46 protein-coding genes (1 of these 46 running past the window's edge) are annotated in these 57,671 nt (G+C 40.7%); 31 read left to right on the plus strand and 15 right to left on the minus strand.

Features of this window, described 5'->3' with window-relative positions:
* Positions 1-89: 89 nt before the first annotated feature.
* Positions 90-920 (minus strand): vitamin B12 ABC transporter substrate-binding protein BtuF, encoded by an 831-nt coding sequence (gene btuF / locus PSF67_RS02425; protein ID WP_229597477.1) that lies wholly within the window; start codon positions 918-920, stop codon positions 90-92.
* Between the two features lie 68 nt (positions 921-988).
* A complete protein-coding gene (gene mtnN, locus PSF67_RS02430; protein WP_102139413.1) occupies positions 989-1,681 on the minus strand; it encodes a 5'-methylthioadenosine/S-adenosylhomocysteine nucleosidase in 693 nt (230 codons plus the stop codon).
* Between the two features lie 257 nt (positions 1,682-1,938).
* On the opposite strand from mtnN, the gene dgt reads away from it, so the two are divergent.
* The 8 genes from dgt to PSF67_RS02470 all read left to right on the plus strand — a co-directional run bounded on the left by dgt (position 1,939) and on the right by PSF67_RS02470 (position 14,486).
* Positions 1,939-3,465, plus strand: a complete 1,527-nt coding sequence (gene dgt / locus PSF67_RS02435) for a dGTPase (protein ID WP_166265719.1) — start codon at positions 1,939-1,941, stop codon at positions 3,463-3,465.
* Between the two features lie 175 nt (positions 3,466-3,640).
* Positions 3,641-4,972, plus strand: a complete 1,332-nt coding sequence (gene rlmD, locus PSF67_RS02440) for a 23S rRNA (uracil(1939)-C(5))-methyltransferase RlmD (protein ID WP_272676469.1) — start codon at positions 3,641-3,643, stop codon at positions 4,970-4,972.
* Between the two features lie 16 nt (positions 4,973-4,988).
* Entirely contained in the window at positions 4,989-7,220 is a 2,232-nt protein-coding gene (relA, locus tag PSF67_RS02445) for a GTP diphosphokinase (RefSeq protein WP_272676470.1), read from the plus strand.
* Positions 7,221-7,664: 444 nt separating this feature from the next.
* Complete coding sequence (gene mazG / locus PSF67_RS02450) at positions 7,665-8,459, plus strand: nucleoside triphosphate pyrophosphohydrolase (protein ID WP_272676471.1); 795 nt, start codon at positions 7,665-7,667, stop codon at positions 8,457-8,459.
* Between the two features lie 685 nt (positions 8,460-9,144).
* Complete coding sequence (gene pyrG, locus PSF67_RS02455) at positions 9,145-10,782, plus strand: glutamine hydrolyzing CTP synthase (RefSeq protein WP_102139408.1); 1,638 nt, start codon at positions 9,145-9,147, stop codon at positions 10,780-10,782.
* 65 nt (positions 10,783-10,847) lie between these two features.
* Positions 10,848-12,149: a phosphopyruvate hydratase gene (eno, locus tag PSF67_RS02460; protein WP_102139407.1), complete on the plus strand. Its 1,302-nt coding sequence runs from the start codon at positions 10,848-10,850 to the stop codon at positions 12,147-12,149.
* A gap of 190 nt (positions 12,150-12,339) precedes the next feature.
* Positions 12,340-12,720 (plus strand): hypothetical protein, encoded by a 381-nt coding sequence (locus tag PSF67_RS02465; RefSeq protein WP_272676472.1) that lies wholly within the window; start codon positions 12,340-12,342, stop codon positions 12,718-12,720.
* A gap of 380 nt (positions 12,721-13,100) precedes the next feature.
* A complete protein-coding gene (locus PSF67_RS02470) occupies positions 13,101-14,486 on the plus strand; it encodes an SLC13 family permease (protein WP_102139405.1) in 1,386 nt (461 codons plus the stop codon).
* Positions 14,487-14,556: 70 nt separating this feature from the next.
* Here the strand turns inward: PSF67_RS02470 and PSF67_RS02475 are convergent, their stop codons facing one another.
* The 3 genes from PSF67_RS02475 to PSF67_RS02485 form a co-directional block, all read right to left on the minus strand.
* Positions 14,557-15,492, minus strand: coding sequence for a two-partner secretion domain-containing protein (locus tag PSF67_RS02475; RefSeq protein ID WP_102139404.1), 936 nt, complete (start codon positions 15,490-15,492; stop codon positions 14,557-14,559).
* A 327-nt stretch (positions 15,493-15,819) separates the two neighbouring features.
* On the minus strand, positions 15,820-18,978 hold the full coding sequence (locus tag PSF67_RS02480; protein WP_102139403.1) for an efflux RND transporter permease subunit: 3,159 nt from the start codon (positions 18,976-18,978) through the stop codon (positions 15,820-15,822).
* Positions 18,979-18,993: 15 nt separating this feature from the next.
* Positions 18,994-20,181, minus strand: coding sequence for an efflux RND transporter periplasmic adaptor subunit (locus tag PSF67_RS02485; RefSeq protein WP_166265701.1), 1,188 nt, complete (start codon positions 20,179-20,181; stop codon positions 18,994-18,996).
* A 134-nt stretch (positions 20,182-20,315) separates the two neighbouring features.
* Between PSF67_RS02485 and acrR the strand changes: the two genes are divergently transcribed.
* The 3 genes from acrR (at position 20,316) to mscK (ending at position 24,819) form a co-directional block, all read left to right on the plus strand.
* Positions 20,316-20,966 (plus strand): multidrug efflux transporter transcriptional repressor AcrR, encoded by a 651-nt coding sequence (gene acrR / locus PSF67_RS02490; RefSeq protein WP_272676473.1) that lies wholly within the window; start codon positions 20,316-20,318, stop codon positions 20,964-20,966.
* Positions 20,967-20,977: 11 nt separating this feature from the next.
* Positions 20,978-21,331, plus strand: coding sequence for a DsrE/DsrF/TusD sulfur relay family protein (locus tag PSF67_RS02495; protein WP_102139400.1), 354 nt, complete (start codon positions 20,978-20,980; stop codon positions 21,329-21,331).
* 107 nt (positions 21,332-21,438) lie between these two features.
* Complete coding sequence (gene mscK / locus PSF67_RS02500; protein ID WP_102139399.1) at positions 21,439-24,819, plus strand: mechanosensitive channel MscK; 3,381 nt, start codon at positions 21,439-21,441, stop codon at positions 24,817-24,819.
* On the opposite strand, the gene PSF67_RS02505 is transcribed toward mscK, so the two are convergent.
* Complete coding sequence (locus PSF67_RS02505; protein WP_166265695.1) at positions 24,820-24,996, minus strand: DUF2496 domain-containing protein; 177 nt, start codon at positions 24,994-24,996, stop codon at positions 24,820-24,822. It abuts the gene before it with no gap.
* 18 nt (positions 24,997-25,014) lie between these two features.
* Positions 25,015-25,563, minus strand: coding sequence for a primosomal replication protein PriC (gene priC, locus PSF67_RS02510; RefSeq protein ID WP_102139397.1), 549 nt, complete (start codon positions 25,561-25,563; stop codon positions 25,015-25,017).
* A 142-nt stretch (positions 25,564-25,705) separates the two neighbouring features.
* Here priC and apt point away from each other — a divergent pair, with 142 nt between their 5' ends.
* From apt to PSF67_RS02555, 9 genes are all read left to right on the plus strand, one after another.
* Complete coding sequence (gene apt / locus PSF67_RS02515; RefSeq protein ID WP_102139444.1) at positions 25,706-26,257, plus strand: adenine phosphoribosyltransferase; 552 nt, start codon at positions 25,706-25,708, stop codon at positions 26,255-26,257.
* Positions 26,258-26,369: 112 nt separating this feature from the next.
* Positions 26,370-28,313, plus strand: coding sequence for a DNA polymerase III subunit gamma/tau (dnaX, locus tag PSF67_RS02520; RefSeq protein ID WP_272676474.1), 1,944 nt, complete (start codon positions 26,370-26,372; stop codon positions 28,311-28,313).
* A gap of 48 nt (positions 28,314-28,361) precedes the next feature.
* Complete coding sequence (locus PSF67_RS02525) at positions 28,362-28,691, plus strand: YbaB/EbfC family nucleoid-associated protein (RefSeq protein ID WP_004260403.1); 330 nt, start codon at positions 28,362-28,364, stop codon at positions 28,689-28,691.
* Positions 28,691-29,290, plus strand: a complete 600-nt coding sequence (gene recR / locus PSF67_RS02530; protein ID WP_102139395.1) for a recombination mediator RecR — start codon at positions 28,691-28,693, stop codon at positions 29,288-29,290. The genes PSF67_RS02525 and recR overlap by 1 nt, the downstream gene beginning before the upstream one ends.
* A 492-nt stretch (positions 29,291-29,782) precedes the next feature.
* Positions 29,783-31,651, plus strand: a complete 1,869-nt coding sequence (gene htpG, locus PSF67_RS02535) for a molecular chaperone HtpG (protein ID WP_195698830.1) — start codon at positions 29,783-29,785, stop codon at positions 31,649-31,651.
* Positions 31,652-31,843: 192 nt separating this feature from the next.
* Entirely contained in the window at positions 31,844-32,488 is a 645-nt protein-coding gene (adk, locus tag PSF67_RS02540; RefSeq protein WP_102139393.1) for an adenylate kinase, read from the plus strand.
* Positions 32,489-32,669: 181 nt separating this feature from the next.
* Positions 32,670-33,635, plus strand: a complete 966-nt coding sequence (gene hemH / locus PSF67_RS02545; RefSeq protein WP_102139392.1) for a ferrochelatase — start codon at positions 32,670-32,672, stop codon at positions 33,633-33,635.
* A 123-nt stretch (positions 33,636-33,758) separates the two neighbouring features.
* Positions 33,759-34,880 (plus strand): LPS O-antigen length regulator Wzz(fepE), encoded by a 1,122-nt coding sequence (gene wzz(fepE) / locus PSF67_RS02550; protein WP_181490076.1) that lies wholly within the window; start codon positions 33,759-33,761, stop codon positions 34,878-34,880.
* A 106-nt stretch (positions 34,881-34,986) separates the two neighbouring features.
* Positions 34,987-36,300 (plus strand): inosine/guanosine kinase, encoded by a 1,314-nt coding sequence (locus PSF67_RS02555; protein WP_102139442.1) that lies wholly within the window; start codon positions 34,987-34,989, stop codon positions 36,298-36,300.
* A gap of 342 nt (positions 36,301-36,642) precedes the next feature.
* Here PSF67_RS02555 and eutH read toward each other — a convergent pair whose 3' ends face one another.
* Positions 36,643-37,893 (minus strand): ethanolamine utilization protein EutH, encoded by a 1,251-nt coding sequence (eutH, locus tag PSF67_RS02560; RefSeq protein WP_102139391.1) that lies wholly within the window; start codon positions 37,891-37,893, stop codon positions 36,643-36,645.
* Positions 37,894-37,915: 22 nt separating this feature from the next.
* Entirely contained in the window at positions 37,916-39,355 is a 1,440-nt protein-coding gene (locus PSF67_RS02565; RefSeq protein ID WP_102139390.1) for an FGGY family carbohydrate kinase, read from the minus strand.
* Between the two features lie 241 nt (positions 39,356-39,596).
* Between PSF67_RS02565 and PSF67_RS02570 the strand changes: the two genes are divergently transcribed.
* From PSF67_RS02570 to PSF67_RS02585, 4 genes are all read left to right on the plus strand, one after another.
* The gene (locus PSF67_RS02570; protein ID WP_272676475.1) at positions 39,597-40,997 is read left to right on the plus strand and encodes an NAD(P)/FAD-dependent oxidoreductase; all 1,401 of its coding nucleotides are present in this window, start codon (positions 39,597-39,599) and stop codon (positions 40,995-40,997) included.
* Complete coding sequence (locus tag PSF67_RS02575) at positions 40,994-42,223, plus strand: NAD(P)/FAD-dependent oxidoreductase (RefSeq protein WP_102139388.1); 1,230 nt, start codon at positions 40,994-40,996, stop codon at positions 42,221-42,223. The genes PSF67_RS02570 and PSF67_RS02575 overlap by 4 nt, the downstream gene beginning before the upstream one ends.
* A gap of 35 nt (positions 42,224-42,258) precedes the next feature.
* Complete coding sequence (locus PSF67_RS02580; RefSeq protein WP_272676476.1) at positions 42,259-43,035, plus strand: DeoR/GlpR family DNA-binding transcription regulator; 777 nt, start codon at positions 42,259-42,261, stop codon at positions 43,033-43,035.
* A gap of 110 nt (positions 43,036-43,145) precedes the next feature.
* On the plus strand, positions 43,146-43,496 hold the full coding sequence (locus PSF67_RS02585) for a DUF1937 family protein (RefSeq protein WP_102139386.1): 351 nt from the start codon (positions 43,146-43,148) through the stop codon (positions 43,494-43,496).
* A 109-nt stretch (positions 43,497-43,605) separates the two neighbouring features.
* On the opposite strand, the gene ybaL is transcribed toward PSF67_RS02585, so the two are convergent.
* Both ybaL and PSF67_RS02595 read right to left on the minus strand, forming a co-directional pair.
* The gene (gene ybaL / locus PSF67_RS02590; RefSeq protein WP_102139385.1) at positions 43,606-45,354 is read right to left on the minus strand and encodes a YbaL family putative K(+) efflux transporter; all 1,749 of its coding nucleotides are present in this window, start codon (positions 45,352-45,354) and stop codon (positions 43,606-43,608) included.
* A 286-nt stretch (positions 45,355-45,640) separates the two neighbouring features.
* Positions 45,641-46,864 (minus strand): MFS transporter, encoded by a 1,224-nt coding sequence (locus PSF67_RS02595; RefSeq protein ID WP_272676477.1) that lies wholly within the window; start codon positions 46,862-46,864, stop codon positions 45,641-45,643.
* Between the two features lie 258 nt (positions 46,865-47,122).
* Here PSF67_RS02595 and ushA point away from each other — a divergent pair, with 258 nt between their 5' ends.
* Complete coding sequence (ushA, locus tag PSF67_RS02600) at positions 47,123-48,793, plus strand: bifunctional UDP-sugar hydrolase/5'-nucleotidase UshA (RefSeq protein WP_166265680.1); 1,671 nt, start codon at positions 47,123-47,125, stop codon at positions 48,791-48,793.
* A gap of 95 nt (positions 48,794-48,888) precedes the next feature.
* On the opposite strand, the gene ybaK is transcribed toward ushA, so the two are convergent.
* The 4 genes from ybaK to PSF67_RS02620 all read right to left on the minus strand — a co-directional run bounded on the left by ybaK (position 48,889) and on the right by PSF67_RS02620 (position 51,865).
* A complete protein-coding gene (gene ybaK, locus PSF67_RS02605) occupies positions 48,889-49,362 on the minus strand; it encodes a Cys-tRNA(Pro)/Cys-tRNA(Cys) deacylase YbaK (RefSeq protein WP_102139382.1) in 474 nt (157 codons plus the stop codon).
* A gap of 28 nt (positions 49,363-49,390) precedes the next feature.
* The gene (locus tag PSF67_RS02610) at positions 49,391-50,191 is read right to left on the minus strand and encodes a TraB/GumN family protein (RefSeq protein WP_102139381.1); all 801 of its coding nucleotides are present in this window, start codon (positions 50,189-50,191) and stop codon (positions 49,391-49,393) included.
* Between the two features lie 156 nt (positions 50,192-50,347).
* Complete coding sequence (locus PSF67_RS02615) at positions 50,348-50,929, minus strand: HdeD family acid-resistance protein (RefSeq protein ID WP_166265677.1); 582 nt, start codon at positions 50,927-50,929, stop codon at positions 50,348-50,350.
* 201 nt (positions 50,930-51,130) lie between these two features.
* Positions 51,131-51,865: a FadR/GntR family transcriptional regulator gene (locus PSF67_RS02620; protein WP_166265674.1), complete on the minus strand. Its 735-nt coding sequence runs from the start codon at positions 51,863-51,865 to the stop codon at positions 51,131-51,133.
* A gap of 340 nt (positions 51,866-52,205) precedes the next feature.
* Between PSF67_RS02620 and PSF67_RS02625 the strand changes: the two genes are divergently transcribed.
* The 6 genes in view from PSF67_RS02625 to PSF67_RS02650 are tightly spaced (at most 18 nt apart) and all read left to right on the plus strand, a layout consistent with a single transcriptional unit that may run on beyond the window.
* A complete protein-coding gene (locus PSF67_RS02625) occupies positions 52,206-53,084 on the plus strand; it encodes a 2-dehydro-3-deoxygalactonokinase (RefSeq protein WP_272676478.1) in 879 nt (292 codons plus the stop codon).
* A 1-nt stretch (position 53,085) separates the two neighbouring features.
* Entirely contained in the window at positions 53,086-53,730 is a 645-nt protein-coding gene (locus tag PSF67_RS02630) for a 2-dehydro-3-deoxy-6-phosphogalactonate aldolase (RefSeq protein WP_166265667.1), read from the plus strand.
* Positions 53,730-54,590, plus strand: coding sequence for an SMP-30/gluconolactonase/LRE family protein (locus tag PSF67_RS02635; protein ID WP_206275921.1), 861 nt, complete (start codon positions 53,730-53,732; stop codon positions 54,588-54,590). The genes PSF67_RS02630 and PSF67_RS02635 overlap by 1 nt, the downstream gene beginning before the upstream one ends.
* Before the next feature lie 18 nt (positions 54,591-54,608).
* Positions 54,609-56,315 (plus strand): dihydroxy-acid dehydratase, encoded by a 1,707-nt coding sequence (gene ilvD, locus PSF67_RS02640; protein ID WP_166265661.1) that lies wholly within the window; start codon positions 54,609-54,611, stop codon positions 56,313-56,315.
* Positions 56,315-57,232: a dihydrodipicolinate synthase family protein gene (locus PSF67_RS02645; protein ID WP_195697610.1), complete on the plus strand. Its 918-nt coding sequence runs from the start codon at positions 56,315-56,317 to the stop codon at positions 57,230-57,232. The genes ilvD and PSF67_RS02645 overlap by 1 nt, the downstream gene beginning before the upstream one ends.
* A gap of 1 nt (position 57,233) precedes the next feature.
* Positions 57,234-57,671, plus strand: partial view of an MFS transporter gene (locus tag PSF67_RS02650; RefSeq protein ID WP_272676479.1) — the start only. The gene runs 909 nt beyond the window's last position; 438 of the gene's 1,347 nt are visible here — the first part of the coding sequence; it begins with the start codon at positions 57,234-57,236; its stop codon lies off the right edge, out of view.

Raw genomic sequence — 57,671 nt, forward strand, 5'->3', positions numbered from 1 at the left:
CCACACCTCGAACTATTTAGAAAAATCTTTTCTCCATATATAGCTTCTAAACTTATTAATTTTTACTTTTTGATTTAAGACGTTATTTTTCAGTTTGGTAGTGTGTTTAGTTGGTCGCATAGCTGCTCGGTGGCATTGATGATACGGGGGCCTGCACGGTGAAACCAATCTTCATTTAATCGGATAATTGGGACATTCATCTGAGAGTGCCAAAATTCTTTCACTACTTTTTCCTGTTCTGGCGAGCCTGTCATGATAATTACATCTGGTTTGCGAGTGAGTACCTGCTCACGGCTGACTTGTGGCCATTGAACTGCACTATTTACAAAAACATTTTCACCACCACAAAACTCTACGATATTATTTTGCAGCGTGTGGTTACCCGCGCTAAATAAAGGCTGAGTACCGAGTTGAATGAACACTTTTTTGGGTTTGTTATTAGAAATTTTTTTATTTTGATAAGGGGCAAGCTTAGCGCGCATTTTTTCCACATTTTGCTGTGCTAACGCTGGGTTTGGGCTGTATTGCGCTAATTCAATAACTGAATTGATGACATCATCAATGGTTTGAGGATCGAAATAAATAATTGGAATGCCAAAACCCGCAAGCTGATCAAGGGGACGCTGGGGGTTGCCTCCTCGCCATGCGAGGATTAAATCAGGTTTAAGCGCGATAATACGTTCTACATTTAAACCTTGCCAATCAGAGACTTGTTCTAATTTTTTTGCTTGTTCTGGGTAATCGGAGTAAGCACTGACCGCAATTAAGCTATCCCCAAGCCCTGCAGCATAAGCTAGTTCAGTATTGGCTGGTGATAAACTAATAATACGCTGCTTTGCTGCTCCTAGGGCAGAAAAAGCCACTAATAAAGCACATAATAAGGTAACAGTAAGAGAAAAATAATGCGTTATTCGTTTCATAACAAAACTCATCGTAGAATTAATTAAAAGGCATAACTAACAAATGGCTATACCTTTTATGAAAATCATTAAGCGAGTTTAGCTAAAATGGCTGTGATCATCAGTGAGGATTGACGAGCAGCGACAGGTAAGAACTCATCGAAGCTCGTATGGGATTCCTTATCTGCCACATCCGAAATAGCACGAACGACGACAAACGGGGTGCCAAATTGGTGACATACTTGGCCAATCGCGGTAGCTTCCATTTCTACTGCCGCAACTTGCGGGAACATAGCTTTAATGCGAGCCAGTGGCTCAGCACCATTAATAAAAGCATCACCGCTACAGACTAAACCACGAACAGCATTCATATCCAATAACTTAATGCACTGCTCAGCAACTTCAATCAGTTTAGTATCAGCAACGAAAGCGGGTGGGCACTGTGCCATTTGGCCAGGTTCATAACCGAATGCTGTCACATCAGCATCATGATAACGAACTTCCGTAGAAACCACGATATCGCCAACATTTAAACGAGGGTCTAAACCACCTGCGGAACCCGTGTTAATCACGACATCTGGTTGGCAATGCTCTAATAACAGTGTTGTACCGATTGCGGCTGCTACTTTACCAATACCTGATTTTAATAAGGCGACGTCAACGCCATTAATTTGACCTGTGTAAATTTCACAGCCAGCGCGGCTAATGGTTTGGCAATTTTCTATTTGTGAGCGCAAAATCGCCACTTCCTGTTCCATGGCACCAATTATTCCAACTTTCATTTTGTCTCCTTTTCCCTGCTCAATTTGCACTATTAATGTCAATATAGTGTCAATATTTTGACTAGGGACGATAATGTTTTATTGTGTTATTGCTGTATTTTTCGAGCAGGTTCGCAATTTTAATTGCAACAACTCGGATTTAGACAACGAAATTACAAAGGTGCACGAAGTGTAACATTGAAAGGTGAGCCGTGAAGTATTTTTCCTGTATTTAGGCTATATAATGAAACATCAATCGAGATAGGGAAGGTGGCAGAGTGGGTGAGATTAATTTTGTTAAAAAGCTAAACTTTCAGCGTAACTATATGAGTAGTGCGAAAAACCAAAAAATTTCACCTAAAGATGAAGATGCGGTTAATCGCTTATTTGAAAGTGACCGTGGGCGGATCATTAATTCGGCTGCCATTCGCCGCTTACAACAAAAAACACAAGTTTTTCCCTTAGAGCAAAACGCAGCAGTGCGGAGTCGCTTAACTCACTCACTAGAAGTCCAGCAAGTTGGCCGCTACATCAGTAAAACGGTTTTAGGTGAATTAAAAAAGAAAAAATTGCTCGAGCCCTATGGGTTAGATGAACGTTGTGATGCTTTTGAAAGCTTAGTCGAAATGGCGTGTTTAATGCATGATATCGGAAATCCTCCATTTGGACATTTTGGTGAGGCCGCAATTCAGCGATGGTTTACCAAATTATTGTCGCCAAGTTACCTGTTTACACCGAATTCCCCTGACCCATGCAAAATACCTGCATTACAGTTAACTGGGAATGAAAAACAAGATTTATTCCGCCGCCAATTAAAGCAGGATTTATGCTCATTTGAAGGTAATGCGCAAGGGCTGCGTATGGCGCATCGCTTACTCAAATTAAACTTAACCTATGCGCAAGTTGGTTCTATCTTAAAATATACGCGTGGTGCTTATGATTTGGAGCCAATTCCACCTGAGTTTGATTATTTGATGAAAAAGCCAGGCTATTATTGGTCTGAGGTGGACTTTGTTAGTGAGTTAACCAAAAAGCTCGATATGGAGAAATATTGTCGTTTTCCGCTGTCCTATATTATGGAAGCGGCTGATGATATTTCATATTGTATTGCTGACTTGGATGATGCCGCGGAAAAAGGCATTTTTACTGTTGAACAGTTGATTGAATATTTGAAAGCAGAGTGGGGAGATATTGTACAAAATGATTTATTCGATCAAACCATTATGCGAGCTTTCAATAATATCAGTGACAACCACACAAGGCGTATTCAGCAAGATCAGTTCTTTATGTATTTGCGCGTGAATATCACAGGGAAATTGTCTCATTACAGCGCACAACAATTCATTAAAAATCTGCCCGAAATTTATAATGGCACTTTTAACAGTGCGTTGCTAGAAGATAAAAGTCCAGAACATAGGTTATTGAAAGTACTGAAAACAGTGGCTTTTAAACATGTATTTAACCACCATGAAGTTGAAGAGTTAGAGTTACAAGGCTACCGAATTATCAGTGGGTTATTAGATTTTTATAGCCCATTATTGATGATGGATAGACAGGATTTCGCTGATCTTGTTGAAAAAAATTATCACAAGCACTTTTTCATTGAAACGAGGTTATTTCATAAATTATCTAATAAGCACCGCTTATCTTACACGGAAGCACTTGAGAAAATCTCCGCAACGAATGAATCAGATAAATCTATTCTAGAGTTTTATTATCGAGCTCGTTTGATTCAAGACTATATTAGTGGCATGACCGACCACTATGCTTATGAAGAATATCGTAAATTTATGGTTAGTAACTAATATACTACTTGAATGGAATGATAAAAATAGAAAAGTAGTCAATCAAATGATAGGAAAATAGGTATAATGGTATAGGTCGTTTTTCTTAATTAATTAGCGAAAAAAAACATCGCACTAAAATTGGAAACTCGACAATCATGATTTTTATAACTTAATACTCTGTAGTGACTACTTTATGGCTCAATTTTACTCTCCTGCTCGTCGTACCTCTTCACGCCGTCAAATCACGGTTATTGCTGACAGCCTTGATGCCGCAGGGCAAGGTGTCGCCCGTATCGAAGGGAAAACCATTTTTGTAACAGGTTTATTGCCTGGCGAAGAAGCACACATTGAATTGACGGAAGAGAAACGACATTTTGCTAAAGGAAAGGTGGTGAAGCGTTTGAGCACTAGCCCCCAGAGAGTAAAGCCTCATTGCCGTTATTTTAATCAATGTGGAGGATGCCAACAGCAGCATGTTGACATTGCACTGCAAAGAGAAAGTAAAGCTCATGCATTAGCTTACCTGATGCAGCGCGAAACATCGCTAGATATATCCGTTCCTACGGTGATTAGTGGTGAGCCATATGGTTACCGCCGTCGAGCTCGATTAGGGCTACAATATCAGTCTAAAAGTAAAAATGTCATTATGGGGTTCCGTCAACCTCAATCTAACACATTGGTTGATATAAAAAATTGCCCGATACTTTCCCCTGAATTGGATATCTTATTAAAGCCGCTTTCTGAATGTATTAACCAGCTCAGTAATAAGGCAAAACTGGGTCATGTAGAACTTATTCGTGCAGACAATTGCAAGATTGTATTGATTCGTTACTTAACGCCTTTTTCGTTATCAGATACTCAAAGGTTGAGTGATTTTGAAAATCAGCACGGAGTGTCTATCTGGTTAGCGGGGAATGATGAAAACTTACAAGCTTTGTCAGCAATTTCTCCACAGCCTGAATATCAAGTTGCTGGGGAGATACTAAAATTTGATCCATTAAATTTTATTCAAGTGAACGGGCAAGTTAACCAGCAGATGATAGAACAAGCATTAGCATGGTTAGATCTAAACAGTGAAGATAGAGTATTAGATCTTTTTTGTGGAATGGGTAACTTTACGTTGCCAATTGCACGGTTAGCGAAATCCGTTGTGGGTGTTGAAGGTGTAGAAAATTTAGTCGAACAGGCACGAAACAATGCACAGCTCAATACTATTTGTAATGCAACCTTCTATAATGAAAACTTAGAAGCTCAGATACACACACAACCTTGGGCGGCTCATGGCTTTAATAAAGTGTTATTAGACCCAGCGAGGGCTGGAGCAGCTGGTGTTATGGAACATTTAATTAAACTGATGCCAGAAAAAATTGTCTATGTTTCATGTAACCCCACAACATTGGCGAGAGATAGCAAAGTTTTACTTGATGGGGGCTATCAATTATTACAGTTGCGGATGCTAGACATGTTTCCGCAAACTAGCCATTTAGAGTCAATGGCGTTATTTATCCGTCGCCCAGAGGTTTAATAGGTAGGGAGAATATATGGTTGCAGTAAGAAGTGCGCATCTTACCCCAGCAGGTGAGTTTGCCCCAGAAAAGTGGGTTAACGGCCTGGGATTGAGCAATAAACAATCAGAAGAAAAGCTCATCCATACCTGGCAATATTGTCACGATAAATTAGCCGGACAAGAAATCGCCCCTCTATTACTGTGGCGTGGTATTGAAATGACCGAAATCCTATCGACATTAAGTATGGATATCGGCAGCTTACAAGCGGCTTTACTTTTCCCCTTAGTGGAAGAAGGGAAGTTAGAAGAACAAGAAGTTATTGATGAATTTGGCAAATCCATTCACGAACTTGTGAAAGGTGTGCTGGAAATGGATGCAATTCGTCAACTCAAAGCAACACAATCGAGCGAAACAAGCTCGACACAAGTCGATAATATTCGTCGTATGCTATTGTCGATGGTGGAAGATTTCCGCTGTGTTGTCATTAAATTAGCGGAACGAATTGCCCATTTACGTGAAGTTAAAGATGCGACTGAAGACGAACGCGTTTTAGCCGCAAAAGAGTGTTCCAATATTTATGCACCCTTAGCAAATCGTCTTGGAATTGGGCAATTGAAATGGGAGTTAGAAGACTTCTGTTTTCGTTATCTGCATCCTGATGAATATAAAAAAATTGCAAAGCTCCTCCATGAACGTCGTATTGACCGTGAAGAGTATATAGATACTTTCGTTACAACCTTACGTAAGTATATGTTAAAAGAGAGTATTCAAGCAGAGATCTACGGCCGACCTAAGCATATTTATAGCATTTGGCGTAAAATGCAGAAAAAATCATTGGCATTTGATGAACTGTTTGATGTGCGAGCAGTGCGCATTGTCGTTGAACGCTTGCAGGATTGTTATGCTGCATTAGGGATCGTTCATACCCATTTTCGCCACCTTCCTGATGAGTTTGACGACTATGTGGCGAACCCGAAACCTAATGGTTATCAATCGATTCATACTGTGGTGTTAGGCCCTAACGGTAAAACTCTTGAAATTCAAATTCGTACCCGCCAAATGCATGAAGATGCAGAACTGGGGGTTGCCGCGCACTGGAAATACAAAGAAGGCGCGACTGGCATTGGCAAGGGCAGTAGTTACGAAAACCGTATTGCGTGGTTACGTAAGCTGATTGCATGGCAAGAAGAGATGGCAGATTCTGGCGAAATGCTAGATGAAGTTCGTAGCCAAGTGTTTGATGACCGGGTGTATGTCTTTACCCCTAAAGGGGATGTGGTGGATTTGCCAGCAGGTTCGACGCCGCTTGATTTCGCGTATCACATTCACAGTGATGTCGGCCACCGTTGTATTGGTGCAAAAATAGGTGGGCGTATTGTCCCATTTAGCTATCAATTACAAATGGGTGACCAAATTGAAATTATTACTCAAAAGCACCCAAACCCAAGCCGTGACTGGTTAAATCCTAACTTAGGGTATGTAACAACCAGCCGTGGGCGAGCCAAAATCCAAAATTGGTTTCGTAAACAAGATAGAGACAAAAACATCCTTGCCGGGCGCCAAATTCTAGATAGCGAATTATCACAGCTTGATATCAGCCTGCGAGAAGCAGAGAAACTGCTAATTGCGCGCTATAATGTTCATTCATTGGATGAAGTTTTAGCCGGAATTGGTGGTGGTGATATCCGTATCAACCAATTAGTGAATTTCCTGCAAAGCAAATTTAATAAAGCCACTGCGGAAGAAGAAGACCGCGCGGCAATGAAAACATTGGAAAGTAAGTCTTCACTCCCAAGAGCGCCATCCCATGGCAGCGGTCGAGTGGTGGTTGAAGGGGTTGGTAACCTAATGCACCATATTGCACGTTGCTGCCAACCAATTCCAGGGGATGAAATCGTTGGTTTTATCACCAAAGGACGAGGCATTTCCATTCACAGCGCAGATTGTGAGCAATTAGCCGAATTACAAAGTCATGCACCAGAACGTGTCATTGATGCGGTTTGGGGTGAAAACTATTCCAGTGGCTATTCTCTGGTGGTTAGAGTTGTCGCCAATGACCGTAGTGGTCTACTACGTGATATCACGACAATATTAGCGAATGAGAAGGTTAATGTGCTAGGCGTCAGTAGCCGCAGCGATGTGAAGCAGCAATTGGCAACGATAGATATGACAATTGAGCTATATAATATTGAGGTGCTGAGTCGGGTGTTAGCAAAATTAAATCAGTTGCCGGATGTTATAGAAGCAAAACGTCATTCTCAGTGATTTTCTTCATATTTTGAGTTGTAGGGGTGTTGGCTGCACTTAGCTACTCGGGTCACATACTTATGTATGCTCCCCGAGATATCTTCGCTTGTCGCCTACCTACAATTCAAACTATTTTGAAAATAGCTCTGTTATATTGTCGGTGATTTTCTTCATATTTTGAGCCGCAGCGTTGTTGGCTGCGTGCTCTCACCCTAGCCACATACTGATGTATGCTCCTAGGGTTTCGTTTACTTACCGCCTAGCTGCAACTCAAACTATTTTGAAAATGGCTCCGATATATTCTAAAAATCACATTTTCCGAGTTACCTAGAATTGTTTTTTAATTGTTATTAATCAGTGAAAATGGCTTTTTCCTGAAAAATTTGTTGAACGGGTGTCATTTCTGATAAGTTTGAGATAAAGATGACAATTAGAAACAAAAGAAAATCAAAGGTTAATACAATGAGTCAGGAAAAACCCCAAATCGAACGCTTATTATCCATTATGGCACAGCTACGTGATCCACAAACAGGTTGTCCATGGGATAAGGTACAGACATTTAAAACTATTGCGCCTTATACGCTTGAAGAAACTTATGAAGTACTTGATGCGATAGAACGAGAGGATTTTTCTGACCTAAAAGGTGAACTGGGGGATTTATTGTTTCAAGTGGTTTTCTATGCGCAAATGGCGCATGAAAAATCATTGTTTGATTTTAATGATATTTGCCAAGCGGTGAGCGATAAACTCGAACATCGTCATCCACATATTTTCGATTCTAATAACACACTGAGTAGCTCAGAAGTGATTGATGGTTGGGAAAAACGTAAGTCAAAGGAACGAGCTGAAAAATCGCAGTTTTCAGTATTAGATGATATCCCGAATTCACTACCTGCATTGATGAAAGCGTATAAAATCCAAAAGCGTTGTGCTTCAGTAGGGTTTGACTGGGATACGCTAGGGCCAGTTGTTGGGAAAGTCCATGAAGAGCTTGAAGAGGTAATGGAAGAAGCCACGCAAGTGGTCGTTGACCAAGCTCGCTTAGAAGAAGAAATCGGTGACTTATTATTTGCAACGGTGAATTTATCCCGTCATTTAGGTCATAAGCCTGAAATAGCGCTGCAAAAAGCTTGTAAGAAATTCGAAGGTCGTTTTCGCCAAATCGAAGAAAGCCTCGCAGAGAGTGGCAAAACGACAGAAAGTGCTACACTTGATGAGATGGAAGGGCTTTGGCAGCAGGTTAAGAACCAAGAATAAGATGGCTCGTCATATTTCGCACTACAGCGTTGTTGACTGCGTTCAGCTACTCGGGTCACATATTGGTGTATGCTCCCCAAGTATCCTCTCTTGCCGCCTAGCTGTAGCACGAACTATATAGAGCCAATGCTCGTTGGGTTTCGCACTACAGCGTTGTTGGTTGCGCTCGGCTACTCGGGTCACATACTGGTGTATGCTCCCTGAGTATCCTCTCTTGCCGCCTAGCTGTAGAACGAACTATATAGAGCATGAATGATATATAGAACGAAGCATCTACAGAAAAATTCTATGTGGTTTGTTCTAAAATCACCTCATGCAATGGTTCCAAACAAAGCTTCAAAAATAATAAGCAGGTTGAAGTTTTCGAAGGCTAAATGTGGAGAGTTGGAGTAAATAGTTATTCAAAATCAAAGTTAGTGTAGAATCGCATTTTTTATGCCATACAATGAGCTGAAAGGATTTAGCTTTTATCATTGAACTGTGTTAATCTATAAAAATAGATAAAGATGACTAATTTTGAAGCGATAAATATTTTTTCGCTTTTAACTTGCTGATAATATTAGAGTATTGATGAAATTTAGCCTTATTATGCTTAGAACATTTGTAGCGAAATTAAGGTTCGGGTATACTGTTTTCCCGTCCTGTTATATCCATCATCTTTTAAACCTAAACTTTCAGGTTCAGCATGAAAACTAATTATATTTTTGTGACCGGCGGGGTCGTATCCTCTCTGGGTAAAGGCATTGCCGCAGCCTCTTTGGCGGCTATACTCGAAGCCCGTGGACTCAATGTGACTATTATGAAACTGGATCCCTACATTAACGTAGACCCAGGCACAATGAGCCCAACCCAACACGGGGAAGTTTTCGTTACAGAAGACGGCGCTGAAACTGACTTAGATTTAGGTCACTATGAGCGCTTCATTCGTACTAAAATGACTCGTCGTAATAACTTTACGACCGGCCGTGTTTACTCTGAAGTTCTGCGCAAAGAGCGCCGTGGCGACTATTTAGGCGCGACAATTCAAGTTATCCCACATATCACTAATGAAATTAAAGACCGCATCATCCGTGGTGGCGAAGGCCATGACGTTGTTTTGGTTGAAGTTGGTGGCACAGTAGGTGATATCGAATCCCTACCATTCCTTGAAGCAATTCGTCAAATGGCGGCGGAAGTCGGCCGTGAGCGCACATTATATTTGCACTTAACCTTAGTGCCATACCTTGCAGCGGCTGGTGAAGTGAAAACTAAGCCAACTCAACATTCAGTGAAAGAATTGCTGTCAATTGGTATTCAACCAGATGTGTTAATTTGTCGTTCAGACAGAGTGATCCCGGCAAATGAGCGTGCAAAAATTGCACTGTTCTGTAATGTGCCAGAGAAAGCCGTTATTTCTCTCAAAGACGTTGATTCAATTTATAAAATCCCAGCCTTATTGAAATCACAAGGCTTGGATGAATATATCTGTAACCGTTTCCGTATTGATGTGCCAGAAGCTAATTTAGCTGAGTGGGAACAAGTTATTTACGAAGAAGCCAACCCTGCTGGTGAAGTTACCATTGGAATGGTGGGTAAATATGTTGAGTTACCTGATGCGTATAAATCGGTAATTGAAGCATTAAAACACGGTGGCTTGAAAAACCGTTTAACCGTGAACATCAAATTGATTGATTCACAAGATATTGAAACTCGCGGTGTTGAGTTATTAAAAGGTTTAGATGCTATTTTAGTACCAGGCGGTTTTGGCGAGCGTGGTGTTGAAGGTAAAATTCTGACCGCTCAATATGCACGTGAAAACAAGATCCCTTACTTGGGTATTTGTTTGGGTATGCAAGTCGCATTGATTGAATTTGCACGTAATGTGGCCAACATGGCAGATGCAAACTCAACAGAATTTAAAGCGGATTGTAAATTCCCTGTTGTTGCGCTGATTACTGAATGGCGTGACGAAGAGGGTAACCTTGAAGTGCGTACAGAAGAGAGCGACCTTGGTGGAACAATGCGCGTTGGTGGGCAACCATGTCATTTAGTGAATGGCAGCCTTGTGCGTGAGATGTATGGTTCAGAAACTATCATTGAACGTCACCGCCACCGTTATGAAGTGAATAATTTACTACTGAAACGCATTGAAGATGCAGGTCTAAAAATTGCAGGCCGTTCAGTGGATAATAAGCTGGTGGAAATTATTGAAAACCCTAATCATCCATGGTTTGTGGCTTGTCAGTTCCACCCAGAATTCACCTCTACACCAAGAGATGGTCATCCGTTGTTTGCAGGTTTTGTTAAAGCCGCTGGTAAGTACCAGAAAGGTGAGTTGAAATAAGATATGGGGAAGTCGGCGCAGGTGCACCAACTTCCCAAAATTTAACTTGTACTGAGGAAAACCTAATGTCCAAAATTGTTAAAGTGATCGGTCGTGAAATCATTGACTCTCGTGGTAACCCAACTGTAGAAGCTGAAGTTCATTTAGAAGGTGGCTTTGTTGGTTTAGCAGCGGCACCATCAGGTGCGTCAACAGGTTCTCGTGAAGCTCTGGAACTGCGTGACGGTGATAAAGCACGTTTTCTGGGTAAAGGTGTTCTGAAAGCAGTTGCAGCGGTTAATGGTCCAATCGCAGAAGCGCTGATTGGTAAAGATGCTAAAGACCAAGCTAACATCGATAAAATCATGATTGATCTCGATGGCACTGAGAACAAATCTAAATTTGGTGCAAACGCAATTCTCGCTGTATCTTTAGCAAGTGCTAAAGCAGCAGCAGCGGCGAAAGGTATGCCTCTGTATGAGCACATCTCTGACTTGAATGGTACTCACGGTCAATACTCTATGCCTCTGCCAATGATGAATATCATCAATGGTGGTGAGCACGCAGATAACAACGTTGATATCCAAGAATTCATGATCCAGCCTGTTGGCGCACCAACGCTGAAAGAAGCGGTCCGTATGGGTTCTGAAATCTTCCACCACTTAGCAAAAGTACTGAAATCTAAAGGTATGAACACTGCGGTAGGTGATGAAGGTGGTTATGCTCCTAACTTAGAGTCAAACGCAGCAGCATTAGCAGCAATTAAAGAAGCGGTTGAACAAGCGGGTTATGTATTAGGTAAAGACGTAACTCTGGCGATGGACTGTGCAGCATCTGAGTTCTATAACGCAGAAACAGGTAATTATGAGCTGAAAGGCGAAGGCAAAACCTTCACTTCACAAGAGTTCACTCATTATTTAGAAGAGCTGACTAAACAGTACCCAATCGTCTCTATCGAAGATGGCCTGAATGAGTCTGACTGGGATGGTTTCGCATACCAAACTAAAGTTCTTGGTGACAAAATCCAACTGGTTGGTGACGACTTATTCGTAACGAATACTAAGATCCTGAAAGAAGGTATCGATAAAGGCATCGCTAACTCTATCCTGATCAAATTCAACCAAATCGGTTCTTTAACTGAAACTTTGGCTGCAATTAAAATGGCGAAAGATGCAGGCTACACAGCTGTTATCTCTCACCGTTCAGGCGAAACTGAAGATGCGACTATTGCAGATTTAGCAGTAGGTACAGCAGCAGGTCAAATCAAAACAGGTTCTATGAGCCGTTCTGACCGTGTGGCTAAATATAACCAACTGATTCGTATTGAAGAAGCATTAGGTAAAAATGCACCATTCAATGGCTTAAAAGAAGTTAAAGGCCAAGCATAATTTATTTTTGTTTAGCTAAATTAGTTAATGGGAAGCGTTCGCTTCCCATTTTTTTGTTGTCAGCCTTAAACCACCTCCTAAGGAGGTGGTGATTGACCCTGTGAGGCTATAGCCTGAAGGAAACTCAATTTAAAACCACCTCTTTTAGATGTGGTATTTAACTGATACTCTCGTTTTACCTGTAGATGATATGGAAACATTAGTTGTAAGCCGTTTTGACGATGACCTTATTCTTACTGATATCAATACTAATAGTATGTTATTAATTAATAAGGCTTTTGAACCAAATACTGAAGAGTATCAGCATCTACAACTACGTTTTTTAAATTCAACAGAAGAAATCAAAGTAAAAACGATAGTAGAAAGTTATGGGCTTACTGATGGTTTTTTGTCCGAAACCAGTAAGTTTGATAAAAGTAGTGAAGAAATAGCACTGAGAAATGAAAATCAATTGTTACAACTGGCAGACACAGCAGTGTCGTTGAATACTGATGAGAGTACATTTAGCAATCAGCGTATTGTTCAATCCCCTTTAACAAATCCCCCTCTTCACATCGGACATATACTATAAATTATTATAAATTAGCCGGCCATCAGCGCTGGCTAATAAAATGGCCTAATTTGAATTAAAATATTTCTTATGTAGCTTAAGTTTTTATTTTGTTTTTTAATTCGCTTTTTTTAATTGTTTATTGGTGGTTAGGACTGAATATTTAGTTTTGTAGTCTTTTGTGTCGCTAGGGATACACTTATCTTGGTTTTTGTAAGGAAAATAAAGCATTTCTTGTTGGTTAAATCAAAAATGAATTAAATTGCGCGGGGTAGATCGCACTTTTAACTTATCCACATTTTCATCTCAATAAATTAACTCTATATTTCACAGCTTATAAATAACTATTAACAATATGCACGCGCTAAAACTAAACTTGCTTCCAAAGCTATGGAGTAAACATGGACGCTTCAGAATCGTTAACACCATCAGTGAGCCCAACGCCCTCGAACAAACGAGGGTGGATAATCTTAGCTGTTGATATCGTACTATTAATTCTATTACTAAAATATTTACCATTCGATGACAAAGCGAATGCAGGTCTTGCAATGATGGTTTTCATTGGTGTGCTTTGGTTAACTGAAGCTATCCACGTCACCATTACTGCATTGTGTATTCCTATCTTAGCAGTCGGCTTAGGGTTGATGAATACAGGGGATGCATTGAAATCATTTGCAAACCCAATCATTTTCTTATTCTTCGGTGGCTTTGCGCTAGCGACAGCTCTACATATCCAAGGCCTTGATAGGCTAATTGCAAATCGCTTACTCATGGCTGCTCGTGGGCGCTTATCAGTAGCGGTATTATTACTGTTTGGTGTAACCGCATTGCTGTCTATGTGGATTAGTAACACAGCGACCGCAGCAATGATGCTGCCATTAGTATTAGGTATACTGTCTAATCTCGATGTCCGCCATGAGCGCAACACTTTTGTGTTTGTTCTATTAGGTGTTGCTTATAGTGCAAGTATTGGTGGTTTAGGTACGATTGTCGGTAGTCCACCAAACGCAATTGCAGCTGCAGCTTTAGGTTTAGATTTCTTATCGTGGATGAAATACGGTATTCCAATAATGGTAGTGTTGCTGCCAATGATGTTTGTATTGATGTACATGATGTTACGCCCTAACCTGAAACACCGTTTTCAAATTGAGTTAGAACACGTTGAGTGGAATGGCAAACGTATTACCGCAATGACGATTTTCCTTTTAGCAGTAGTTTGTTGGATCACAAGTACGTTTATTAGTGATGCATTAGGTGGCGTAAAAGATTTAGATACAATTATTGCGATGAGTGCTGCCATTTTAATCGGTATAACAGGTGTTGCTAGCTGGTCTCAAATTCAAAAAAATACTGAGTGGGGCGTATTGATGCTGTTTGGTGGTGGTTTAACACTGAGCGCAATCTTGAGTTCTTCTGGTGCAAGTAAGATCATGGCAGACTGGATGCAAATGACATTTGGTGAAAGCCACTGGTTTGTTATTATTCTAGCTGTTACTACCTTTATTATCATTCTAACTGAGTTTACCAGTAATACGGCGAGTGCAGCTTTATTAGTACCTATTTTTGCAACAGTTGCTGAAGCATTAGGTATGCCTGTCATTGTCTTAACCATGATTATCGGGATAGGTGCATCTTGTGCATTTATGTTACCTGTCGCTACACCGCCAAATGCGATTGTGTTTGGTTCAGGTTATATTAGGCAGATTGAGATGGTACGTGTCGGTGCGGTATTGAACGTGGCCTGTATCCTAGTTATTTCATTGTTTGCTTGGTTTGTCTGGATGTAACCTAGTATCAATTCATCTTAACTTAACGGCCTCTTTTTGAGGCCGTTATTTTTTGCACTCAAAATAGAAATTAGTGCGCCGTTTTAGCAATAAGAGCTTGCTGGTTTTTCCCTATTTTTATTATGCCTTTATCTGAAAATGTAATGTCTGCATCCCCGCGTACAGAGAAACTCATCGTATTTATAACCCCTTGAATATCTATTTTATTTTGAGGGCAAAGAAAATTGTCTTTACATTGATATTGGTGGCTTTCAAGCACAATATTACGACCTGTCAATTTAGCCTGTTCATTTAGCTCTAACTGATTACCTTGAATATATGGAATATCAGTTTTGAATTTTGAACTGTATTTGACAACGCCTTCACTAGGGGAAAGGGTGCTATTGCCAGATGCGCTGATATAATTTTGTATGGCAGAGTGGATATTAAGGGAGTTTTGCAGCTTTATTTGGTCTGCAACTACATTTAGCTTTGATAGTTGAATTGGGTTTCCTTGTTGCTGGCTAATACTGATTTGGCTAGCTGGCTGAGTTGAAAACTTCAATTGGTTATAGTCCTCCAATTTTTGGAGTTCTAGTTGGTTGTCTTTATCTTTGTTTTTCACATATTTTTTTTCAAACTTACCGGCAATTAAGGATAGGCTATTAATATTATCAACGGTGCCGTCTTTCCATGAAATACCATTAGGATTCGCGATAACAAGGTTAGCGCGTTGCCCTTTAATACCTAATATTCCTTGCAAGTGGCTTGCTTCAGTTCCTGTGACTTCTGCAAAAATAAGCCTTGCTGCTTTATTATTAAGCTTAGTATTACTGTTAATGTCATTATTGAAAATTAAGCCATCGTCATTAGATGAGAGACTTTCAAATGTATTAAATGAAATGTTGTTCTTTAGAGGGGCTTCTATATTGATGACTTTTGCCTTAGAGATATCAGGGGATTCGGCCAATGATGCATTGTGATACAAAGTACAAGTTAATAGAGTGAATAATATGGTTTTCTTCATTTTTAGTAGCTCCTTGCTGTAAAAATTCCTTTTATGATTAAAAGTATAATGCACCAAGTTGATTATTTTACTAATCAAAAATTAGCTGGGTTTAATAAAATATGATACGCAGCCCCTCATTGACCTAGATGAAACACGATATTTTCATTCTAGCCGCACTAAGGGGCGTTTCTATTTTGGTTATCAGACGCCTCTATTTGGGTTATCAAGAGAGCGAAGGCACAGATACTGATTAGCTTGAAAGGGGAGGCGGTCTACAGCAAGTTAGAATTAATACACAAAAAAAAGAGCCACTTATGTGGCTCTTTTCAATTTACCTATCAGCAATTATTGTGCTGTTGGTGGATGGCTGTGTTCAATATCCTCTGACTTCTTGGTAAAGCGGCGACGTATCACCACGAAGAAGACAGGCACGAAGAAGATAGCCAATGAGGTTGCGGCAAACATTCCCCCAAGAACACCAGTACCTACTGAGTTCTGGGATGCAGAACCTGCACCGTTACTAAACACCAGTGGGATAACACCTAACATAAATGCTAAAGATGTCATCAGAATTGGTCGTAAACGCATTTTAACTGCATTCAGCGTTGCTTCGACTAACCCTTTACCTTCTTTCTCCATCAAGTCTTTGGCGAATTCAACAATCAAGATTGCGTTTTTCGCCGAGAGCCCAATGGTTGTTAAGAGACCCACTTTAAAGTAAACGTCGTTGTCTAGACCACGAACACTGGTAAACAGTAACGCACCAATAATACCTAATGGAACGACTAACATAACTGAGAATGGAACTGACCAGCTTTCATAGAGAGCCGCCAAACACAGGAAGACCACTATCAAGGAGATTGCGTACAGAGCAGGGGCTTGGTTACCTGCTAAGCGTTCTTGATATGACATACCTGTCCACTCGTAACCAATTCCTTCAGGCAGGTTTTCAGTGGTGAGTTTTTCCATTAACAGCATCGCATCACCCGTACTTTTCCCAGGAGCTGCTTGGCCTTGAATGTTCATCGCAGGGACACCGTTATAACGCTCTAAACGCGGTGAACCATACTTCCAAGGGTCTTTGGATTCGTCCATAAAGGCAGAGAACGGAACCATTTTACCTTGGTTATTACGAACATATAGGTTACTGATGTCAGAAGGTAACATACGGCTTTCTGCGTCACCTTGTACGTAAACTTTCTTCACACGACCACGGTCGATAAAGTCATTCACGTAGCTTCCACCAAACATAGAACTCAATGTTGCGTTGATATCACTAATAGCAACACCTTGAGCCTGTGCTTTTTGTTGGTCAATATAAATACGGTATTGCGAGGTATCATCCTGACCATTTGGACGAACACCTTGAAGCATTTCTGGGTGCTGAGCAGCTAATCCAAGTAACTGATTACGGGCTTGCATTAATTTATCATGCCCCAAGTTACCTTTATCGACTAACTCAAAGTCAAACCCGTCTGCGGTACCTAACTCAACAATTGCGGGTAGGTTAAAGGCGTAAATCAATGCCTCTTGTTTTTGTGACAGTGCGATATTCGCGCGCTGTACAATCGCATCAACGTGGTTTTCATCACCTTTACGTTCGCTCCAATTTTTTAGAACGACGAAAGCGAGACCCATATTTTGACCTTGACCTGCGAAGCTAAAGCCCCCTACGGTAAAGACCGATTCAACGTTTTTGGCTTCTTCGGTATGGTAGTAGTTATTTACTTCATCCAATACCGCTTGGGTTTGTTCCTGTGTTGATCCTGGTGGTAACTGGATCATAGACAAGAATACCCCTTGGTCTTCCGCGGGTAAGAAGGAAGACGGTAAGCGAACGAACATGAACGCCATACCAACCACTAACAGCAAGTAAATCACTAAATAACGGCCAGTGCCGTTAAGCATACGGCTTACACTGTCGGTGTAGTGGTGTGCTTGTTTTTCAAATGTACGGTTAAACCATCCAAAGAACCCTTTTTGGCTACCATGGCTGCCTTTTTCAATTGGCTTCAACATGGTGGCACACAGTGCTGGTGTTAAGATCATCGCAACCAGTACTGACAAGATCATGGACGATACAATGGTAATAGAGAACTGACGATAAATTGCCCCGGTAGAACCTCCAAAGAAGGCCATTGGGATAAATACCGCAGATAGAACCATTGCAATACCGACTAATGCACCTTGGATTTGACCCATTGATTTTTTGGTCGCTTCTTTTGGTGACAAGCCTTCTTCTTGCATAACACGCTCAACGTTCTCAACAACGACGATGGCGTCATCGACGAGAAGCCCGATGGCGAGTACCATCGCGAACATGGTCAAGGTGTTTATGGAATAACCAAATGCCGACAAGATAGCAAAGGTACCTAACAATACGACAGGTACTGCAATTGTTGGTATCAGCGTTGCACGGATGTTTTGTAGGAACAAATACATAACGACAACAACCAGCATGATTGCTTCCACTAACGTTTTAACTACTTCGTTAATTGAAATTTTAACGAATGGAGTTGTATCGTATGGATAAACAATCTCTAACCCTTGAGGGAAGAAAGGTTTCATTTCCTCAAGTGCAGCACGGACGTTATTAGACGTGTCTAACGCGTTCGCACCAGTTGCCAGTTTAATACCGATACCTGCTGCTGGCTTACCATTAAAGCGGGCAATCGTACTATAGTTTTCAGCACCTAATTGGACATCAGCAACATCCTTAATACGCACTTGTGAACCATCTTGGTTTACACGTAATAAAATATTGCTAAATTCTTCAGGGCTATTCAAACGTGTCTGCGCAATGATAGAAACGTTTAAACGCTGGTTTGCTATAGACGGTGAACCACCGAGTTGCCCTGCTGCGACTTGGTTATTTTGTACCTTGATCGCATTAATGACATCCGTTGTGGTCATGTTGTACTTAACGAGTTGCTCTGGTTTTAACCAAATACGCATTGCATATTGGGTACCGAACAGTTGAGTTTCACCTACACCGTTAACTCGGCTAAGTGGGTCTTTAATGTTTGACCCTACGTAGTCGGCAATATCGTATTGCCCCATTGAGCCATCGCTAGAAACGAAACCCGCAACCATTAAGAATGAACTAGTTGATTTATCGACACTAATACCTTGTTGCTGAACTTCTTGTGGCAACAATGGCATCGCCAGTTGCAATTTGTTTTGCACCTGTACTTGCGCGATATCACCATCAGTTCCTGCTTCAAATGTCAGCGTAATGCTAGCAGAACCTGATGAATCACTGCTCGATGACATATATACCAAGTTATCGATACCGTTCATATTCTGTTCGATAACCTGCGTTACTGTATTTTGTACCGTCTCAGCATCCGCTCCCGGATAGTTAGCTGAAATAGAAACAGCCGGTGGCGCGATGGTCGGGTACTGTGAAACAGGTAACTGGATAATTGCCAACAGACCAGCAAGCATGGTGATAATTGCAATTACCCACGCAAAAATTGGTCTTTCTATAAAAAACTTAGGCATTAATCAGCCGCTCCCTTATTTAGACTTTTCTTCAGGTTTTGCCTGATTGTCTATGGATTGCGTTTCTAAGTTTGCTTCCTTAGGATTCACAACAATTCCTGGTTTGATTTTTTGTAAGCCGATGACAATGACACGATCACCTGCTTGTAGACCTTCAGTTACCAGCCATTTGTTGCCAACTGCTTGTCCTGCTTTAACTTGTCTGACTTCAACTTTATTCTCAGCGCCAACAACCATGACTTGAGAAGTTCCTTGAGCCGTACGAGATAATCCTTGTTGCGGAACTAGAATCGCATTTTCAACAACACCATCTTCTAATACAGCACGAACAAACATACCTGGAAGTAACTCTTTGTTCGGATTAGGGAACATGGCTCTCATCGTGATAGACCCTGTTGTTTCATCAACAGTGACATCAGAGAATTCCAAAACCCCTTTTTGTGCGTATTCTTGACCGTTATTATTGATCAAACGGACAGGCGCTTGCCCTGACTCTTGCTGTATAGCACCTTTCGCTATCTCATTTCTCAGACGTAAGAAATCGTCACTCGACTGTGTTACGTCCACATAGATAGGGTCAAGTTGCTGAACACGCATTAATTCAGTGGCTTGTCCTGATGATACTAAAGCTCCCTCAGTCACACTCGATTTGCCAGTACGGCCGCTAATCGGCGCAGTGACTTTGGTATAATTCAGGTTAATACGTGCAGTTTCAACCGCTGCTTCAGCCGCTTTGACGGCAGCAAGTGCTTGTGCATAGGTTGAGGTCGCTTGGTCGTATTCCTGACGACTAATGTAATTAGTTCCTAACAATGGTTTATAACGCTTCACCGTTAAGGCAGCCAGATTTGCATTTGCTTGTGCTTTTGCTAGCTCCGCTTTTGCGCTGTCATAGGTTGCTTGGAATGGTGCTGGGTCAATTTGGTATAAAGATGTCCCTGCTTCTACGTCGCTACCTTCTTTATAGTTGCGCTTTAAAATGATGCCACTAACCTGAGGGCGAACCTCGGCAACACGAAATGCGGATGTACGGCCTGGTAACTCGGTTTTGAGAGTCAGAGGTTCGGCTTTAAGCGTAACAATTCCTACTTCAGGCGCCGGGCGTTCTCCGCCACCTTGTTGTTCATCGTTACAACCAGATAAAGCCAAGCCACCTGAAAGAACTAACAGAGCCAGAGGTAACACCCCTCTGTTTTTTCGCATAAGTTAACCTCAATTAATCAATATGAGTTCAAAACAAAAATAAGAAAAATGGTAAACAATATGATTTATCACTGTGCTATAGTACAAACATACACGAATGTATGTAAATCAGCTTTCGATAGAAACGGGTCACAATGGCACGAAAAACTAAACAACAGGCTGAAGAAACCCGTCAGGAAATATTAGATGCTGCCATCAAAACATTCTCTGAACGAGGAGTTTCTGCCACATCATTAGCCGATATTGCAAAAGCAGCGAGGGTTACCCGAGGTGCAATATATTGGCATTTCAAAAACAAAGTTGATCTCTTTTATCAAGCTTGTGAATTTGGTGATAACCAAATAATACAAGCTGAAGAATATTATCGTTCTAAATATACCAATGATCCACTTTCAATACTAAGAGAATTATTAGTTTATATTTTGACTGGTTTTATTGAAAGTCCTAAAAATCGCGCTTTGATGGAAATTTTCTTTTTGAAGTGTGAATTAGTGGGTGAAATGGCAGAGTTAGTTGATTTTAAACGCGCTAACTATGTTGCGAGTCAATGCCGAATAGTTGACAATTTGACTGCCTGTATTGATGCAGGTCAACTTCCTGCTGACCTTGATGTGGAAGCAGCCGCGATTATGATCCGTTCATTAATGTCTGGTTTATTAGAAAACTGGCTACTCCAATCAGAAAATTTTAATATTAATCAACATACAATTACATTGGTTGATACACTATTAGAAACACTAAAGTGTAGTACGACAATCCGGTTAAAACCAATTCAAACTGAATAAGTGGAGTCCATATGACCTCTATCTTGATTATTGCCAATGGGGCACCTTACGGCAGTGAAACACTGTTCAACTCATTGCGACTAGCGATAACGTTAAAAGAGCAAGAGCCGCAGTTAGATTTAAAAATTTTTCTGATGTCAGATGCTGTGGGCGCAGGATTGGCTGCTCAAAAGCCGAAAGAAGGCTATAATCTTCAACAAATGTTAGAGATTTTAACGGCACAAAATGTCCCCGTTAAATTATGTAAAACTTGCACAGATGCCCGCGGTGTAAGTGAGTTAACTCTTGCTGATGGTGTTGAAGTAGGCACGTTAGTTGAGCTTGCAAGCTGGACATTAACGGCAGATAAAGTATTAACTTTCTAATATTTTACGTAAAATATGTTTAATTAGGTGAAAGTAAGTGTGGGTAGGCGACTATCGGCACTTTGCTTAATTAAACAATATAATTATTTGTATAAAGGAATGCCATTATGATGAAACAACAATGGAAGTGGCGGCAGTTAGTATCGATAACACTGTTTTTTTTCATCATATCTTTTTCCAGTTCAATTACGGCATTAACATCAAATAACTTACCTGATAAGAATGAAATAAAAAGTGCGCTCAGCGCATTGAATAAAAAAAGTTCACTCAGTGAAGAAGATAAACTTGCTCTCGCTGATCTGGAAAAAACCTCAGATTTTTATAACGAGCTAGATAAACTCGAACAGCGAACGGCTGAACTGCAAAAAAAACTGAGTAACGCGAGTGAAGAATCGAAACAAGCAGCACAAGGTTTGTTGCAAATAAAAAATGAAAATGAGCAGCGCACCGAAAATTTCCTACGAAAAATACAAGATAGTTCTCTTTCACAATTAGAAGCATTACAAGCCTCTTATTTAGAAAATCTGCAAACAGAACAAAATGACCTTGCAACCTATAGTAGCCAATTAATTGGCTTACAAACGCAGCCTGAAAGGGCACAAGCGATGATGTTGGAAAATGCGAGGCGCTTACAGGAAATTCGTAATGAGCTAAATAGTTCATTGAATGAATCTGTGAATTTAAGACCAACTCAAATTACCATGCTGCAAGTTGAACAGTATTTATTGCAGCAACAAAATGAATATCAAAAACGTATTCTACAGGCTAACACTCAATTACAAGATGTGCTGCAAAAACAGCGTGATTATACCGCCGCCTATATTGAGCAATTGGAACATCATATTCAGCAAGTACAAAACGCGATTAGCCATCGTCGCCTAAATGACTCCCAATCAACAGTGCGTGAAGCATTGAGTACTTCTGAAACCGATATTGAAGCGCAACAGAATCCCATTATTCAAAAAGAAATTGCGATTAATAATGCGCTTAGTGACCGTTTAATCGCAGTGACAGAAAGTAGTAATAAACTGGTGCAAAATGGTATTCGAGTGAAAACATGGCTTGAAAGAGCGACGCAGTCAGAACGAAATCTAAAAGAACAAATTAATGTATTACGCGGTAGCTTATTGCTTTCACGAATTTTATTTCAACAACAAATTGATTTGCCTCCTGACATTTTAACTAAGAATTTACCTACAACGATTGCCGATTTGCGGCTTGAACAGTTTGATATTAACCAACAGCGTGATGAGCTTTACCAACCTAATGATTATATTACGAAGTTGGAACAGCAATTTGAGATAAAAACAGGGGATGAGCCAGCAAATAGCACATTATTATCAGCTGAAGATAAATCCTCGTTATTGAAACTATTGGAAGTACGTCGGGGGTTATTAGACGAACTTAACCAGCAGCTTGGTGGGCAAATTTCGCAAGCTATCAACTTGCAATTGGATCAAAACCAATTATTGAGTGTGGTGAGTTCTCTTGAAAACACATTAGCCCAGCAAATATTTTGGGTGAATAGTAATAAACCAATTGATTTGGAATGGGTTAAAGGTTTCCCTGAAGCCGCAGCAACACAAATTAATAGCTTTGATTTTAGTTTATCGAATCGCAGTATTAAACGGGGAATGAGTAATTCACTGTTAGTTGTTATTCCACTTGTATTGGTCGCGCTGTTGTTTATTTGGTTTAACCGTAAAATTAATAATCGATTGCAAGATATTGACCAACGGCTTTCCAGTTTGCGTAACGATAGTGTGTTAAGCACACCTTTTGCGCTACTGCTGACATTAATGCAAACCTTACCTATTTCACTGTTTTTACTGGCATTTGGCTATTGGTTCTTGAAAACAGGAAATGTACAAGGGCCATTCTTCTGGCAATTTTGCCAACAGTTGGCGATATTTTGGGCATTATTTGAGCTGACTTTTCGCGTGTTAAAACCGCAAGGTATTGCTCGAAAACATTTTGGTATCGAAAAAGAGAAAATATCCCAGACGCGGCGCCAAATGCTCCGGTTATCGATTCCGTTGGTACCACTCATTTTCTTCTCCACTTATGGGGTTACTAACCCACTGAAAGTGTCTGAGGACGTGATAGGTCAGTTGATCGTGCTGGTTTCTCTTATCCTGTTATGTATCTTTACTGTTCCTTTTTGCAAACAAGTTTGGCAAGAGAAGGGTAGCCACTTAACGCGTAGTATTGTCGTGACATTGCTGACATTTTCGCCATTAATTTTAGTGGGCTTAATGATGGCAGGCTACTACTACACCACTTTACGCTTAGCAAACCGTTGGATAGACAGTTTATACCTGTTATTGCTGTGGTATATCACTTATAGCGCGTGTTTGAGGGGGTTAACATTGGTTGCCCGTAAATTGGCGTATCAGCGTGCTATTGAGCGGCGTGCGATGTTGAAGCAAGAAGAGGTTGAGAACGAACCTATTAAAGAACCCCCAATGACCATTGAGCTGATTAGCCAGCAATCGTTACGCCTTACCACGATGGTGTTGTTTATTATCTTTGCATTGGCGTTTTACGCAATTTGGTCTGATTTCATCACTATTTTCTCTTTCTTAGATAGCGTGAATTTGTGGAGCTATACCGCCACATCGGCAGATGGGGGAAATATCTTACAATTCGTCACGTTAGCGAATTTAATTTTGGCTCTGGTGATCATTATTGTTGCTTGGGTGATGACGCGAAATCTCCCCGGGTTACTGGAGGTTTTGGTCTTATCGCGGTTAAAACTTCGTCAAGGTTCCACTTATGCCATCACGACAATATTGACTTATATTATTGTGGGAATTGGGGCGATCGCCTCATTAGGGATGATTGGTGTCACGTGGAACAAGCTGCAATGGTTGGCGGCAGCCTTAACGGTCGGGTTAGGGTTTGGTTTACAAGAAATTTTTGCTAACTTTGTTTCAGGGATCATTTTATTGTTTGAGCGGCCGATCCGCATTGGCGATACGGTCACTATTGGGACCTATTCAGGAACAGTCAGTAAAATTCGCATTCGTGCAACAACGATCGTCGATTTTGATCGTAAAGAAGTGATCATACCCAATAAAGCATTTGTGACTGAGCGGTTGATCAACTGGTCGCTATCAGACACCGTTACACGTATTACGATTGCGATCGGGGTAGCGTATGGTTCTGATCTTGATAAAGTAAAACGCGTTTTACTATCTGCCGCAACCAGTAACAGTAAGGTAATGACGGAACCTGCTCCCAATGTTTATTTCACCAGTTTTGGCGCGAGCACGCTAGATCATGAATTGCGTTTTTATGTGCGGCAGATAGGTGACCGTGGTGTGACCAGCGATGAAGTGAACCGTGCGATAGATAAATTATGTCGAGAAAATGATATTGATATTGCATTCAACCAGTTAGAAGTTCATTTGCATAATAGCAAAGGGGATGAAGTGCAAGAAGTGAAACGTACACCAAAAGACAGTGATGACAACCTACCAAGTTAATTAGATTTCATCTGTGCGGGTGGCTTGTGCCGCCTGCATCTGTTTGGAAATATAATCATTTTTAACAATATCAAGGGCTTTTAATACAATATCGGCTTCAATATCTGAATTTTCGAGTAAATAAATCAAATCAACGGCAAGTTGTACTTCTTGTGGGGCATCTTTGAGCGAATTCATAGCGATCCCTTCTAATATTTAATCAAAGTATTGATTTTCTTGATGTTCAATGGCTTTTTCAATGCGCAAAAGTGCTTGGCGGCATCGGTACAAACGGCCTGCGAGTACAGCGAGTTCTTTTTGGCATTGGTGCTGCAAACGGTGGTCGGTTAGCTCACTTAAATGAAGTTCTTTTTCACTCACCATGGCCTGCAAGCGTCGTTCATAGTCTTGGTGTTGTGATAAACGTTCATATAAATCAACCTGTTCCCTTTTTTTAGTGAAACTAGACTCTTTTTCACGTAAAGTTTGTGTAGAGATCTCTCGTGAAATTGCCTGCATTTGATGGACAATTTTCTCAGTCAGAAAATTGACCTGCTCGCTGTGGTTTAACGTTACGCTATGGCACAATTGCTGGTATAAGGTCTGTAATTCGTTTTGGCAATCACCCAAACGGGTTGATTTGCGACTAAACAATTGCATATCGAAGCGTGAATGTGAAAACTCAAGATCCTTTATGGGTTCCACTCGTGTTTTCAATTCATCAATTTGCTTTTTTAACGCGTCCAAAAGAGCGGGAATTTTCATTTTTTGTTCTCATTAAGTGTCAAAAATAGCGGAATATTGATATTCAGCAACAAAACTGATGCCAAATTGACGGCTTCTTATTGCATTTTTATGGTACTTTACATAGATTCTACACTTTCGTGTTTACTACATGGCTTTTATTATGACCGCTAAAGAGCAACAACTGCAATTGATTAAAGAAAGTATCGCATCGATTCAAAATTATCCAATCGAAGGCGTGATCTTTCGTGACATTACGACTTTATTAAATAACCCTGCTGCATACCAAGCAACGATTGATATGTTAGTGGAACATTATCAAAATAAAGGCGTCACTAAAATTGTAGGAACTGAAGCGCGTGGTTTCCTATTTGGCGCGCCAGTTGCATTACGTTTAGGCGTAGGTTTTGTCCCTGTGCGTAAAAAAGGGAAGTTACCACGTGAAGTATTGAGTATGACTTACGACCTTGAGTATGGCACCGATACGCTTGAGATCCATAAAGATAGCATCAGCCCTGAAGATAACGTCTTAGTTGTTGATGACTTACTCGCGACCGGTGGTACCGTGGAAGCAACGGTAAGAATGATCAAACAGCTTGGTGCTAATGTTGTTGATGCGGCATTTATCATCTGTTTACCTGATCTTGGCGGCGTTGAACGTCTACAAAAAGAAGGTGTTTCTTCTTATAGCCTTGTTGAGTTCCCAGGCCACTAATCTTTATTTTCCCTCTATTTTTATCACAGCCTCGCTGTATAGGTTGAGGCTGTGGTAGCATGGTACTATGATTATATATATTCACGTACCATGTTAAATGACAGTGGAATCCATGAGCTATCAGGTACTTGCCCGTAAGTGGCGCCCCCAAAAATTTTCAGACGTTGTTGGCCAACAGCACGTTTTGACTGCACTCGCTAATGGGCTAACGCATCAGCGGCTTCATCACGCCTATCTTTTCTCAGGTACACGTGGTGTAGGGAAAACGACGATTGCGCGCCTATTTGCTAAAGGTCTTAATTGTGAAACAGGGATCACCGCCTCGCCTTGTGGACAATGCGCTAATTGCCTTGAAATAGAACAAGGGCGATTTGTCGATTTAATTGAAATTGATGCGGCTTCCCGTACTAAAGTCGAAGACACTCGTGAATTATTAGACAACGTCCAATACGCACCAGCACGTGGGCGCTTCAAAGTTTATTTAATTGACGAAGTACATATGCTGTCTCGTCATAGTTTCAATGCGTTGTTAAAAACCCTTGAAGAACCGCCTGAACATGTGAAGTTTTTATTGGCGACGACGGACCCGCAAAAACTCCCCGTGACCATTTTGTCTCGCTGTTTGCAATTCCATCTAAAAGCGTTAGATGTCACGCAAATCAGTGAGCAACTTGAACTCATCCTAAATGCAGAAAATATTGAGCATGACCAACGTGCTCGCCAGCTGATAGCAAGAGCGGCTGATGGTAGTTTACGTGATGCATTAAGCTTAACTGACCAAGCCATTGCGATGGGGCAAGGGAAAGTCACGGCTGATATTGTCAGCCAAATGCTAGGAACCCTTGATGATGAACAGCCATTAGCGATTATTGAAGCGTTAGTACGTGCCGATAGCATGGCGGTAATGGAGCAGGTGGAGCAAGCTGCCAGTCGCGGAGCGGATTGGGAGAACTTGCTGGTGGAAATTTTGTCGCAATTACACCGTATCGCGATGATCCAACTGCTTCCTGCTGAACAAGAAACAGACCCGTCATCGACAGAAGGGCGGCTACGGCAGGTCGCAAGGGTCATTTCCCCTGCAGACCTTCAACTGTTTTACCAAACGTTATTAGTCGGAAGGAAAGAACTTCCCTATGCCCCTGAGCGGCGTATGGGGGTTGAAATGGCACTATTACGTGCATTAGCTTTTCATCCTAAAAATGTGATTGCTGAAATTGAAGCACCGCCAAAAGTTATTCCACAAGCCGCTGTTCAATCTGCACCGTCTGCGGCATCAAATATGACGCAAAGGGTGCCTCCGACACAAGCGCGAGCAGAAAATCTGCCAGACAATAGCCCAACGTTACAGTTATTGAAGGCTAGGCAGGCGTTACAATCTCCACAAAGTGAGGATCCTAGCCCAAAAAAGGCTAAACCGGTGACGCCTGAAAGGGCTAAGCCGGCGGCATCAGCACTGGAAAGGCTGGCCGCCGTGACCAGCAAACATCAACAAAATGTGGTTAATAAAGCGTCTCAGGCGGCAAAACTACAAAAACCAAAGCAATACCAATGGAAGCCTCAAAATGAAGAGGCGATGGCGCCAAAAGAGGCAGTGACAACGCCAAGCGGGATCAAAGAGGCGTTAGAATATGAAAAAACGCCTGAGTTAGCCGTTAAAATTATTGAGGAAGGGCGAGTTCGTGACAGTTGGTCAGGGAAAATTGCAAAATTAAATATTCCCAAACTGGTTGAACAATTAGCTTTGAATTCATATATAGAAGAGTTAAGCGAGTCGCAAATTGTTTTACATTTGCGCTCGGCTCAGAAGCATCTCGATAAACCATCGGCACACAAAGCGTTGGAAGAAGCTCTGAGCGAACTATATGGTCGTACTGTTGAACTGAAAATCGTTCATGATGATAATAGCGAGGTGAAAACCCCGCTAGAATGGCGACAGGCGATTTATGAAGAAAAACTGGCACAAGCGCGCCAGTCTATTATTGCGGATAAAACGATTCAAAAACTGCGCTCAATGTTTGATGCGCAATTAGATGAAGAGAGTATTCGCCCCGTTTAACGCTACAGTCTCATTGTTAAGCTGTAGCCTCAGTTGTGAGAGATAACTATGTTTGGTAAAGGTGGATTGGGTAACCTGATGAAACAGGCCCAGCAAATGCAAGATAAAATGCAAAAAGTTCAGGAAGAAATCGCTCAACTCGAAGCTACAGGTGAGTCTGGAGCTGGCTTAGTTAAAGTGACCATTAATGGTTCACACAACTGCCGTCGTGTTGAAATCGACCCTAGCTTGCTTGAAGACGACAAAGAAATGTTAGAAGATTTGATTGCCGCGGCATTCAATGATGCTGCACGTCGTATCGAAGAAACTCAGAAAGAAAAAATGGCGAGTGTTTCCAGTGGTATGCAATTACCACCAGGCTTTAAGATGCCATTCTAATGCAAACAAGTCCGCTTCTTGAATCGTTGATGGAAGCTCTGCGCTGTCTTCCGGGGGTTGGCCCCAAGTCAGCGCAGCGAATGGCTTTTCATCTTTTACAGCGTGACCGTAGTGGTGGAATGCGTTTAGCACAATCACTCACTCGAGCTATGTCTGAAATAGGCCACTGTCGTGATTGCAGAACATTTACAGAACAAGATGTTTGTAATATTTGTGATAACCCACGCCGCCAACAGAATGGCTTAATTTGTGTGGTTGAAAGCCCCGCAGATATCTATGCAATCGAACAAACCGGGCAATTTTCCGGCCGCTATTTTGTACTTATGGGGCATTTATCACCACTTGATGGCATTGGCCCTATGGATATCGGTCTTGATAGGCTCGAAGAGCGTTTGGCGTCAGAGACGGTCAATGAGGTGATTTTAGCAACTAACCCAACGGTAGAAGGGGAAGCGACGGCAAATTATATTGGGCAAATGTGTGGCCAATATGGAGTGGCGGCGAGCCGAATTGCACACGGGGTGCCTGTTGGCGGAGAACTGGAGCTTGTCGATAGTACGACGTTATCGCATTCGCTCTCCGGCCGCTCTCGGTTGTAATATCCTCGTCATATTTCAAGCTGTAGGGGTGTTGGCTGCACTCGGCGACTCGGGTCACATACTGATGTATGCTCCTCGAGATCTCCTCATTTGCCGCCTACCTACAACTTGAACTATTTAGAGGATAGTATTGATTTCGTTTTTCTAAAATCACCCTACAGAATTCAGTTATTAATTTAAGCCGTAGGGGCTGCACTCGGTGACTCAGGTCATATACTGGTATGCTCCTAGGGATTAACGTATTTGACGCCTAGCTACAGCATAAATTATTTAGAGGATATGTTTGGGGGTGATTAAAACGATCCCTTTCATCAACTTCCTTTAGAATGATGACGGATGTGATTATTTTCTTTCTAATCATTAGCTTTTGGTTCTGATGGTTTAAATTTTTTGTTCTTTTCGCTTGAATTTCTGTTTTTCGCCCCCAACTAATCTGCATCGATAAGTCAAACCTATCCAATTAGATTGATGAAATAGAGGCGATTAATGAGTATGAAAGGACAGGAAACGCGTGGTTTCCAATCAGAAGTTAAACAACTCCTCCAATTAATGATCCACTCTCTTTATTCAAATAAAGAGATTTTCTTACGCGAATTGATCTCCAACGCATCAGATGCGGCGGATAAACTGCGTTTTCGTGCATTATCTAAACCCGAACTGTATGAAAACGATGGTGAGCTGCGCGTGCGCATTAGTGCTGACAAAGACCAAGGTACATTGACCATCAGCGATAACGGTATCGGTATGAGCCGTGAAGAGGTGATTGAAAACCTCGGAACTATCGCGAAGTCCGGCACAAAAGCATTCTTAGAATCATTAGGTAGTGACCAAGTCAAAGATAGCCAAATGATTGGTCAATTTGGTGTGGGCTTCTATTCTGCATTTATCGTGGCTGACAAAGTAACGGTACGTAGTCGTGCGGCAGGTGCTCCTGCAAATGAAGGTGTGTTCTGGGAATCTGCTGGTGAAGGTGAATACACCATCGCTGATATTGAAAAAGCCGAACGTGGCACCGAAATTACCTTACATTTGCGCGATGACGAAAAAGAATATTTGGATAACTGGCGCTTGCGTTCAGTGATTAGCAAATATTCTGACCATATTGCTTTACCCGTTGAAATCGAAGAAAAAAATGAAGAAGACGGTACGGTCACTTGGGAAAAAATTAACCAAGCGAAAGCATTATGGACGCGTAGTAAGTCTGAAATTTCAGACGAAGAATATACCGAGTTCTATAAACATATTTCCCATGACTACGCAGACCCACTAACATGGTCACATAACCGTGTAGAAGGTAAGCAAGAGTATACCAGCCTGCTGTATGTGCCTTCTAAAGCGCCATTTGATTTATGGAATCGTGACCAACAACACGGCTTGAAACTCTATGTTCAACGCGTATTTATTATGGATGATGCAGAACAGTTCATGCCGAATTACCTGCGTTTTATTCGTGGGGTGTTGGACTCCAATGATTTACCATTGAACGTTTCGCGGGAAATACTGCAAGACAGCGCATTAACCCGTAGTTTGCGCAGTGCATTAACCAAGCGCGTCCTGCAAATGCTGGAAAAACTGGCTAAATCAGATGCAGAAAAATACCAAACCTTCTGGCAACAATTCGGTTTAGTGATGAAAGAAGGCCCTGCGGAAGATATGGCAAATGGTGAAACTATTGCTAAACTCCTGCGTTTTGCAACGACTCATACTGATAGCAGTGTACAGAACGTCTCTTTAGACGATTATGTAAGCCGCATGGTTGAAGGCCAAGATAAAATTTACTACATCACGGCAGACAGCTATGCAGCGGCAAAAGGCAGCCCGCATCTTGAGTTATTCCGTAAAAAAGGCATAGAAGTCTTGCTGTTATCTGACCGTATTGATGAATGGATGATGAATTACTTATCGGAATTCGACGGTAAACAGTTCCAATCCGTAAGTAAAGCCGATGAGTCATTAGATAAGCTAGCGGATGAAAACAAAGCGGAACAAGAGGAAGCTGATAAGCAATTAGAGCCCTTTATTGAGCGCGTTAAGTCATTCCTTGGTGAGCGTGTTAAAGAGGTTAAACTCACGCATCGCTTAACGGATACACCTGCAATTGTCACGACAGATGTAGATGAAATGAGTACACAGATGGCGAAACTGTTTGCAGCAGCAGGACAAGCCGCGCCAGAAGTGAAATATAACTTCGAATTGAACCCAACGCACCCTTTGGTTAAAAAAGCAGCTGAAGTCACTGATGAGTCCGTGTTTGCTGATTGGGTTGATGTCCTGCTGGATCAAGCATTATTAGCAGAACGTGGTACATTGGAAGATCCAAACCTATTTATACGAAAAATCAATGAATTACTTCTAAAGTAATTTAATCTAGTATTTTCGTTATTGAGCATAAACCACGCTTTTGCTTGTGCTTTAGCGTGGTTTTTTTCTTTTGCGAAAAAAGATAAATGCGAAATCGTTTACGTGTGTTCTTGAGTAAAGCGGCATGCTAATGGTATGGTAGCTTGTTTTCTTTTCAAATTATAAAAATCTAAATAGCAAGGGGTTTACGCAATGCGTATCATTCTGCTTGGCGCTCCAGGCGCTGGTAAGGGCACTCAAGCTCAATTTATTATGGAAAAGTTTGGGATCCCTCAAATTTCAACCGGTGACATGTTACGTGCCGCTGTTAAATCAGGGAGCGAACTTGGTTTACAAGCTAAAGAGCTGATGGATAACGGTAAATTAGTTACTGATGAATTAGTTATCGCATTAGTTAAAGAGCGCATCAAACAAGATGACTGCCGCAATGGCTTCTTGTTGGATGGGTTCCCCCGTACTATCCCTCAAGCGGACGCCATGAAAGAAGCTGGCATCACTGTTGATAACGTGCTGGAATTTGATGTACCTGATGAAATCATTGTTGAGCGCATCATTGGTCGTCGTGTGCATGCACCATCAGGCCGTGTTTATCATATCAACTTTAACCCACCAAAGGTTGAAGGCAAAGACGATGTAACAGGTGAAGAACTAACCATCCGTAAAGATGACCAAGAAGACACCGTACGTAAGCGTCTGGTTGAATACCATGCATTAACTGCACCTTTAATTGCGTATTACCAAAATGAAGCTAAACAAGGGAATACCAAGTACTTCAAATTAGACGGTACGCGTAAAGTAGCAGAAGTTAGTGAAGAACTGGCGAAAATTTTAGGTTAATATTTGTACTTATCATGATGTGTATTGCAGTAATAGTCACTGCAATTCGAATTATTTTAAGTATAAGGTATTATATGGAGGCAGCGATGATCGCTGCCTTTGTTTTTTATACCACTTGGTGACAAAAATCGTTAATTAACTGTGCTAAAGTTGGGAATAATTATCAATTAGGAGTTGTTTCATGTCAGAAAAAAAATACGGCATTTTGTTAGCTAACCTAGGAACCCCTGATGCCCCAACGACCTCAGCAGTGAAACGCTATTTAGCCGAATTTCTTAGTGATAAACGCGTTATTGATGTACCCCGCTTGATTTGGAAACCCATTTTGCATGGGGCGATTTTACCGCTTCGTTCTTCTAAGGTAGCGAAATTATACCAATCTATTTGGTTAGAAGGTGGCTCGCCATTACTGGTTTATTCTTTACGTCAAAAGCAAAAGCTCGCTGAATTATTGCCGAATACTGCCGTAGAGATAGGTATGAGTTATGGTTCACCTTCAATTAAAAGTGCGGTGGATAGCTTGCTAGACCAAGGCGTGACCGATTTAGTGGTACTTCCACTGTATCCACAGTACTCCTGTACGACAACTGCAGCGGTGTATGATGCATTAACGAGAGCATTTGCAAGCAGACGTACCATTCCAAGTGTGCAATTTATTCGGAGCTATGCGACACATCCCGCTTATATTCAAGCGCTAGTCAGCTCGATAGAAGAAAGCTTTGCTCTGCATGGTGAGCCAGATAGGCTTATATTGTCTTTCCATGGTATTCCGCAGCGTTATTGTGATACCGGAGATATTTACCAGCAAGAATGCGAAAAAACGGCGGAGGCACTCCGTGAGGCGCTGAATTATCCAAGTGACAAAGTCATGCTTACCTACCAGTCACGTTTTGGACGTGAGCCTTGGTTGATGCCTTATATGGATAAAACGATGCATGAATTACCCGCACAAGGAGTAAAGTCAGTTCAGGTCATTTGCCCAGGGTTTTCAGTTGATTGCTTAGAAACATTAGAAGAAATTAGCGAGCAAAATAAAGAGTTTTTTATGAGTAGTGGCGGTAATAAATATAATTACATACCGGCGTTAAATGATAATCCAAATAGTATTCATATGATTAATTCAATAATTCAAGATGTACTGAAATAAGTAATTCAGTAAATTAATGCAGAAAAGTTTGCTTATCGATATATCAATAAGCTGATTATAGACTATAATCACTTATCTGAAATTATAAATGATTGAATGAATGTTATGTCTTTTGGAATTAATATGAGCAATAAGCAGCAGCCACCACAAGGTAATATAGAGCAGAAGTCGTCTTCTGCTCATCAATTTCATATACAGCAAAACGATGAAATTGATTTGATGGCCTTGTTTTCCATTTTGTTAAAACATAAATTTTTGATTCTTATATTTACGATTGTTTGTATTGGGGTAAGTGTTGGTGTTGTTAAGTTATTACCTCAAAAATGGAGCAGTACTGCTATTGTTATTCCTCCTGCATCTGAAGAGCTTAAAGAAGTCAATGCATTTAAAGCGCAATTGGATGTCTTAGATATTCCTATTGATCTCAGTGCTCAACGTGTTTTTACTGCATTTATTGACCAATATCGTTCGAAAGTTAATCAAGAGAGTTATATAAGAAGTACTGAGTATTATCATAATCTTGCAGAGAAAATTGACCCAAAAGATGATGTTATCGCTCAGCAAAGGTTAGTAAACTCAATCATTTCTAATGATATTAAAATTCAAGATCTCTCAAAAGAGAAAAACAGTACTTCAAGTGATATTGTTTTGAGCTTTACTGCCCCTTTGCCAACGGAAGCCCAGGACTTACTTGAAGGTTATATTCGCTATAGTGCATCGAAAGTAAGGCAACAGTTAAAAGTTGAAATCGACAATATGATTTCAGAGAAACTTATTTATGCCAGTGAGTCACTAAAACGCGAAGTCAGCAAAATTCAAACGGAATACGATGTTAAGGTTGAAAGGCTTAAACGAGCTGTTGATATTGCAAAAGCGGCTGGAATTGAAAAGCCGATAGCCAGCGATTCTGTTGCTATCAATGATGACCCTGATTACCCTATTGCGTTAGGAACTGAAGCTTTAGAGAAAAAATTACTGATCGAAACCCAAAATCGTGATTTGGCATTGATGAGCGAAAACCTACAAAACCGTAAAATTTATATTGATGATTTACAAGAGTTAACCAGTAAAGAATTAAATTTTACGCCAGTTAAATTTATTTTAACGCCAGACTTACCGTTGCATAAAGATTCACCAAAATCATCGTTAATTGTTGCATTAAGCGCAATACTTGGTTTAATTTTGAGTTGTGCATTTGTGTTAAGTCGGGAACTTTACCGCGATTATAAATATCAAAATCAGTAAAATAACTTCCAAATGACAAACAATGGAGCCAGTGCCTTCTTTGCAGGTGCTGGCTTTACTTTATCGTGCTAGAATAGGGCGATGTTCCATTGTTAATCTTCTAATTATGAAATTCCCCGGTCAACGCAAGTCAAAACACTATTTTCCTGTTAGCCTCAGAGATCCTTTATTACAGCCTTTAAAAGAAACATTGGCGGATGATGAGAATTGTAAGTCCTATATCGTTGGTATCGATCAAACACTAGTCGATATTGAAGCGAAAGTGGATGACGATTTCATTCAGCGCTACCAGTTGAGTAAGGGACATTCATTGGTTATTGAAGATGATGCCGCTGAAGCTTTATATAAAGAACTTACAGATAATGCATTGATTACTCATGAGTTTGCGGGTGGGACAATTGGCAATACACTGCACAATTATTCAGTATTAGCCGATGACAGATCTGTGTTATTGGGCACAATGTGTAATAACATCCAAATTGGTAGCTATGCCTATCGCTATTTATGCCACACCTCAAGCCGTATGGATTTAAATTTTCTACAAGGTGTGGATGGCCCTATTGGGCGTTGTTTTACCTTAGTTACTGAAAATGGCGAGCGAACTTTTGCTATCAGTCCAGGCCATATGAACCGCTTGCACCCAAATAGCATTCCCGAAGATATCATTGCGGGGGCTTCCGCGCTGGTTTTAACGGCTTATTTAGTCCGCTGCAAACCCGGAGAAACTATGCCGGATGCGACTATGCAGGCTATTGCGTATGCGAAAAAGCATAATGTTCCCGTTGTGTTGACGCTTGGAACTAAATTTGTCATCGCTCAAGACCCTCAGTTCTGGCGTGATTTCTTAGCGGAACATATTTCAGTAGTTGCAATGAATGAAGATGAAGCACAGGAGCTGACAGGGCTGAGTGACCCATTACTGGCCTCTAATATGGCATTAGACTGGGTCGATTTAGTTTTATGCACAGCGGGCCCGTCAGGCTTGTATATGGCTGGCTATACGGAAGACGCTTATAAACGTACGACGCAGCACCCACTATTGCCGGGGGCGATTGCAGAATTTAACTTATACGAGTTTAGCCGAGCAATGCGTCAGCAAGATTGCCAAGTTCCATTACGAATTTTCTCGCATATTGAGCCTTACATGGGCGGGCCTGAGAAAATCATGAACACGAATGGGGCGGGAGACGGGGCTTTATCTGCATTACTTCACGATATTACTGCCAATTCTTACCATCGCTCTAATGTGCCTAATTCCAGTAAACATGAGCGCCAATACTTAACTTATTCATCTTTAGCCCAAGTGTGTAAATATGCTAATCGTGTAAGTTATCAAGTATTAACTCAGCATTCGCCTCGCTTGACTCGTGGCTTACCTGAAAAAGAAGATAGTTTAGAAGAATCTTATTGGGAACGTTAAAGCGAAATAATTCTCATTTTAATTAATGATATCGATTTTAAGGCACTTCAATATAATTGTTATTGAGGTGCCTTTATTTTTGAACAATTATTTTGATGAATTGTTGTCACTAAATTTTATTAACTGAAGTAATTATTTACATTCAAATTATGTATCTATAAATAATGTAATGGTTAATGATGACTAATATAAATAACCATATAGTGAGTGCAATGTTAATAATTGATGAGAGTTTGAATTAATTTCAGACCAATAAATAAAAGCTGCATACTACTTTATGAGTATTCATATTTAGCATGCAGCGAGTTGTATATTTAAATATATAAATATGGTTAATGTTAATTAATGTTGCTTCGCAACAGCGAGTTCACTTTCTTCTTTGGCTATTTCAGCCGCTTTTATATCTTCAGCTTCATAGCGCATTGCTTGTGGCACTGATATTTTAATCGCAATAAATACCGCTAAGAAGCCACCAACCAACTTACCAAGCAGAATAGGTAAAACAAGCGTGGGTTGGAAATTGGCCGTGAACGCAAGGTGGTCACCGATGGTGGCTTGCGCACAAACACCAAATGCAACGCAGAGTACTTTGTCTCTAGCTCGCATTTCTTTGAATAAATGATAAGTTGCAATAATGTTTGCCATAACCATAATAAAACCCAAAGACCCGGTATCACTCAGTTTTAAACGGTTACTTAATGCACGTACTAAAGGTTTACAGTAGCGTTGGAATAAATAACAAATTGGGAATGTACCCGCTAACATAATACCGATATAGCCCGCAATCTCGATGGCGCGGAATAACTCATTTTGGTCCGCAAACAGTGGGTCGAAGCCCCATGCCCCGAAAACTTTAGTGAATACCCCGGTAAAGTGTTCAACGATTGAAAATGCTAAGACTAATTTGACGAATGCATCCATGATTTTACCGAAAATCAGGAAACCCGTTACCATTAACATTGGGCGATATTTTAGCCCAGCAGCTAATAAAAAACAGAATACAAACAGCGGCATCAAGTATTGCAACATGGTAAAGAAATCTAAGGTCAATTGATGTGCTGCCGGTGAGTTTGTAGAGATAATATCCCTGACAGGAATATTATTGAACGTAATTAATAGCAGTGAAGCGAGTACGCCAAATGGTATTGAGATCAACCCAGCCATTGCACCAAGCGCAAGGTATTTATGATCTTTGCGATTTAGCATTGTTAACCCTACTGGGATCAGGTAAACAATAGTGGCCCCAGAGGTATAACCGATCAACATTGCGGTGATCCACATGTCTCGATTCGTCGTCAGTGCATCGGCTAGTTGGTAACCGCCCATGTCAACTGCAATAATCGATAAGGCCGCAATGGAAACGTCTGATCCAACAGAGGAAAAGACAGGCCCAAGAATGTAAGAGATTAACTGTGAGAGTAGTGGAACTGCAGCCATGATCCCCGCTTGGGCAAGAAACACGGGACCAATAGAAAAGATCCCGTTAACAAACTCTTTTCCAAGATCGCTGGTGGGTCTGACAATGGATGCGACTGCGCCAATGATGGCTCCGCACATGATCAAGTAAATAATGTAATTTCCGAATTCAGCCATGGTAGGGTTTCCTTTTATTATTTTAGTGTCTTAATTGGCGAGAACGGGCAATGATGTCGCGATATTGTTCCATCACACCTTGCATGTTCGTTCCATCAGGATGTGTCACAGTAGCGTTGCGTCTTACCGCCATTTCGTGAGTGATACCGATGCCTTTGCGAGCCAGCAAGGCTGCGCCTAGTGCGGTGACTTCACGGTTTGCTGGTGCTTCAATGTCTTTCTGTAATAAATTCGCTAAAAATTGTTTAAAATATTGATTTGAAGAAAGCCCTCCATCGACTGAGATTGATTGGCCTAACGGTGAAATTTTTTCCATTGCAAAAATAACTTCAGCGGAGCGCGCTGCGATGCCTTCCAAAACAGACTGCATCATATCTTTTTTGTCAGTATCTAATGAAAGCCCCGCCCAGAGACCCGCAGCACTGCGATCCCAGTATGGGCAGCCTAAACCAGATAACGCTGGGACAAAGGCGAGACCACGTTTAATCGCAGATTCAGCCCTGAAATCACCAAGCTCATCGAATGAGTCAAATAAACCGATTTTGCGAGCCCAATTGATGGCAGACGCTGCGTTGTACACGCCACCATCTAAGCCAAATACAGGGGGTTGATTGGGGAACTTCCAGCAGAGTGTGGGTAGTAAACCGCTGTCATGAGTTTGTGGTATATCTGTACCAGTCAATGCTTGCAAAAAAGCGCCTGTACCGAAGGTAATTTTTGCATCACCTTTTTCACGACAGCCATGGCCAAATGTGCCAGCAAATTGGTCAACAATAATGGCTGTGACTGGTGTGAGATGCCCATCGAGATTTACTGCACCAAAATCACCGATGTTATCTTTAATTGGTGGTAAGCAGTGGATGGGAACACCAAAAATGTCACACAGTTCTTGGTCCCATTCTAATGTATGAATGTTGAGTAATGACGTTCGAGATGCTGAGTTATAGTCGGTGACGAATACGCCACATAAACGGTCGAGAAAAAAAGCATCCATCGTACCGATACGTAGTTTATTTTTATCCGCTAATGTTTTTGCTCCGACGACATTTTCAATTATCCACCCCATTTTGCTGGCGGAAAAATACGGGTCGAGAGGTAATCCCGACTTAGATTGCACCAGTGGCTCTAACCCTGCCTCTTTGAGCATTGAGATGGTTTTCTCTGTCCGCAAGTCTTGCCAGACAATGGCATTGTATAAAGGACGCTTGCTATCCGCATCCCATGCCACAATACTTTCACCTTGGTGACAAAGCCCAATAGCATCAACAACTTCACAGCTGTGTAAGCACTTAATGATGTTTGCCAGTATTTCCTCTGGGTCGTGTTCAACCCAACCACTATTCAATGTGATTTGCTTATGAGGAATGCTCATAGGGGAGTGGTAATGGCCGCCTTCTTCAAAGACAACGACCCGGGTTCCCGTTGTTCCCTGATCGATAGCCGCATAACGTTGATTGAGCATCACAGTATTCCCAGTGTTATAAATGTTGTAAATAGGTCTGTTTTTTTGCTTACTATCGTTTAATCGGAAATAAAATCCACAAAAAACTCACAGTAAGTTTCACTAATGTGACAAAACTCACAATAAAGTAACAATGTGAGTAAGTTTTTGGTTGTTGTTGTGCTTTGTGTTGTTTTAATTATTGTGATTGTGGGAATTATGTGGTTTTATGTGTGCAAGTTTTAAGTTAAGGATCTCAGCCATGGAAATTAATAATAAAAAGATTTGGGATGTCATTGTCATCGGCGGTGGTGTCATTGGCTGTGCAGTGACACGCAAATTCACACTGATGGGTGCCAACACGTTGTTACTCGAACGTGGAGGTGACATTCTTTCGGGAGCAAGTAAGGCAAATAGTGCGCTATTACATACAGGTTTTGACGCCACACCAGGGAGTCTAGAACTTGAGTGCATGCAAGAAGGGTATCGTGAATTCATTGAAATCAGAGAAAAAATGAATTTACCTCTTCTTGAAACAGGAGCATTAGTGGTTGCATGGAATGATGAGCAACTCAGTAAATTACCTGCGATAGTTGAGCAAGCGCACACTAATAATGTATTAGATGTGACAATTATTGATAAAGAAGAACTCTATCGTAGAGAACCACATTTAGCACAAGGCGCACTTGCGGCCGTTTCTGTGCCAGGTGAGGCGGTTATCGACCCATGGAGTACACCACTTTCGTATTTAACACAAGCTGTGAAACATGGGGCTGAATACAGTTTTCATTGTGAGGTAAGCGGTGGAGCACTCAATGATGGAATATGGCGTTTAACCACATCAAAAGGTGAGTTTTCTGCCCGTTTAGTCATTAACTGCGCAGGGATCAACGGGGACATTGTTGAATCAATTTGCCACCCATCACCGTTCCAAATAAAACCACGTAAAGGGCAGTTCCTCGTTTATGATAAAGCCGCAGCAGCAGATATCAATGCGATTATCTTGCCAGTGCCAACGGCTATCACAAAAGGTGTTTTGCTATCAAAAACCATCTTTGGCAACCTCTTACTTGGCCCAACAGCGGAAGAACAAGATGACCGTTGGAAGGCAGAAGTAAAACAAGAAGTCCTTGAGGACTTAATTGCCCAAGGTTCACGTATGTTACCTTCATTGCACAATTACAGTGTGACCGCAACCTATGCGGGGTTACGTCCTGCCACAGAAGAAAAGTATTACCGTATTAATGATTATCCTGAAAAACAGTGGATATGTGCGGGGGGAATTCGTTCAACAGGCTTAACTTCGGCTTTAGGGGTGGCAAGCTATCTTGGTAAATTGTATCAAGAAAACTTCACACCACTTTTTGAATTATCACCGCCAGAAGCGCTAATTTGGCCAACCATGCCAATGATTTCTGAATATCATCAGCGGGATTACCAATGCAAAAGCAATGGCGGTATTGTTTGCCATTGTGAATTAGTGACTCAGCGGGAGATTGAGGCCGCATTTGATTCGGATATTCCTCCCGAATGTTTGGGCGCTTTACGTCGCAGAACGCGAGTGATGATGGGGCGCTGTAATGGGTTTTATTGTAGTAGCCAGGTGGCTGAAATCATTAATGGTCGTTTCGACCACACACTAGCAGTGGAGGCCGTAAAATGAGTTTAAATTATGATGTGATTATCATTGGCTCGGGCCCTACTGGTGTTGCTGCGGCACAGGCTTTGCGTCGTCGCGGTATTCAAAATATCGCCATTATTGAACGTGAAGCGCAGGCAGGAGGCGTTCCGCGTCATTGCCAGCACCCAACTTTTGGCATACTCGCATTCAAGCGCCCGATGAAAGGCAATCAATTTGCAGAAAAAATTGTTAATCAACTGGGAAATACACCAATTTTTACCCGTAGTACGGTAACGGCACTGCAGCCTAATGGAAAATTAACGGTTTCAACACCAGAAGGCCTTGTCGAAATGCAAGCTAAGCGGGTTCTGATAGCGACTGGGGTCAGAGAAACACCTAGACACCCGCGCTTAGTTTCAGGCTTGCGCCCTCAAGGGGTATTAACAGCCGGGGCATTACAGCAATTTGTTTATCTAAATGGTAAGAAGCCTTGCCGCAATCCAGTGATAGTAGGCAGTGAATTAGTGAGTTTTTCTGCATTATGGACACTAAAAAATGCAGGTGTTAAAGCCCAAGCGATGATTGAAAGTGGCGAACGGATTTTAGCGTTTAAACCCGCGACTTTATTTGCCAAAGCGATGGGAACCCCCGTTTATTTGAATAGTAAAATTACTGAAATTGGTGGATTAGATCGCGTGGAATATGTGGTTATTGAAACCAAAGGTAAAAGCCACAAAATTATGTGTGATTCGGTCATTTTTACGGGGCAATTTGTTGGTGAAAACACCTTAATCCGTAAAAGCCATTTGGGGTTTGATGCAGCGACAGGAAAACCGGTAACAGACCAATATGGGCGTTGCTCAGATGCTAGTTATTATGCTGCGGGCAATATGTTGCATCCGGCCGATATGGGTGACCAATGCTATCAAGAAGGTTTAGTGACAGGAGGGCGGATAGCAGACGATTTATTAGCGAATCATCATCAACAACAATTGAAAGAAACCCAACATATTCCTGTGCAGTTTGACTCGAAAATTTGTTTTAGTGTTCCTGCATGTATTGATATTGATAATTTATCAGTGCGACAAATTGATTTTAATATCAAAGTTGAACAACCTGTGAGCGGAACTATTCGAGTTATGGCAGGAAATACCCTGTTATATGAAAAACGCCATCGCTGTTTACCAACACGACGTATTTTACTGAAAAATATTGATTTAACAAAAATACAACGGGACGCTACTGAAATTAGTATCACTGTTGTATAGTGCTGGAAAGTTAAATGGTTAAGAAGGATTAAACTATGTGTGAGGGACGTTCCTCAAAAGTACGTCATCAAACCATCATTGAGCTGCTTTCTACTCAAGGGCAGGTTTACGTACAGGAGCTTGCAAAACATTTTAATGTCGCGCAAGAAACTATCCGTCGTGACCTTAGTAAACTTGAAACTCAAAAGTTACTGAAAAAAGTCCATGGTGGAGCCGTTAATATCCAGTCAAAATTTGAGCGTAATTTTACGGAAAGAGCACAAGCCGCGGTTGATGAGAAAAAAGCGATTGCAGCAAAAGCGGCTGAGCTGATAAAACCCGGAGACACATTGTTTATTGATTTTGGCACAACCACCTTTGAATTTAGCCAAAGAATCAAGTTGATTGATAATTTAACCGTCATTACGAATTCGCCTTTATTGGCAAATACGTTACAAGAAAACTCAACCATCGAAACAATTTTGATTGGTGGACAATTTAATGCAGCGCAAAATGCATGCTTAGGTGCGATTGCACTAAAAAATATTGCTGAATTTTTTGCTGATTACGCAGTGATTGGCGCAGGGGCGATACACGCGCTGCATGGTGTGATGGACCAGCACGTCGATGAAGCTGCGATCGCGCAAAAGATGATGGAAAATAGCGATAAATTAATGGTATTAGCGGATGGCACAAAGGCCAATAAGCATGCGATTAATTTTGTGACAAGTTGGGAAAATATTGACTATTTGGTGACCACCAGCAAAGAGTTTAAATTACCTGAAAATAAAAAACACCCTAAAACGAAGATTATTGTTGCGGGTGTTGAATAAGCTTTAATTTTTATCATTCAATTATAAACACTCCCTATGAAATATATTTAATTATTTTTCATAGGGTTACTTTACCCAAAATTTGATTAACGCCAATACTAGGAATTATTATGAGCCTCTATTTTATTGCTTGCCCTTATTCAGACCCCGATAGCAATGTTGTGGAAATGCGCTTCCAAGAGTGCACTAAATTCGCGGCAGAGCTTGCGCTTAAAGGTATAGCAACTTATAGCCAAATCACGATGACCCATCCTATTAACCAATACCTTGCCTCACAAGGACAAAAAGTCGCTTGGTCTTCTATTGATATGGAGTTTCTAAAGCGTTGTGATGGGTTAATTGTGCTGACATTACCGGGGTGGGAGAAGAGCGGCGGTGTTGCAGCGGAAATTCAGTTTTTTAAAGATCAAGGGTTGCCGGTTTGGACAGGGGATGAGTTCAAAGAACAAATGGCAGAATAACGTTTATTTATCGCTATCTTGATGATCCATGACGTTTTATCGTCATGGATTTTTTTGTGCACAAAAAAGCCGTAACCCAAAGGCTACGGCTTTAAAGATAGGGCGGCGTTTAGTGGCTAGGTTTTAGATATTCATCTAAGTTTTTGCCTTCGACTTTTCTATTGTCGTTATCAATAAAATCATCAATAGAACAACCGAACTCTTCCACATCATTGCACATGAGTGTCGCCATAGATTTAGCAATTTCATGTTCACCAATAATAATATGCTCAGCCCCTCGTTCTTTGATAAAGCTGACTTCATCATCATAATGGGCACGAACAATCACAGTGATATCTGGGTTCATTTCTTTTGCTGTTGCGACAATCTCCCCTGCTTCATAACCATTCGGAATGGTTAAAAGCAATGTTTTGGCGCATTCAATACGTGCAAGACTAATGATATCTTTATTTGCGCCATTGCCTAAAATTGCGCTAAAGCCATTTTCAGCAAGTTCTTCAAACCGAGCGCGGGTATCTTCAACAACAACAACCGGAATCTCCCTTCTACGCAGTTTGTCTGCAAGCATGCCACCGACTCGGCCGTAACCGACGATGATTGCGTGGCCGCAGATATCGACAGGAACTTGAGTTTCTTCTTCCAGAGTCTCTTCCAGCAGTTGCTCTTCGATAGTCTCGGTTTTCTCAAGGTACTTATCTAATAAGCTAAATAACACAGGATTCAGCATAATAGAGACAATTGCACCTGCTAATACCAAGTTTTGTGCGTCTTTATCCATCACGCCAAGGGTCAAGCCCATGCCTGCTAAGATAAAGGCAAACTCACCGATTTGCGCCAAACTGACGGAAATGGTTAGCGCTGTTCGCCGTGAGTGCCCAAACATCCTGACAAGAACCAAGGCCGCTGCAGATTTACCAATAATGATAATGGCCAGAACCCCTAAAATCCCTAAAGGTTGTTCAATTAACACGACTGGGTCGAATAGCATCCCAACCGAGACAAAGAACAGAACAGCAAAGGCGTCACGTAATGGTAGAGTGTCTTGTGCAGCGCGATGGCTGAGCTCAGACTCATTTAATACCATCCCTGCGAAGAACGCACCGAGGGCAAATGAAGCATCGAAAATCGCCACAGCGGCATAGGCAATACCTAATGCAAGTGCGAGAACAGCAAGGGTAAATAGTTCACGAGAACCTGTTGATGCGGTACGTGATAAAATCCATGGGATCACTTTACGACCCACGACAATCATAATGAATATGAATAGAACTACTTTACCAATTGTCCATGCAAGGCCTAATGCAAGCTCACTGAAACTTGCGTCATCTGTGTTCATAATAGCGGCTGCGGCAGGCAGTAGAACAAGTGTTAAGACCATGGCTAAGTCTTCAACGATCAGCCAGCCTATAGCAATTTGCCCACGCTGGCTTTCAATCAATTGACGTTCTTCTAAGGCCCGTAGTAATACGACGGTACTGGCAGTGGATAAACATAGGCCAAATACAACGCCTGTAAATATTCCCCAACCAAATAGCATAGAGAGGCCAAGGCCCAATAAGGTGGCTACTGCGATTTGTGCAATGGCTCCGGGAATGGCGATAGCTTTAACAGCAAGTAAATCTTTTAATGAAAAATGTAGGCCAACCCCAAACATCAGTAAGATAACACCGATTTCAGCAAGTTCAGGTGCCAGTGCTGCATCAGCAACAAAACCGGGGGTAAATGGGCCTGCGAGAACACCGGCTGCAAGGTAGCCAACTAAAGGGGAAATTTTTAATCGCTGCGCGATCATACCTAACAAATATGCAAGGGCGAGACCACCAACAATGGTTGTGATTAAGGGCGTTGAATGCTCCATTTAGTCTCCTCTGGTGAATATAAAAATAGAAAGGTGGGTACATGCCGTTGACTTTTAAAATGAGGCCTTCATTTTAAAATGCAATTTGCATGTTTTTATATTCTAACTTTTTTTGAGATAAATTTCCTTAAAAAAATGAAATGTTTTTAAAAAAAAGACAGCTTAAAGGTGCTAAATCGTTACAAGCGCTATGTTTGTGAGATTTTTATCTGGAATTTGTTTGGATTGAGGAAGGAAAGACCCATACTTATTTTTAGGTAAGTATGGGTAAAATAAGAAAATAAAACTATTTGTTACCAATATTTGGCAGTAATACTGTAAAAACCCCAAGTAATGGTAAGAAAGCGCAATAATGATAAACTTGTTCAATACTGGTTTGGTCTGCGATATGACCTAAAACTGCTGCACCAACGCCCCCCATACCGAAGGCCAGCCCAAAGAACAACCCTGATACCATGCCGGTTTTACCGGGGATCAGCTCTTGTGCGTAGACTAAAATAGCTGAAAATGCGGAGGCTAAAATCAAACCAATAATGACGGTAAGTACCCCAGTCCAATAGAGGGATGCGTAGGGTAAAATTAAAGTAAATGGCGCAACACCAAGGATTGAGAACCAAATAACGTATTTACGCCCTATTTTGTCACCTATTGGCCCGCCAATCATTGTGCCAGCGGCAACGGCAAATAAGAAAACAAACAAATGAATTTGCGCATTTTGCACTGAAACACCGAATTTATCGATCAGATAAAAGGTGTAATAGCTGCTGATACTGGCCAAATAGAAGTATTTGGAGAAAATCAGGACTAATAGTACAGCTAAAGAGCCAACAATGACTTTACGTGGTAAGACTTTTACATTTCCCGCGCCGATCGGTTTTTTACTTGCGGCACGATGTTGGTGTTTATACCAACTGCTGACTTGCAGCAAAATAACAATTGCAAGTAGGGCAGCCAGTGAGAACCAGCCAATATTGCCTTTGCCATAAGGTTCAATAATCAGCGCTGCAAGTAATGGCCCAAGGGAGGCCCCTAAGTTGCCACCCACTTGGAAAAAGGATTGTGCGAGGCCATGACGCCCCCCTGATGCCATACGTGCAACACGTGAGGACTCAGGGTGGAATACGGAAGAGCCGGTTCCAACGAGTGCCGCGGCCAGTAATATAGTCGGGAAGGTTTCAGCCATTGCTAGCAATATTAATCCCGTTAACGTGAAGCTCATACCTATTGGCAGAGAATATGGCTGCGGGTGTTTATCGGTATAATAGCCGATAATAGGTTGCAGTAATGATGCAGTAATCTGATAGGTGAGGGTGATCATCCCAATTTGGGCAAAACTTAATGAAAAATCAGATTGTAATAAAGGATAAATGGCTAAGATCAGTGACTGGATCATGTCATTAAGCAAATGAGAGACACTGATGGCAGTTAGGATACTAAAGACCGTTTTCCCCGTTTTGTTTATTGGCTTTGACGGGCTTGGGTTGTTAGGGTTTGTGGTTTGCTCACTCATATTATTATCAACTTTCTGTGTTACATAATTGTTATCAATATAACTGAAATACAATTTATTTAAATGGATAAATAAATCACGTGAATAATTAGTGTCGGTTAATTATTTGATGATGATCTCATTTTTATGAAACGAATTTCTTATTCTGCAATAGGTATCAAATCCTGATCATATTTTTATGCTATAAGACAGCAGGTAGTGACAAACTATAATCTAATATGACTGAATAAAAATTCCTATATCAGCAGGGAGAAATGTATGAAGTTTGCATTTAAGGCATCCGCATGCGCATTAACGGTATCGTTAGCGTTAATACCCGCAACTATGGCAAATGCGTGGGAAAAAGACAAAACATACAATATTACCATTCTACATACCAATGACCATCACGGCCATTTCTGGCACAACGACCATGGCGAATATGGTTTAGCCGCGCAAAAAACGGTGGTTGATGAAATTCGTGACGAAGTCGCTAAGCAAGGTGGTAGTGTTTTACTGCTCTCTGGTGGTGATATTAATACCGGTGTACCAGAGTCTGATTTACAAGATGCAGAACCCGATTTTAAAGGAATGAACTTAGTGGGTTACGATGCGATGGCATTAGGGAACCATGAGTTTGATAACCCGCTTGAAACGCTGCGTCAGCAAGAAAAGTGGGCAACCTTTCCGTTTTTATCCGCCAATATTTATCAAAGCAGCACAGGCAAACGTCTTTTCAAGCCTTATCAAGTTTTTGATAAACAAGGTGTAAAAATTGCAGTGATGGGGCTGACAACTGACGATACTGTACGTATAGGTAACCCTGCTAACTTCCCTGATGTTGAATTCCGTGTGCCTGCGGATGAAGCTAAAAAAGTGGTTGAAGAGCTCCGCGCAACAGAAAAACCAGACATTATCATCGCAGCAACGCATATGGGCCACTATGACGATGGCAATCATGGCTCCAATGCCCCAGGCGATGTCGAAATGGCGCGCAGCTTACCGGCTGGCTATTTAGATATGATAGTGGGTGGTCACTCACAAGACCCTGTTTGTATGTCTCAAGAAAAGAAAAACTACAAGCAAGAAGATTATGTACCAGGTACACCGTGTGCGCCAGATAACCAAAATGGAACTTGGATTGTGCAAGCCCATGAATGGGGTAAATATGTAGGCCGTGCGGATTTTGAATTTAAAAACGGCAAGTTTACGCTCAAGCACTACCAGTTAATCCCAATTAACTTGAAGAAAAAAGTGACAAAAGAAGATGGGACTAGCGAGCGTGTTTATTATACGCAAGAAATTGCTCACAACCCTGACATGATGAAGTTATTGACACCTTATCAAGAAAAAGGTGACAAGCAACTGAGTGTTAAAGTGGGATCTGTTGAAGGCAAACTCGAAGGCGATCGCAGCAAAGTGCGTTTTGTACAAACCAATATGGGGCACCTTCTGTTAGCTGCACAGAAAGAACGTGCAGGAGCTGACTTCGCGATCATGAGTGGTGGCGGTGTTCGTGACTCTATCGAAAGTGGCGATATCACTTATAAAGATGTTCTTAAAGTTCAGCCATTTGCCAATGAGTTAGTTTATGTGGATTTCAAAGGTGATGAAGTTATCCCATACCTGACCGCAGTTGCGAATATGAAACCGGATGCAGGTGCATATGGCCAGTTCTACAATGTGAACTTAACGCTGAATAAAGATGGCACGATCAGTGATGTCAAAATTGATGGTAAGCCTGTTGACCCAGCGAAAACCTATCGTATGGCCACGTTGAATTTTAATGCGATTGGTGGTGACGGTTACCCGAAAATTGACAACCATCCTAACTACGTTAATACCGGCTTTGTCGATGCGGAAGTGCTCAAGGGGTATATTGAAAAACATTCCCCTCTGAAAGCGGCAGACTATGAACCCAAAGGTGAAATTATTTATAATAATAAATAATTAAATCATTATTACCTTGAAAGCCTCACTGCTCGCGGTGGGGCTTTTTTAGCTAAAGGTGATTTAACAGCCACCAGAACCATTATGGCTTAGTGCTATTTACGTATTTCAGCGAAGGTTGCATTCAGTACTTTTGCGAGATCGTTAGGAGCAAGTTCAATATCTAATCCACGCTTTCCACCTGAAATAAACAGTGTGGCATATTGCTGAGCTTGGTCGTCAATTACCGTTGGCAGGCGCTTTTTTTGGCCTAATGGACTAATGCCACCAAGTAAATACCCAGTAGTCTTTTGGGCTATTTGTGGATCTGCCATTTCAACTTTTTTGACTTTAAACACTTTGGCGACCTGTTTTAAATCTAATTGCCCTGAAACAGGTGTAACAGCGACGGCTAACGTTTTTTGATCACCATTGAGCGCAACCAATAAGGTTTTAAACACCTGTTTGGCATCTAACCCAAGTTTTCGTACCGCTTCATCACCAAAGTTATTTTCATTTGGGTCGTGGTCATAAGGATGTAAAGTGAAGGAAATTTTTTGTTTTTCGAGTAATTTCACGGCTGGGGTCATTTTGAGCCTTCTATTTATAACTTATAGCTTAATTTCGCAAATATTCTACCAGACTATTTTCACCAAACAGATGTAATGCACCAACAGCGACAACATAGTTACCATCAGGAAGTGACTTAAGCTGCTCACTCCAATTCGCATTTCGTTGCTTCATCAATACTTGGTAAATGTCTTCGCTAAACGTATTGGGTAAAGCCGTGCGGTTATTGGGTTGGTAATCTAGCCACCAGCTTATCATTGTCTGTAGCGAGCGCGCATTTTCACGCCAGTGGTTCAATGAGTCTTGTAACAACGCTAGCCCATTATTAGGCAAAGAAAGCAGCAATTCAACTTGAGAGGCGGTTCCTTCTAACTCAATAACTGGTTTGAGTTGTGATTGCGCATTACGGATAAGTTGGTAGTCAATACCATAATGGCCTCTGAGCCCGAGCTCTTGAGCTTGGGTCGCTTGCAAGATCAGGGCGATTTGCCATGAGGGTAAGGTATCAAAGCGTTCGGGGGATTGGCGGAGCTCTAAACAATATTGTTGAAAAAGATGATATTCACCATCGGTTAACCGCTGTTCTACAGGAAGATGCTCTGCTACATCATTAGGAAATGGGGAGTGAGTTTCAGTGATATCTGCCTCAACAATTAAGGCATCTGCGAAATTAAGTTTATCTAATAATGTGGCAGACAAAGGAAACATATTCTCTGTTCCCATATGGATACTCCCCACAACGTGCAATTTAAGGTTTTTTGATAGCCGAATATCAACCGCAGGGTAAGGGTAAACTGGAGCAGTTTCCGTATGAAGCCAGTTTTTTAAATTTTCAATCAGTTTGCCCACGATTTCGTCCCTGCGCTATTTCTCATTTTACTAGGTTAAACAATCTTGCCGCAATTTGCGAATGCTCATCACCGATTACGCATTTTTTAGCTGACTGATTTTTCGTGGAGGCGAGACAAAGTAAAAAAATGCCCCTAATAAAGGGGCATCATAGGGTTAGTTATTCTTACTAATGCCTTTAAATACACTGAGTAAAGCGAATAAGCTAAAGGAACTAAACACCATTTCGATCCCAATTAGGGTTGTCAGTAAGGTAATTGATGTAATAGGGCCATTACCGATGAGTAAATAGGCAATAAAGAAATCTAACAGCCCAATGATGATTTGTAACCAGCCACCCGCTGAGCTAATTTGTTGGAAGCCGACATAGAGCCGGATCACCCCACCAACAATAAATAACGCGGCCACCAAAATAGCCAACGCCACTAAACTTTGTAACGGATCTTTAATAAACGAGTAGCCGACAATAATATAAATAAGACCAATAACAAAACCAAATAACCGTGACCAACCAGTATAAATCACCGTACTCAAGATGCTGACTATTGCACCAACACCGCCAATAATCAGCAGTACACCCAGTACTGTACTGACGGCAATACCGGAGATCATCGGGTTGATAATACAAAAAAGCCCACCAGCTAACAGTAAAATGGATAAGATCACCAGAAAGGTGCGTTGTTTTTTAAACTCTTCTCCCGCAAGTTTGGCGAGTTTCTCACGATCAATATTAAGCATTTTGTACTCCAAATATTAAATAACTAACTATTTATAAGTATAGGCTTAGCTTTCACATAATAACATCTTAGTTAGTATAAATTTAATCAGCTTTAGTTGTCTTCGTGTAGATTTGCATCATTTTTTATACTTTAAATAACACAGAGAGTCATGTGTAGCGTAAATAGAATCTGCTAACTACCAATATTATGGTTAATTTAGTTAACGATCTAAAATATCTAAATATTTTTCTTGATCTAAATTTGGGAAATGGCGAGTCGCAGCAGTTAAAATAATTTCTTTCATCAGTTTTTTTGCATTATGGCTGTCTTTTAAGCGGATCGCATCAAACAATAATTTATGCATTTTAACTGACTCGGTTGTTTCCCTCGCACTTTTTTCTTGCGTATGTTTGAACGACAAAATGAGTGCTTCTTGGATGGCATTCCCGATTGAAAATAAAAAAGGATTATGACAGGCTTTGAGTAATGCGTAGTGGAAGTCAATATCACCTTGTTCGAATAAAGCCAAAGAATCTTGCTCATGGCCTTTTTGCATTAAAAACCAGGCTTTCTCTAGGTCTGCTAAATCTGCTCCTGTAGCAAAGCTGGCAGCTAGTGCGGAAGCATTAGGTTCAAACATGAGCCTTAATACAACGAGTTGTTTGAATAGTTCAGGAGAAACTCCTGCTTTGCCAACCCATTTAAGTAGGTCGTAATCAAGAAAATTCCATTCATCCCTTGGATTAATAACACTTCTTTTCTTTGGCTGAATAGAGATAAGCCCTTTACTGGAAAGTTGCTGTAGTGCATTGCGAATTGATGTTCTTGATGCGGAAAATTGTTGTGCGAGCTCATTTTCACCAGGTAGCATATTATCTTTATAATACCCAAGAATAATTTGCATCCCGATTTGTTGCATAATCGATTGAGCTAATGTTTGCTGAGGCTCGGCCATTAAATTAAAACCTTATTTTGATGTAATATTGATGACTGTAACAATCTATCATGATTGGCGTTCAACTGCCTGCTGATCTTTGTTCGTGTGACTAAAATAACGTAACTGATATAGATTCTACCGCCAGTTATACGGTTTATTTTTTACTGTAAGGTGAGGTTGATACTTACAAAAAAGTAGACGTAGATAACAAATAACAAAAACTAATCCCTCCGTAAATACCAATAAATTCAACATTATCAAATGATTATCATTTTTTTCTTATTTTCACCTAGTTGACACAATAAAATCATGTGATACAAATTACATTAACTTGTATTACAAGATTGAGGTGGACAAAGTGTATTGGATTGCGGTGGATTGGGGTACTACAAATTTTCGTGCTTTTTTAATGAAAAAAGATGAAATCATTGATGAGGTTATTGGAACTGAAGGAATTTTATCCGTTACTGAAAACCAATTTGATGTTGTTTTATACCGTAATATTGAGCATTGGCTAACATCGAAAGGGAACCTTCCTATTTTATTAGCAGGAATGGTTGGCTCCCAAAAAGGTTGGTATGAAGTTCCATATCAAGAAGTACCAATAACCGCAAAGGGGTTAGCCGAGTCACTGAAAGAATTAACCACATACTGGGGTAGTAAAGCGTGGATTGTTCCAGGTATTCAAAATTTAAGCCAGTATGCATTACCAGATGTTATGCGTGGAGAAGAAACCCAATTACTTGGATTAGCAGACAGTGCAGATACTTATGCAATTCTGCCAGGAACACATAGTAAACACAGCGTTATTTCCCACGGTGAAATAAAAACGTTTACTAGCTTTATGACAGGGGAGCTCTATTCCTTATTAATAAACTCATCAATGATTGGTAAAGGATTGCCAAAACAGATTGATAATGAAAAGTATTTCTTAACAGGAATCGAAAAATCTAAGGAAAATATTCCATTTACACATTTAATTTTCTCTGCCAGAACTAAACAATTAAATAAAGAAATACCTGCTGAATTTGTTGGCAGTTATTTGTCAGGTATTTTAATTGGAATTGAATTAAAAAATGTAGAGTATGAAAATAAAATATGGGTAATTACAAATGAGTCATTAGGTGAAAAATATATCGTTGCAGGTAAATACTTTGGCCTAAATATGGAATATGTATCTGGTAATAGGTGTTTTCTAAAAGGTGCATTTAAATTAATTAATCAATTAGGTAATTAAAATGAAAAATGGAACAGAGTTCGAAGTACATTGGAGTAATAATAAGTACCCATTCATTGCTATATTGAGAGGGTTAACGGTAGAACATGCAATTCCAGTTTGTAGTGGTTTGATTGATAAGGGGATAAAATATATAGAAGTGCCCTTGAATACTGATTATGCATATGAAGTTATTGAGTTATTAATTAAAGAATTTGGTAATCAAGCAACTATAGGTGCAGGAACTGTTCTCAAAATAGAACAGGTTCAAAAAATCAAAGATATTGGTGGGGAAATTATTATCTCACCTAATTTGAATGAAGATGTTGTTCGAAAAACTAAAGATCTACAAATGATTAGTTGCCCGGGCGTTTACACAGTGACTGAAGCTTTTAATGCAATAGAATATGGTGCAGATATTTTAAAATTTTATCCCGCAGATATGATAACACCAAAAGTACTTAGTGCAATGTTAACTGTTCTGCCTAAAAAAGGCTTATATTTTCCAGTTGGAGGGATCTCTGCGGACTCTAATCAATTAAATGCTTATATAGAATCAGGGGCTAATGGATTCGGTATTGGCGGAAGCCTATATAAGCCAACAATGAGCGTTGAGGAAGTCTTGAAAAATGCAGATAAATTAATAGACGCATGGAATAATCGATAATGCCAAAAAGTATTTTTGCATTTGATACTAAAGTTATAAGAAGCCCTCAAGCTGAATTGGGTGAGTCACCAATTTGGTGTCATCACACTAATTCGCTACTTTGGGTTGATATTAAAAAAGGGAAATTATTTCGGTTTTATCCTGATTTAAGTGATGTTATAGAAATACAGGATATTCCAATATTAACGAGTGCCGTTTTACCAACGAACATAAAAAATTTTTTTATTTTGATTAATATCAATGGAGTTTATGTTTTAAATTATAAGACTAAAGAGTTGAGTATTTACTTTGAATTTGAGTTTAACAATGAAGGAATAAGAACTAATGAATGCCAAATTTCACCTGATGGAAATATTTTTATCAGTGTGATGGATAAAAATGCCAATAATCCTATAGGTAGGATTTATGAGTTCAATGTTAAAAGAAAGGAATTGAACTGTATTCATTCTAATTTACTTATCCCTAATACTATGCAGTGGTTTGGCGGTGGATTTTGGTTTGCAGACTCAGGGCGTAAAGTTTTTTATCGAAAAGATTTAAACACAAATGAGATTAAAGAGTATCCAGTTAATTATATTGCAGATGGTTCGGCTCTAACCAAAGAAGGTATTTTAATTAATGCTTGCTGGGGAGATAAATGTCTTGCTTTATACGATTTGAATAATTCAATGCAATTAATAGGAAAAATAATAGTTGATTCCTCTCAACCAACGAGTTGTATATTTTCAGGAATTGACCAATCAACCCTTTATGTAACTTCTGCTTATGACGGGTTAAAAAAAATAACCACAAATGATGGAAGGGTAACTTCCATTAAAACAAGTTTTATTGGTCAACCTAGTAACACATTTGTACTGTAAAAATTGATGGAGAAAAAAATGAGTAATTGTGGAGGGTGTTCTTCTTGTAATACACACTTTAATCCTAGTTTACAAGGAGACAGTGGGGCCTTAAAACGAGCTTTATATAAAGCGAGTGGCCATACAACAGAACAATTAAAACGCCCAGTTATTGCGGTCGTTAATAGCTACACCAATGCAACGGCGGGCCACGTTAATCTTAATGAACTTACCGAAAATGTATTAAAAGGGATCGATGAAGGAGGCGGTGTTGGTATGGTTTTCGGTACTATCGCGCCTTGTGATGGTATTGCTGAAGGGCATTTTGGTATGCGTTATGTCTTAGCATCCCGTGAAGTTATCACAGCTTCTATTGAATGCATGATGAGGGCGCATCGATTTGATGGAATGGTGCTACTCGGTTCTTGTGACAAGATAGTTCCAGCCATGCTAATGGCCGCAGCGCGTTTAGATGTTCCTGCGATCCTTGTTAATGGTGGACCAATGTATCCAGCTGAATATAAAGGAAAACATTGGGACGGAAACATTATAACGGAAGCTATTGGGTGGAAAAAACAAGGGTTAATCGATGAAGCAGAATTTGAACATATAGAAAATATCGCAGAGCCTGGGCCTGGTTCATGCACAATGTATGGTACAGCGAATACGATGTGCTGCATTGCAGAAGCGATGGGGATGTCTTTATCTGGTGGTAGCACGTTGCCTGCGGTGTCGAAGGAGCGTAGGTTGATTGCTATTGAGTCAGGAAAAAAGATAGTTTCTTTAGTACTGAAAGATATCACCGCACGTCAAATTATTAATAAGAAATCCATACATAATGCAATGGCTTACCTATTGGCAACAGGCGGGTCAACGAATGCCATTCTTCACTTACAAGCGATTCATTATGAAGCAGGGCTAGGGCACTTGCCTTTAAAATCATTTGATGAATTGAGTTATAAAGTTCCTCTAGTATCTGCTTTATATCCCGCATCAGAGCACGACATGATTGATTATTGGGAAGCTGGTGGCGTTCCTGCAGTCGAGCATGAAATTTCATCTATTTTATTTTCAGACACAATGACTGTTGATGGTGAAGAAAAAGGTGCTTTGTTAGCCAGAAATATGAAGACAACACGCCCAGAAGTCATAAAAACATTGAGTGATCCTGTGCGCAAAGAGTCAGGAATTGCAGTTCTGACGGGTAATTTGTCGCCTCTAGGTTGTGTGGTTAAACCTGCTGCGGTTCCTGAAAACTTGATGTTTTTCGAAGGTAAAGCAATCACTTTTAATAGTGAACAAGAATCTGTTGATGCAATTATGAATGGTCAAGTAAAACCAGGTAGCGTTCTTGTCCTACGTTATGAGGGGCCAAAAGGTGGTCCAGGCATGCCTGAAATGTACCTACCAATGAAATTACTAGAAGGTATGAATTTATCAGACAGTTGTGCATTAATTACAGATGGAAGATTTTCAGGCTCTAATCGAGGTTTGTTTGTTGGTCATATGTCTCCTGAGGCTGTAGAAGGGGGAATTATTGGTTTAATTGAAGATGGTGATTCTATAGTTATAGATATTCCTAATCGACAAATATCACTAAAAGTGTCAGATGAAATTTTAGATTCAAGAAAGCAACACTGGATTCCAGTTCACAAAGAAGTTCCTCGTGGTTTTTTACGTTTATATCGAAAAAGTACTTCTTCAGCAGCTCTTGGCGCTATATTTATTGACGATGAGGATCTGTAATGAAATATCAAGTTAATGACATAACTGGTGTTAATCCAATTATTGCAGCACCATTTGATAGATATGGTGAAATAGATGAACAGGGTTTCTCTAACATTATTTCTTATTTAAATTCGATTGGTGTTAATGGTGCAACGCTATTTGGCGTTGCAAGTGAATTTGCTAAATTTAATGATTATGAACGTGATTTATTAGCGGATATTTATCTTAATCAATCAGAGGTTAATTTTTATAAGGCATTATCGGTCACTGATCACTCAACTGAAAATGCAATTAAAAGAGCCAAAAAATATGAACAGCTTGGTGCGGATGCTCTGATGCTACTTCCTCCCTTTTTTTTGAACCCATCTCAAGCCGCCGTCGAGAAGCATATTCAAGAGGTATTAGAATCAGTATCAATTCCTGTTATGTTGCAATATGCTCCTAATGAAACAGGGTTTCTCATTACGCCATCAAAAATGGCACAGTGGAGTGAAATTTATCCTAATGCGGTTTTCAAAATAGAATGTAACCCTCCGACAGAATATACCCAAGAATTTTTGAGCTATGTACCTGATGCTGTAGTACTTAACGGCTATGCAGGTCTATATATGCTTGACATGCTAGATATTGGTGGGAAAGGTGTAATGCCAGGGTGTTCTTTCTCGGAAATTTATGTCGAAATATATCGTCTTTGGGTAAATAAAGAGAAAGATAAAGCGCAAAAGCTACATGGACGATTATTGAAATATATTAATCAATGGATGACACATTGCGAATATATTATTCAAGTAGAAAAAACAATTCTAAACAAAAGAGGGATTTTAAAAAGTGATTATTGTCGAAGACCTAATTATTCACTTAATAATGATGACATGAAAACAATCGCTGAATTTATGAATGAGTTTAACTTAACGCCAATTAACGGTGGAGGGTGATATGGGTAATTCATCACTGATTTCTGATAATGATAAAATAATAGAGAAAGAAAAAGATAAGGTTTATAGAAAAGTTATATTTAGGTTAATTCCTTTTCTTGTTCTATGTTATTTTTTTGCCTACCTAGATAGAGTGAATGTTGGTTTCGCAAAATTACATATGCAGGAGGACCTTAGCTTTAGTAATACAGTTTATGGGCTCGGTGCTGGTATATTTTTTATTGGCTATTTTTTATTTGAAGTGCCTAGCAACTTATTAATGCAGCGATATGGTGCGAGATTTTGGATCGCTAGAATAATGGTCAGCTGGTCAATATTATCTGCACTAACTATGTTTGTTCAAACGCCGACTCAATTTTACGTTGTCCGTTTTTTATTAGGTGTTGCGGAAGCAGGGTTCTTTCCTGGGATTGTGTTCTATTTGACGCTATGGTTTCCA

It is taken from the genome of Providencia sp. PROV076, assembly GCF_028483405.1.
Taxonomy (GTDB): Bacteria; Pseudomonadota; Gammaproteobacteria; order Enterobacterales; family Enterobacteriaceae; genus Providencia; species Providencia huaxiensis.

What these genes read in the sequence shown, in the direction of transcription:
- btuF (WP_229597477.1), bottom strand. Translation starts at nt 920, where the DNA reads ATGAAACGAATAACGCATTATTTTTCTCTTACTGTTACCTTATTATGT.
- PSF67_RS02570 (WP_272676475.1), top strand. Translation starts at nt 39,597, where the DNA reads ATGGAAATTAATAATAAAAAGATTTGGGATGTCATTGTCATCGGCGGT.
- PSF67_RS02635 (WP_206275921.1), top strand. Translation starts at nt 53,730, where the DNA reads ATGCCAAAAAGTATTTTTGCATTTGATACTAAAGTTATAAGAAGCCCT.
- ybaK (WP_102139382.1), bottom strand. Translation starts at nt 49,362, where the DNA reads ATGACCCCAGCCGTGAAATTACTCGAAAAACAAAAAATTTCCTTCACT.
- PSF67_RS02575 (WP_102139388.1), top strand. Translation starts at nt 40,994, where the DNA reads ATGAGTTTAAATTATGATGTGATTATCATTGGCTCGGGCCCTACTGGT.
- PSF67_RS02505 (WP_166265695.1), bottom strand. Translation starts at nt 24,996, where the DNA reads ATGAATTCGCTCAAAGATGCCCCACAAGAAGTACAACTTGCCGTTGAT.
- PSF67_RS02645 (WP_195697610.1), top strand. Translation starts at nt 56,315, where the DNA reads ATGAAATATCAAGTTAATGACATAACTGGTGTTAATCCAATTATTGCA.
- PSF67_RS02525 (WP_004260403.1), top strand. Translation starts at nt 28,362, where the DNA reads ATGTTTGGTAAAGGTGGATTGGGTAACCTGATGAAACAGGCCCAGCAA.
- apt (WP_102139444.1), top strand. Translation starts at nt 25,706, where the DNA reads ATGACCGCTAAAGAGCAACAACTGCAATTGATTAAAGAAAGTATCGCA.
- ilvD (WP_166265661.1), top strand. Translation starts at nt 54,609, where the DNA reads ATGAGTAATTGTGGAGGGTGTTCTTCTTGTAATACACACTTTAATCCT.
- priC (WP_102139397.1), bottom strand. Translation starts at nt 25,563, where the DNA reads ATGAAAATTCCCGCTCTTTTGGACGCGTTAAAAAAGCAAATTGATGAA.
- dnaX (WP_272676474.1), top strand. Translation starts at nt 26,370, where the DNA reads ATGAGCTATCAGGTACTTGCCCGTAAGTGGCGCCCCCAAAAATTTTCA.
- hemH (WP_102139392.1), top strand. Translation starts at nt 32,670, where the DNA reads ATGTCAGAAAAAAAATACGGCATTTTGTTAGCTAACCTAGGAACCCCT.
- PSF67_RS02475 (WP_102139404.1), bottom strand. Translation starts at nt 15,492, where the DNA reads ATGAAGAAAACCATATTATTCACTCTATTAACTTGTACTTTGTATCAC.
- pyrG (WP_102139408.1), top strand. Translation starts at nt 9,145, where the DNA reads ATGAAAACTAATTATATTTTTGTGACCGGCGGGGTCGTATCCTCTCTG.
- htpG (WP_195698830.1), top strand. Translation starts at nt 29,783, where the DNA reads ATGAAAGGACAGGAAACGCGTGGTTTCCAATCAGAAGTTAAACAACTC.
- PSF67_RS02465 (WP_272676472.1), top strand. Translation starts at nt 12,340, where the DNA reads ATGGAAACATTAGTTGTAAGCCGTTTTGACGATGACCTTATTCTTACT.
- PSF67_RS02555 (WP_102139442.1), top strand. Translation starts at nt 34,987, where the DNA reads ATGAAATTCCCCGGTCAACGCAAGTCAAAACACTATTTTCCTGTTAGC.
- PSF67_RS02580 (WP_272676476.1), top strand. Translation starts at nt 42,259, where the DNA reads ATGTGTGAGGGACGTTCCTCAAAAGTACGTCATCAAACCATCATTGAG.
- mazG (WP_272676471.1), top strand. Translation starts at nt 7,665, where the DNA reads ATGAGTCAGGAAAAACCCCAAATCGAACGCTTATTATCCATTATGGCA.
- PSF67_RS02615 (WP_166265677.1), bottom strand. Translation starts at nt 50,929, where the DNA reads ATGCTTAATATTGATCGTGAGAAACTCGCCAAACTTGCGGGAGAAGAG.
- PSF67_RS02585 (WP_102139386.1), top strand. Translation starts at nt 43,146, where the DNA reads ATGAGCCTCTATTTTATTGCTTGCCCTTATTCAGACCCCGATAGCAAT.
- mtnN (WP_102139413.1), bottom strand. Translation starts at nt 1,681, where the DNA reads ATGAAAGTTGGAATAATTGGTGCCATGGAACAGGAAGTGGCGATTTTG.
- eutH (WP_102139391.1), bottom strand. Translation starts at nt 37,893, where the DNA reads ATGGCTGAATTCGGAAATTACATTATTTACTTGATCATGTGCGGAGCC.
- relA (WP_272676470.1), top strand. Translation starts at nt 4,989, where the DNA reads ATGGTTGCAGTAAGAAGTGCGCATCTTACCCCAGCAGGTGAGTTTGCC.
- ushA (WP_166265680.1), top strand. Translation starts at nt 47,123, where the DNA reads ATGAAGTTTGCATTTAAGGCATCCGCATGCGCATTAACGGTATCGTTA.
- rlmD (WP_272676469.1), top strand. Translation starts at nt 3,641, where the DNA reads ATGGCTCAATTTTACTCTCCTGCTCGTCGTACCTCTTCACGCCGTCAA.
- acrR (WP_272676473.1), top strand. Translation starts at nt 20,316, where the DNA reads ATGGCACGAAAAACTAAACAACAGGCTGAAGAAACCCGTCAGGAAATA.
- mscK (WP_102139399.1), top strand. Translation starts at nt 21,439, where the DNA reads ATGATGAAACAACAATGGAAGTGGCGGCAGTTAGTATCGATAACACTG.
- PSF67_RS02595 (WP_272676477.1), bottom strand. Translation starts at nt 46,864, where the DNA reads ATGAGTGAGCAAACCACAAACCCTAACAACCCAAGCCCGTCAAAGCCA.
- PSF67_RS02495 (WP_102139400.1), top strand. Translation starts at nt 20,978, where the DNA reads ATGACCTCTATCTTGATTATTGCCAATGGGGCACCTTACGGCAGTGAA.
- PSF67_RS02480 (WP_102139403.1), bottom strand. Translation starts at nt 18,978, where the DNA reads ATGCCTAAGTTTTTTATAGAAAGACCAATTTTTGCGTGGGTAATTGCA.
- PSF67_RS02620 (WP_166265674.1), bottom strand. Translation starts at nt 51,865, where the DNA reads ATGGCCGAGCCTCAGCAAACATTAGCTCAATCGATTATGCAACAAATC.
- PSF67_RS02630 (WP_166265667.1), top strand. Translation starts at nt 53,086, where the DNA reads ATGAAAAATGGAACAGAGTTCGAAGTACATTGGAGTAATAATAAGTAC.
- PSF67_RS02565 (WP_102139390.1), bottom strand. Translation starts at nt 39,355, where the DNA reads ATGCTCAATCAACGTTATGCGGCTATCGATCAGGGAACAACGGGAACC.
- PSF67_RS02470 (WP_102139405.1), top strand. Translation starts at nt 13,101, where the DNA reads ATGGACGCTTCAGAATCGTTAACACCATCAGTGAGCCCAACGCCCTCG.
- PSF67_RS02485 (WP_166265701.1), bottom strand. Translation starts at nt 20,181, where the DNA reads ATGCGAAAAAACAGAGGGGTGTTACCTCTGGCTCTGTTAGTTCTTTCA.
- adk (WP_102139393.1), top strand. Translation starts at nt 31,844, where the DNA reads ATGCGTATCATTCTGCTTGGCGCTCCAGGCGCTGGTAAGGGCACTCAA.
- eno (WP_102139407.1), top strand. Translation starts at nt 10,848, where the DNA reads ATGTCCAAAATTGTTAAAGTGATCGGTCGTGAAATCATTGACTCTCGT.
- ybaL (WP_102139385.1), bottom strand. Translation starts at nt 45,354, where the DNA reads ATGGAGCATTCAACGCCCTTAATCACAACCATTGTTGGTGGTCTCGCC.
- recR (WP_102139395.1), top strand. Translation starts at nt 28,691, where the DNA reads ATGCAAACAAGTCCGCTTCTTGAATCGTTGATGGAAGCTCTGCGCTGT.